A 57,671-nucleotide genomic window follows, 5' to 3' on the forward strand; every position below is an offset into this window, starting at 1 on the left:
AATTCATTTATAAATAAATATATTTCCCATGAAAATGTAGCCAATGAGATATATGATACACTCTTTTCAAAATTAGAACCAAAATCCATGAAGCTTGTAGCAGACTTTAATCCAAGAGGCAACGTACACACTATCATAGAAATAGACAGTAAAGCGAACTGATACGTATTACAATTTGACATTCTTTTTAAAAGTATTTTAAAAATCTATTATGATACCCTGCATTACACAAAGGAGAATCATGATAGATTTTGAAAATGTCATACAAAGGGTAAAGTACACCATTATGCTGCACTCAGACAAAAAGAAAATCCTTGATAAAGATATTGCAGAAGCACTTGGACTCTCGGCTCCTTACTTTGCCGTTATCAAGAAAAGGGAAAAAATTCCCTATGAAGCCATAGCTTATTTTTGCAAAAAACACCATATTAATATGAACTGGATACTGATGGCGCAAGAGCCTAGAGCATTTTAGTTTATCAATTACCAATATGGCTCATCAAAGAGCATTTTGCTGCACACAAGACAAAATGCATATAAATCCAACAATAAAATCAACCGTTGTTCTTTTTTACTTTCTTCTCCTGTCTTTATTGATGATTTTTCCGAATGCTTTGATATCATATTTACTCACGATCATATACCGCGGTATAGCCATCATTGAATCTTTTGGTGTTGCATGCCTGTCATCAATTGTCAGTGCGGCGCTATAGCCTGCGTGTATCGCTTTTGCTTCAAGTTCATCGTCATAAATTCCAAATGCCCATGCCAGATATGTCACTTCGTGTCCCATTTTTTCTTCGAGTATCTGTCTGGCGCCACGAAGTTGCCTGTCAACAAATTTGGCATACTCGCTCGATGAAAGTTTTTTCTTTTCTTGTTTAAAATGGGGATGCCAGTAGGTGTGTGATTCAACACGAAAAAACGTCGTTGCTTCAAGTTCCCGCAGCTGCTCCCATGTCATGGCATATTTGGCATTGGATATTGCACTGGGATAAATAAACAGTGTTACAGGAATACGGTATTTTATCACCAATGGAGCCATATGGGCATAAACACTTTTATGCCCGTCATCAACGGTGAGGACAACTGATTTGGAAGGAATGGATTCTGTTTCTCCTTTGAGATATTTGATTGCACTCTCTAGGGAAACCACTGTGTATCCGTTCGATTTAAGCCATGCAAGCTGTTGGGCAAATGCATCGGTTTTAATTGTCATTGCATCGCTTGCTTCGGTGCCAAAACGATGATAGCACAAAATGGGAACTTTTTTCTCTATTGTGTCTCCACGCAAAAAATCTGTAAACAAAAAAATTACTAAAAATAAATACATGCTACTCAGTGCCAATGCTATCTTCCTTGCAAATTTCACCCGTTAGCCGCAAAGAAAAGCTGTTTTGTGTATGTTTACCGAACAGGGCTATCACTTGCTGTTTCCGATTGAAGAAGACCGGCGGCAGTGTAAACATTGCGCGCATTCCACAACATCCATCCGCAGCTGCCAAAATCTTCACTGGCACGGATTTGATCGCGAATCTCTTTCTGGCCATAGTTGCGCCGGTCAAAGGCATAATCACGAAAAGCTTGAAGCCATGGGCGGTAAGTCAGAGGTGAACCTCCGGATTTTTCGAGTGCTTTTTTTAGTGTATGATTGACGATCTCATAGTTAGCCTTAACCGGATTTAAGTAGCCGGGAATTCCCACATGGAAACCGCTTGGATAAAGCATAGGAGAAAGATAATCAACATATGACGCCATCGCATCAACTCTCTGGCCAATCCCAAGGTCGGCATTGTTCCAGCATACATAACCGAAAATATCTGCGGAGATAAATACATTGTAAGGAGTCAAACGTGTTCGTGCATGTTTCAAAAATTCGTTAATTGTTTTGACACGCTCTGATTGTGTATTTTTGACTGAAAATTTAAGTCCTTTACGGTCCGGGAAGCGAACATAATCAAACTGTATTTCATCAAATCCCGCTTCTGCGCTCTCTTCGGCAATAGAAATGATATAATCCCACGCTTTTTTTTGCGACGGATCTATCCAGTAGAGTCCCTCTCTGTCTTTAAACAACGTACCGTCAGCTTTTTTGACTCCCCATTGCGGATAAGCTCTAACAAAAGTAGTATCTTTAAAGCATACAATTCGTGCAATGGTATAAATTTTCTCTTTTTTTAAATCAGTTACAAACTGTTTTAAATCTCTAAAGCGGACCATCTTTTGTGCGTGGATATTGTTGGCGACAGAATTGGAACTTCTGTGGGCTATCTGTCCGCGATCCATTTTTATATCAATAACTAACGCATTGATTTCGGTGGTTCGGATGAGATGTTTGGCATTATTGATTATTTTATCTTGTGAAGCTCCAAAACTCGAGAGATAAAGAGCTTTAGGAGTAATGCGATCAAGATAGATTGTGCCGCCCCTTTTGTAAAATGTACGCTCGTATCCAACAGCGCGTATGCCGATACTTTCTGAAAGGGGTACATGAAAAACTCCGTTTGCATCCGTGCGATACTCTTTTCCTTCTGAGGTGATAATTGCTGATTCAATCGGTTTGGCATTTTTTTTATCGAGTATGAGTCCTGTTGTTACCGCACTCCATACAACCGTACTAGTCCCAATAAAAAAGATAACTGCTTGCCTTATCCAGGGAAAGACGAGATCTCTACTTGAATTTATCATACCAAACCCCATTATTTACAGCTTTTATAAACCAATGGCTAGTATATCTTATTTTACTTTTGGAACCGGTACTATTTGTTTTAGGAAGTAGTTAAAAAGTAGAGGAGGGAAAAGAGTTATGTATCAAAGCATATGCTTTGATACAACTACTCTTAAAAGCGCAGTAAAGTGCTGCAAAAATTAGCTGTTTCTTTTCGCAACAATCTCTTTGGCTACATTGGTTGGGACTTCTTCATAGTGATCAAATTCCATTGCATAGGTTGCACGACCTTGTGTCATTGAGCGTAAATCAGTTGAATATCCGAACATTTCAGAAAGCGGTACGAAAGCATCTACAATTTTATTTCCTGCTCTGTCGTTCATGCCGTTAACCTGACCGCGTCTTTTCGAGATATCGCCAATAACGTCACCCATATACTCTTCAGGCACTTCAACTTCAACCTTCATCAAAGGCTCCAAGATCACAGGATTTGCTTGTCTGGCACCTTCTCTAAAGCCCATAGAACCTGCGAGTTTAAAGGCCATTTCAGATGAATCCACATCATGATAGCTTCCATCATACAGTGTTACTTTGACATCCACTACAGGATATCCGGCTTGGATACCTCTTCCCATAGCTTCCTCAATACCCTTATTAACAGGCTGGACAAACTCTTTTGGAATCACCCCGCCTTTAATTTCATCCACAAATGTATATCCGGCACCCGGCTCTTGCGGTTCAATCCTGAGGAATACGTGTCCGTACTGACCGCGACCGCCTGATTGTTTTGCGTATTTGTACTCTTTGTTAACAGATGATCTGATTGTTTCACGGTATGCAACTTGCGGTGCACCTACTTCCGCTTCTACTTTAAATTCGCGTTTCATACGGTCAACAATGATCTCAAGGTGAAGCTCACCCATACCGGAAATAATTGTTTGGCCTGATTCTTCATCCGTATTGACCCTAAAGGATGGATCCTCTGCGGCAAGTTTACCCAATGCGATACCCATTTTTTCTTGGTCAGCTTTTGTTTTTGGTTCAACCGCAACAGAGATAACAGGATCCGGGAAATCCATTCTTTCAAGTACAACTTTATCTGACGGATCACAAAGCGTATCACCTGTTGTAGTATATTTCAGTCCGACAACCGCACCGATTTCACCTGCATGGATCATATCAACTTCTTCACGTTTAATAGCATGCATCTTCATGATACGGCCCACGCGCTCTTTTTTATCTTTTGTCGTATTGTGCGCATATGAACCTGAATTCAATGAACCTCGATAGACACGGATAAATGTTAATTGGCCCACAAACGGATCGGTCATAATTTTAAATGCCAATGCAGCAAATGGACCATTGTCGGTAGATGGCACGATGACCTCTTTCTCTTCATCATCCATCATTGTACCCTTGATATCCATCGCTTCTACCGGAGAAGGAAGATAGGCAACAACTGCGTCTAGAAGTGTCTGAACCCCTTTATTTTTAAAGGCTGTGCCGGCTGTCATCGGGACAATATACATACCGATAGTAGCGGCTTTGACACCAGCAATGATTTCTTCCTGTGTCAACTCTTCGCCTTCAAGGAATTTTTCCATAAGCGCATCATTGCCTTCAGCTTCCGAGATAGATTCAATCATTTTTTCTCTATACTCTTGTGCTTTGTCTTGAAGCTCTTCTCGGATGTCTTGCTCATGGTATGCTGAACCCATTGCAGCGTCTGCATCCCATACAATCTCTTTCATTTTTATAAGGTCAACCACACCTTCAAAATTGTCTTCTGCCCCAATAGGAATTTGGATCGGTACCGGATTTCCTTTGAGTCTATCGCGAATTTGTCTTTCAACTTCATAAAAGTCTGCACCTGTTCTATCCATTTTGTTAACAAATACGATAGAAGGTACACCATAACGGTTTCTTTGTCTCCATACGGTTTCTGACTGAGGCTGAACTCCGCCAACCGCACAGAATACTGAAACAGCGCCATCCAATACTCTCATTGAACGCTCAACTTCGATCGTAAAGTCAACGTGGCCCGGAGTGTCGATAATATTGATCTGTTTTCCTGCCCATTGACAAGTTGTCGCGGCAGAAGTAATCGTAATACCTCTTTCTTGTTCTTGTTCCATCCAGTCCATCGTTGCAGCACCATCATGCACCTCACCGATTTTGTGTTCTACTCCTGTGTAAAACAGGATTCTTTCTGTCGTTGTTGTTTTTCCTGCATCAATATGAGCAGCAATACCGATATTTCTTACATCTTCAAGTTTGTGCGATCGTGCCATGATTTATTTCCTTACCATCTATAGTGAGCAAATGCTTTATTTGCTTCTGCCATTTTATAAGTATCTTCTTTCTTTTTAAATGCAGAACCTTTTTCGGTCGCCGCATCCATAAGTTCATTACTTAAGCGCTCCATCATTGTTCTTTCATTTCTTTTTCTGGCTGCATCTATAATCCATCTGATACCAAGTGATTGTTGTCTAGCCGGTCTCACTTCGATTGGCACTTGATAAGTAGCACCGCCTACTCTTCTGCTTTTTACTTCCATTACAGGCTTCACATTGTCCATTGCTTTATTAAATACTTCAATGCCTTTTTCGCCTGATTTTGATTCAATTCTCTCTAATGCAGCATACATTACTTTTTGCGCAACACTTTTCTTTCCATCCAGCATAATCGCATTGATGAATTTTGTTAATACTTTAGAACCGTGTACCGGATCTGGCAATACCGGTCTAACGGGAGCTTTTCTTCTTCTCATTATTATTTCCTCTTCAATCTTTACTTGTTGATTTACTCAAGTCTTGTCCCCTAAGGTTTTTGACAACACCTGTTTAAAGCTTATTACTAAGCTTACACTCACCCCATTGATCGCATTCGAAACGTATTTCGGAATCTCTTTGGAGGTTTCCTCTTTTACTATTTAGTTAAAAGGTTTACTATTTTTTAGGTCTTTTGGTACCATATTTGGATCTGGCAACTGTTCTGCCATTTACACCTGAGGCATCAAGGGCGCCACGAACAATGTGATATTTCACACCCGGTAAATCTTTGATTCTTCCGCCTCTTACAAGTACAATCGAGTGCTCTTGCAGGTTGTGGCCTTCGCCGCCGATATATGAAATAACTTCAAATCCGCTTGTTAATCTAACTTTGGCAACTTTTCTAAGCGCTGAGTTAGGTTTTTTTGGAGTTGTAGTATAAACTCTGGTACATACGCCTCTTCTTTGAGGACATTTTACAAGCGCAGGTGATTTAGATTTTTTCACCACTTTTTTACGCTCTTTACGAATTAACTGATTAATTGTAGGCAAATCGTTTCCTTTCTGGTTAGTTTGAATTGAATCTGGTTTTTACACCATATAAAAACATTTATAACAAATACTTTTATATGCTGTATCATAGAAAAATGGAGGCATATTATAGTGAAAATAGCTTTATATAAGCTTATAAAAAATGCTTATGAAGTTGCAAGAATAGAACTTGCAACTTCACACATCAAGCGCACAATGCGCATCTTGTCGCTAGTTTCTTGACAAATGAATATTGTCCAGATTTATCATACCTGTACCTACAGGAATCAAACGACCGATAACCACATTTTCTTTAAGATCTTCTAGCCTGTCGATTGTGCCTGCTATAGAAGCGGTTGTCAATACCTTTGTTGTATCCTGGAAAGATGCCGCAGAAATAATACTGTCTGCACCTACGGCTGATCTGGTAATACCTACAAGCATAGGTTCGGCAATCGCCGGCTCTCCCCCAAGAGCAATAACACTTTCGTTCTCTTCTTGGAATTTACGTCTAGAAACGATATCTCCTTCGATGAATTTGCTGTTTCCGCTCTCTATCACTTTAACTTGTCTCATCATTTGAGACACAACAATTTCGATATGCTTATCTGAGATATTTACCCCTTGTCTTCTATAGACCTGCTGTACTTCACTCACAATGTACTCATACAATGCTTTTTCGCCGAGTGCGGCAAGGATATCATGACTCGCAACAGTCCCGTCTGTTAATTTTTCGCCCGCATGCACAAATTCACCCGCATGCACTAGAGCTACTTTATTCTTATCGATAAACTGTTCAGTCTCTTGACCATTTTCGCCGGTAATAATCAGTCTATCTTTTCCTCTTAATGCCTTACCGAAACTTACGACCCCGTCGATTTGAGCAATAAGCGCAATATCTTTTGGGCGTCTTGCTTCAAAAAGTTCAGATACTCTTGGAAGACCTCCGGTGATATCTTTTGATTTTTGCGCTGCCTTTGGTGTTTTTGCCAAAATATCGGCAATACTAACCTCATCGCCGTCTCTTACAAACAAAATCGTTTTAGGATCTAGCTGGTAACGAATTATTTCGCCCGAATTGGTTGCAAGTATAATTGCCGGTTTATATGCCGTTGGAATATAGTCGTTCAATTCAAGCCTTATATCCCCGGTCACTTCATCAAACTGCTCAACAACCGTCACCCCGGGAATAATATCTTCAAACTTAAGTGTACCGCTTTGTTCAGCAATAATAGGCTCAGAATAAGGATCCCACTCCGCCACAACTACCTGTGTAGAAACTTCTGGTGCAGAAAGAATATCTCCTTTGCCTACCACTGTATTGTTGTCTACCTGAACGACAGAACCTCTTGAGATGTAGTGTCTTGCAGCCTCTCTGTTGTTACCATCAACAATCACAGCAAAAAGACCTTTTTTCACCACTTTGGTATCTTTTTTCAGCTCGCTATACTCTTCAAGATGATCGCCCTTAAGCAAGAAGAACTTCACGGTGCCTTTTGTTTCAGCAATAACCTCTTGTGTTACCGGCGCACCATCCTCTACTTTTAATTCGCTTGCAAACGGGATACGGCTTGGAATACTCCATCCCTCTTTAATCACATCAACAATGGAGTCACCCTCTTCTACTTTTTCTCCATCTTCAAGCGGCAAGAAAAGTTTTCCTTCAATTTTACCGGCAACTCCTGCAAGCTCATTTGATTTTGCTACATCGGTTTTTCTAAGATTGTATTTAATCTCTTCTGCGCCTTCTGCACGAACAGAAACGATATATTCATCGTGTGTTACAACAATCGATACTGTTCCCGTCGCAATGGCTTTGATTTTAGGCTCAACCAAAAGCACACCTGCATTTCTTCTATTCGCAACAATCAAATTGCCTTCACGGTTACGATACACAGAAAGATTATAGTATCGTATAAATCCTTCTTTGCTTGCCACAACCTGTCTTTCTTCTTTTCCGGCAGTTGCCGTACCGCCTGTGTGGAAAGTACGAAGTGTAAGCTGTGTACCGGGTTCACCGATTGACTGAGCTGCGATGACCCCTACCGCTTCTCCGGTTTTTACCATTTTATTATCTGCCATATTCAGCCCATAACATTTTGCACAAATGCCTTTAGGTGCCTTGCAAGAAGAAGGGGCTCTTATCACTACCGATCTCACTCCGGCTTCTTGCACTTTTGTTGCAGTCTCTTCATCGATCATGGTTCCTTCGCTTACCAATACTTCATTGGTAATAGGATCGATAACGTCTTCAGCAAGTACACGTCCATAAATACGATCTACAAGCGGTTCTATCATTTCGTTACCTACAACGATATCTGAAACCTGAACCCCTTCGTGCGTTCCACAATCTGTCATAGAAATTTTAACATTTTGTGCGACATCGATCAATTTTCTGGTCAAATACCCGGCGTTTGCTGTTTTAAGCGCAGTATCGGCAAGACCTTTTCTTGCACCGTGTGTTGAAATAAAGTACTCAAGCACATTTAGGCCTTCACGGAAATTTGACGTAATAGGTGTTTCGATAATAGATCCGTCTGATTTCGCCATAAGTCCCCTCATCCCCGAAAGCTGTCTGATTTGTGCCGCAGAACCCCTTGCGCCCGAGTCAGCCATCATATACACCGAGTTAAATCCGTCTTTATCTCCTCTGATAAGATCCATCAATTGTTCAGCAATACTATTGTTTGCATCTGTCCAGATATCAATAATCTTGTTATAACGTTCTTGGTCAGTCAAAAGACCTGCACCAAATTGTCTTTGGATCTCTTTCACTTCGGCTTTTGCAGAAACGATAAGTTCTTCTTTAATACTAGGTATCTTAATATCATCAATAGAGATTGAAACGCCTACTTTGGTCGCATACTTGAAACCCATATCTTTAAGGTCATCAAGGAAAGTTGCCGTTTGCGCTACCCCACCCATTTTGTAGATATAGTCAACTAATACACCGATGTCTTTTTTCTTCAAGATTTTGTTCCAATATCTTTCAGGAACATAGTCAGGAATAATAGATTTTAAAATTAATCTTCCGGCGGTTGACTTTGCAATCTTTCCTTCTATCACAGTTCTTATGCGCGCATTTAGATCAAGTGCATTTTGCTCAAATGCAATTTCTACCTCTTCCACGTTGGCAAAAAGTTTATTTTCACCCTTTACATCATTTTTCTCAAGCGTAAGATAATAAAGTCCTAAAATCATATCCTGAGACGGAACGGCAATCGCCTTACCCGAAGCAGGAAGCAAGATATTCATGGAAGCCAGCATCAACACCTTTGCTTCTGCAATTGCCTCATCCGAAAGCGGTATGTGTACTGCCATTTGGTCACCGTCGAAGTCAGCATTGAATGCAGAACAAACAAGAGGATGCAATTGGATCGCTTTGCCTTCAATCAGCCTTGGGTGAAATGCCTGAATAGAAAGCTTATGAAGTGTCGGTGCACGGTTAAGAAGTATTGGATAATTTTCAACCACTTCTTCTAGGCATTCCCACACTTCATTCTCTTGTTTTTCGATCATTTTTTTAGCTTGCTTCAGCGTTGTCGCATAGCCTTTTTCTTCAAGTTTTGCCATCAAATGGGGCTTAAAGAGCTCTATCGCCATTTTTTTAGGCAATCCGCATTGATCCATGCGCAAGTCCGGTCCTACAACAATAACAGAACGTCCCGAAAAGTCAACCCTTTTACCTAAAAGGTTTTGTCTAAATCGTCCTTGCTTACCTTTAATTACTTCAGAAAGTGATTTTAGGGGTCTTTTATTGGCCCCTTTTACTGCATTTCCTCGTCTGCCGTTATCAAAAAGAGCGTCTACCGCTTCTTGGAGCATACGTTTTTCATTTCTCACAATAATCTCTGGAGCATCAAGCTCTACAAGTCTTTTAAGACGCTGATTTCGATTGATAACTCTTCTATAAAGATCGTTTACATCCGAAACGGCAAATTTTCCGCCATCAAGGCTTACGAGCGGTCTTAAATCCGGAGGCAGAACCGGCAGCTGCGTCAGCATCATCCATTCTGGTCTGTTTCCCGAATGAAGAAACGCTTCGATCACCTTAAGGCGCTTGACGATTGTCTTTCTTTTTGCTTCAGATTTTGTCGCTTCAATCTCTTCTTTGAGTTGATTAAACATTTCAACCAAATCAAGTTCTGCCAAAAGTTCCTGAATGACCTCTCCGCCCATTCTTACGTCCAATGCAGTTCCGCCAAAACGTTGCATAATTTGCTGATATTGCTCTTCATTGAGTACATCATATTTTTGAAGGGGATTCAATCCTTCACTGTCATAACTTGCTTCTGCAGGTGTTTTGACGATATACGCCTCATAATACAATACTCTTTCAAGATCTTTCATCTTTACGCCCAAAAGCGTACCGATTCGTGACGGAAGAGATGAAACATACCAAATATGTGCAACAGGCGCAATAAGATCAATATGACCCATGCGTGTTCTTCTTACTTTGGAAGTAGTGACTTCTACGCCGCACTTCTCGCATACAACACCTTTGTAGCGCATTTTTTTATATTTACCGCAAAGACACTCATAATCTCTGATCGGTCCAAAAATTTTTGCGCAGAAAAGACCGTCACGTTCGGGTTTAAGGGTTCTATAATTGATGGTTTCCGGTTTTTTTACTTCGCCATAACTCCAAGAGAGTATTTTTTCGGGGCTGGCAACTCTTAGCTGTAACGCTTCTATATCCAGCGGTCTCTCTTCACTATTGAGATCTATTGGTGTTAAATTCTCTAATCCCTTACTCATGTTCACCCTCCACTACTTTTTTCTTCTCATATAATTCTGTATCCAATCCTAATGCTTGTAGTTCTTTCGTCAATACAAACAATGTTTCAGGCACTCCTGATTCAGGCACAGATTCGCCTTTGGTTAACGCCCTGTAGGCTCTTGCTCTACCTTCAACGTCATCAGACTTGATAGTTAGCATTTCTTTAAGTACATGAGATGCACCATAAGCTTCAAGCGCCCAAACCTCCATCTCTCCGAATCTTTGTCCGCCAAAAAGGGCTTTACCGCCGACAGGCTGCTGTGTCACAAGTGAATATGGGCCGGTTGAACGTGCATGCATTTTTTCATCAACCAAATGGTGGAGTTTAAGCATATACATATACCCGACATTGACTCTTTCAATCATCTGATCACCTGTTTTTCCATCAAAAAGTACCATTTTTCCGTCATCTGCTATCTTTGCCAATGCGAAAAGTTTTTCAAATTCTTGCTGATTGGCGCCTTCAAATACCGGTGCTGCAAACTTCACCCCTTTAGACCAGTCGCGGGCATATTTAAGTAAAGACTCATCGTCCATCTCATCAAGTACTTCTTTGGCATTCATTAGTTTGGCTACGTCTGCGATCTCGATCATCTTAGCTTTAAGATTTTGGATGAAATTTTGTTGTTTATTTTCAAACATCTCTTGGATCTGTTCGCCCAATTTTTTGCCCACAAGCCCTAAATGCACCTCAAGGATTTGCCCGATATTCATACGAGAAGGCACCCCCAGAGGATTCAAAATAATATCAACAGGTCTTCCGTCTTCCATATACGGCATGTCAATCTCTGGAACAATATTTGAAACGATACCTTTATTCCCGTGGCGACCCGCCATCTTGTCCCCAACTTTTAGTTTTCTTTTAGTAGCAATATAAATTTTAACCAATTTAGTGACGCCGCTTGGAAGAATATCGTCTTTTTCGAGCACGCTTAATTTCTCTTCATGATCGTTTTTAAGTCTTTTTTTCTGCTTCAAGAAATAATTTTTCAATGCCTCATATTCATTTTGCACTTCATCTTTATAAGACTGAACGACTCCTCTAAGGGCGAATCTATTGATCTCCTTGATAACTTCTTCGGGAATTTTTGAACCTGCCTGATATTCAGATTCACCCACAGTAACATCTTTCGAAAGTGTTTCTCCGGCAAGATACTTTGATATACGCAAAATCTCTTCTCTGTCTATCATAAGAAGCTGATCATGATGGTCAGAATCAAGTATTGCTTTTTCTTTTTCATAAGCTTGAATGGCACGTGCATCTTTCTCATAGCCTTTTTTTGTGAAGACCTTGATGTCCACGACGACACCCTCCATTGAAGCAGGACAATAGAGCGACTTATTTACAACATGTCCTGCTTTTTCACCAAAAATAGCCCTAAGAAGTCTCTCCTCAGGTGTCGGTTTAATCTCGCCTTTTGGACTCACCTTGCCCACAAGAATCATCCCCGGTTTTACATAAGTTCCAATTTTTACGATACCGCTTTCATCAAGATGAAGCAATTCATCTTCTCTGATATTGGGGATATCGCGCGTAATCTCTTCTGTGCCATGCTTGAGTTCTCTGGCTTCTACCTCTTTTTCATACGTATGAACAGAAGTAAAGGTATCTTCGCGAATAAGCTTCTCGGAAACAACGATCGCATCTTCATAGTTGTACCCATTCCATGGCATAAAAGCCAGAAGAATATTTTTACCGATGGCAAGTTCACCCTGATCCATATTGGCACCATCGGCGATAATTTGATTTGCGCAGATCTTATCTCCGAGTTTTACAATAGGCGTTTGCGTAAACGTCGTATTTTGGTTGGTTCTCATATTCTTTTCAAGAGGATAATGGTCTATAAATACGCCGCTTTCATCTTCTCCCATGATATAAATATTTTTACCGTCTACTTTTTCAACACTTCCCGCGCGTCTTGCTTTCACACATTCCCATGCATCACGGCTTATAACCGCTTCCATTCCTGTACCAACCACCGGTGCTTCTGTTTTAAGCAAAGGTACGGCTTGGCGCTGCATGTTTGACCCCATCAAAGCACGGTTTGCATCATCATGCTCTAAAAAGGGAATCAATGCAGCAGCAGAACCGGAGATCATTAATGGCGAAACGTCAATAAGGTCTACTCTGCTTGAATCATTTAGCTCAATGTTTCCGTTGAGTCTTGTTTCAATAAGTTCTTCGATAATGTACCCATTCTCGTCAACCATTGTTGAAGCCGGAGCAATACATTTGTCTTCTTCCTGCGTTGCAGTAATATAAATAATTTCATCGGTAACCTGTCTATTTTTCACCACTTTATATGGCGCCTCAATAAAACCATGCTCATTTACTTTTGCATAAGTTGCCAACGTATTTATAAGACCGATATTTTGTCCTTCAGGTGTTTCTATCGGACAAATCCGACCATAATGTGTCGGGTGTACATCCCTTACTTCAAATCCTGCTCTCTCTTTAACCAAGCCGCCTTCTCCAAGCGCAGAGAGTCTTCGTTTGTGCGTAACCTCTGAAAGAGGGTTGGTCTGATCCATAAATTGTGAAAGTTGTCCGCTTGAGAAAAACTCTAAAATCGTATTGGTAATCATTTTTGAATTTACCAAATCATGAGGCATAAGTTCATCGAGTGAACCGGAAATAGTTGTCATCTTGTCTCTAATGGCTTTTTGCATCTTCACAAGTCCGCTATGGAGCTCATTGCCTAAAAGTTCGCCGATAGCTCTGATTCTTCTATTTCCCAAGTGGTCTCTGTCATCGATATGACCCTGGCCATTTTTTACTTTAATAAGATATTTTACCGTATAGATAAGGTCTTCTGCCGTTAAAACAGTTACATATTCTGGCGTATCAAGCCCTAGCTTATGATTCATCTTCATACGTCCTACTTCTGTAAGATCGTATCTTTCAGGATCAAAGAAAAGCTGCTGCAAAAATGCTTTTGCTGCTTCAGGCGTTACGGGTTCACCGGGTCTCATCACCTTATAGATACGGATCGCAGCAAGCACATTTTCATCGTCAATATTTTCTGTTTGTTTTAAAAGTCTCAAGCTTTCATTGTCGGCAATAAATGCATTAATAATTGAAGCATCCGTACCTTCCGCAAGATCATTAATAATATGAATCGTATTAATGCCTTGATCGATCATTTTTTTAAGCTTTCCTTCATCTAAAGGAGTAACCACATCATAAAGCACTTCACCGCTCTCTTGATCTACTACCGGCGTTGCAAGATGTCTTTCCATCAGCAATTCAAGCGGATATTCTATCCATTGCAAACCGTCTTCTATAAGTTTTTGCGCTTTTTTCTTAGTCAGCCTTTTTCCTGCATTGACAATAATGTTTCCATTGGTATCTTTGATGTCATACTCGGCCCTTCCTTCAAAATCACCTGCGTCAAATTTTACGAGAAAACGATTGTCTTTAATGCTAATCTCTTTTGTAGGATAAAAAAGTTTGACAATATCTTCTTTTGAATAATCAAGCGCTCTAAATAAAATAGTTACAGGAATTTTTCTTCTCTTGTTGATACGAGCATAAAGAATATCTTTTGCATCGTATTCAAAATAAAGCCATGAACCGCGATCAGGAATAATCTGTGCAGAATAAAGCAATTTGTGTATCGCTGCGCCGGCCCCTTCTTCTTCTTTAAAAATAACACCGGGAGATCTGTGAAGCTGATTGACAATGACTCTTTCTACACCATTTACAATAAATGATGTACGATCTGTCATCAACGGGATGTCGCGAACAAAAACCGCTTGTTCTTTGATCTCTTTTGGGTCAAGCTTTTCACCGGTTTTTTCATCTCTGTTCCAAATGGTCAAGGCAATGTTCATTTTTAGAGAGACAGAATAGGTTAATCCTCTCTCCATGCACTCTCTTACAGTATATTTCGGTTTGATAATTTCTGAATTTTTATAAGTTAACGTCAGTCTGTTTTGCTGATCATGGATGGGAAAGGAGGCTTTAAATACTTTTTCTAAAGTAGAATTTTTTCTGTCTTTTTCTGCCATCATCAAAAAGTCTTCATAGCTTTTTTGTTGAAGTTGGAGTAGATTTGGGATTTCAATTTCTCTTGGGGTTTTTGAAAAATCGACGCGAAGTCTGTTACCAGAATGTAAAGAATTTAACATAGGCTAACCTTGTTTTGGTTTTGATTTTTGTAGTTTGTTTAATGTATATGTATGGACATACAAAAAAACTATTAGCATGAGGGTATGAAATGTCTCCGAATAGTTTATCACTATGCCCAACAGAGGATTTTAAGAGCTTTCGGTCTTTGACGACCAAAAGCTCTTGAACGGATCTTATTTAAGTTCGCAAACAGCGCCGGCTTCTTCAAGTTCTTTCTTGATTTTTTCAGCTTCGTCTTTGCTGATGCCTTCTTTAAGAGTAGTAGGGGTATTTTCAGTTGCATCTTTAGCCTCTTTAAGACCAAGACCTGTCACTGCTCTTACCACTTTAATAACATTGATTTTTTTAGCACCTGCATCTTTAAGTACTACGTCAAATTCAGTTTTCTCTTCTGCTGCTTCTACTACTGCAGCGCCTGCACCAGCCACAACAGTAGCCTGCGCAGATACACCAAATTTTTCTTCGAATTCTTTTACAAGCTCAGAAAGCTCAAGAACTGACATGTTTGAGATAAATTCAATTACATCTTCTTTTGTGATTGCCATCATTATACCTTTACGATTTTTTAGTTTAAAATTTCAAAAGAGCCGTCTGGCTCTCACCACATTAAGCTTCTTCTGTTTTTTTTGCCGCTAGTGCTTGAAGTCCGATTGCAATACTTCTTGCAGGACCATTCCAAACATTAAGCAACATACCAAGAAGTTCATCTCTTGAAGGAAGTTTAGCCATAGCATTAATAGTGCTTAGACTTGCTACCTCGCCGGCAATTACTCCGGTTTTGATCATGAACTTATCTTTGAATTCCATAGCTGCTTTGTCTGCAATCTTACAAGGTGTGATTTGTTCATCACCCCAGATTACAAGGTTGGTGTCTTTAAAATCAATAACTTCGCAACCTGCATTTTTCAATGCAATGGCAGCAAGTTTATTTTTTACAACCTTGACTTTTAAATCTTCATCTTTTGCAAAATTTCTGACCACTTCAAGATTTTTAACACCTAAACCTTTATAATCACATACAATGATTGCGCCGGCATTTTTAAACTCGGCTGTCATTTGAGCAACCAACTGTTCTTTTTCGGTTCTTGTCATTTCTTCTCCTTTCGACCTCTAACAGGGTGTTGTAAACAACTTGTTCATCCTTTCAGATAAACCTTATTAAGCTTCCGCCCCTATTATCTTCAGCCTAAGATAAACGTAAATAAATCTTTATTCACACGTTAAGTTATTTGATATCCATTACTTCTGAGGCATCCAAGGTAATAGATGGACTCATTGTCAATGATACAGCTGCATTGGTAATATATTTACCTTTTGCTGCTGCCGGTTTAGCTTTATTGATACTCTCAACAAATGTTTTAAAATTTTCTTTGAGTTTATTTTCATCAAAGCTTATTTTACCGATACCGGCATGGATATTCCCTTTTTTATCTACTCTAAAGTTCACTTGACCGCCTTTGGCATTTTCAACTGCTTTAGCTACATCCATTGTTACAGTACCTGTTTTAGGGTTTGGCATAAGACCTTTTGGTCCAAGCACTCTTGCAACCTTACCAAGCACACCCATCATATCAGGTGTTGAAATAACCATATCAAAATTGATATTTCCTGCTTGAATTTGCTCAATAAGATCATCTGAACCTACTACATCCGCACCTGCCGCAGTTGCTTCATCTGCCTTAGCGCCTTTTGCAAATACAGCAACTCTTACTGTTTTGCCTGTCCCGTGAGGAAGCACTACAGATCCTCTTACCATTTGATCTGCGTGTCTTGGATCAACATTTAGGTTCAATGCCACTTCGACTGTTTCATCGAATTTTGCAGATTTTAAATCTTTCAGTGTAGCCATCGCTTCATTTACACTGTACACTTTTGTTGTATCTACTTTTTTTAGTAGTGCTTCTTTTCTTTTACTTATTTTTTTTGCCATTATACTCTCCGCTTTATGCTCCCACATTTTTTAAATCCATGTGGTTATGATTTTTTTTGAAAGACTTAGTCTACGATTTCTACACCCATACTTCTGCAAGAACCAGCAATAATTTTTGCTGCCATCTCTCTGTCGTTTGTATTAAGGTCTGCAATTTTTTGGTCAACAATTTCGTCAAGTTTTGCTTGCGTGATAGTTCCCACTTTATTCAAAAGAGGATTATCAGTACCTTTTTTAATATTGGCAGCTCTCTTGATAAGATCACTTGCCGGTGGCTGTTTTGTGACAAACGTAAAACTTTTATCTGCATACACAGTCACTTCAACCGGAATTTTAAATCCTGCTTTATCTTTTGTTCTTTCATTAAAAGCTTTACAAAACTCCATAATGTTCACGCCACGTTGACCACATGCAGGACCAACAGGCGGTGATGGATTTGCTGCCCCCGCAGGGATCATAAGCTTAAATTTTGCGGCTATTTTTTTTGCCATCTTTTACTTCCTTTTTTTGATTTAAACCTTCTCGAAACTTTGGTAAGTCTCTAAGAAAACTTTATTTAGATAATTTTCTCTACTTGCGTGTAAAGTATTTCTACCGGTGTATTTCTACCAAATATAGAGACATTTAATCTCAATTTACCGTGGTCAAGATCATACTCCTCAACCATGCCTGTAAAGTTTGCGAATGGTCCGTCTACAATACGTACCACTTCGCCTGTTTCAAAGTCTACCTTAGGTCTAGGAGCACTTTTTTTCTCCATTTTTTCCAAGATAAGTTTGATATCTGCTTCACTAAGCGCGGTTGGTGTTTTTTGTTCACCGATAAATCTAGATACTTTTGGTAAACTTTGGATTTTATGCCAAAGGTCAGTATCCAGGTCTATATGTGCAAAAGCATACCCTGAATATAAAGATCTTTCTGTAATTTTTTTTACACCGTTTTTTACTTCAATTACTTCTTCTGTCGGGACAACTACTCTTTCTAGTTTTTCCTCAAGACCGTAATCTTTTACAAGTTGCTCAATTGCTCTTTTGACAGATCGTTCGCTGCCTGCATATGTTTGAATTGCATACCACTGATAAGCCATCTTTTATCCTATAAAACTGATGATACGATGGATGACATTACTAAGTCAACCAATGCTAAAAATATTGATATGACAGTCACTACGAGAACAACTGCTAAAAATGCTTGTCTTACTTGTACTTTTGTTGGAAATATTACTTTATGAATTTCGCTTTTTGCATGTGCAATAAATGTTGAAATTTTTCCCATTTGTGTTACCTTTTTGTGGCAGGCCAAGAGGGACTCGAACCCCCGGCACCTGGTTTTGGAGACCAGTGCTCTACCAACTGAGCTATTGGCCTAAATTTAAAAAATGAAGCTATTACAGCTTCATCTCTTTATGAACAGTATGTTCTTTGCACCATTTACAATATTTTTTAAGTGCAAGTTTTTCTGTTGTTGTTTTTTTATTTTTAGTGGTGTGATAGTTTCTTCTTGTACACTTTTCACAACCTAAATGAACTGTTTCTCTCATCTGCTATCTCCTAATAGATAATACATTGCAAGAAGACAAAACCTTCTTGCAAAATAATTATGCAATTACCTTAGTAACAACACCTGCGCCAACAGTTCTACCACCTTCACGGATAGCAAATCTAGTACCATCTTCAAGTGCTACAGGAGCAATAAGTTCAACGTTTACTTTAACGTTATCCCCTGGCATAACCATTTCAGTACCTTCTTGAAGTTCGATTGAACCTGTTACGTCTGTTGTACGTACATAAAATTGCGGTCTATAATTATTAAAGAATGGAGTGTGTCTTCCACCTTCCTCTTTAGTAAGTACATATACTTCCGCTTCAAATTTAGTGTGTGGTGTAATTGAACCCGGCTTACAAAGAACCATACCTCTTTGTACATCGTCTTTACCGATACCTCTGATAAGAACACCGCAGTTATCTCCGGCTTGTCCGCAATCCATCTCTTTACGGAACATCTCAACACCTGTTACGGTTGTTTTTTGTGTATTTTTAATACCTACGATTTCAACTTCGTTACCAACACACACTTGTCCTCTGTCGATTTTACCGGTTACAACTGTACCACGACCTTGGATTGTAAAAATATCTTCGATTGGCATCAAGAAAGCTTGATCCACATCTCTTACAGGCTCTGGGATATAGCTATCTACAGCATCCATAAGTGTAAAAATTTTATCAGCCCATGGTCCAAGGTTACCAGCTTTTGCTTCTTCAAGCGCTTGATACGCTGAACCGGCAATGATTGGAGTATCGTCTCCCGGAAAGTCGTATTCTGAAAGAAGTTCTCTTACTTCCATCTCTACAAGCTCAAGCATTTCTTCTCTGTCTTCTTCGTCAAGCTGATCTTCTTTGTTTAGGAAAACTACGATATACGGAACACCGACTTGTTTAGAAAGAAGGATATGCTCTCTTGTTTGAGCCATTGGTCCATCAGTAGCAGCAATTACCAAAATTGCTCCGTCCATTTGAGCAGCACCGGTAATCATGTTTTTTACATAATCGGCGTGACCCGGACAGTCAACGTGGGCATAGTGTCTTTTATCTGTTTCATACTCTACGTGAGAAGTAGCGATGGTAATCCCTCTTTCTCTCTCTTCTGGAGCATTATCAATTTGATCATAGTCCATAAATGCAGAGTTGTTTTTAGTTGCAAGAACCGCTGTAATTGCAGCTGTCAAAGTAGTTTTACCGTGGTCAACGTGACCGATAGTACCGATATTAACATGCGGTTTGGTTCGTTCGAATTTTGCTTTAGCCATGCTTTTCTCCTAGCGTAAATATTTTAAAGTTGGTATTATACCAGATTTTTCTTATACCTCATACCCATATGGACAAAACTATTACAAAGCAGTAATACTTTTGTCCATATATCTGAAAGGTGGAGCCCAGAAGCGGAATTGAACCGCCGACCTCTTCCTTACCAAGGAAGTGCTCTGCCACTGAGCCATCTGGGCATTATGTGTGTAAAATTACACGTCTATTATTGTATTTAAGCGTCTTTCATTTGTCAACAAACAGGAATAAATAAAAACAACGATCGTTTGTGCCTATTATTGAAGTAATAATTTTTATGGAAAGCTTTTAATGTGAAGTTTTTGTCAGTCAAGTACATAATTCACACAGCTCCCAGTTCATGGAGCGGGAGACGGGACTCGAACCCGCGACCCTCAGCTTGGAAGGCTGACGCTCTAGCCAACTGAGCTACTCCCGCGTCGTTTATGTGACTTAACATGAATGGTGGTGAGTGAAGGATTCGAACCTTCGAAGACATAGTCAGCAGATTTACAGTCTGCCCTCGTTGGCCGCTTGAGTAACTCACCACTAAAGTTGTTTGTCATTATTACTGGTCAAACACTGATAATTATATTTTCATGGAGCTGGTAAAGGGACTCGAACCCCCGACCTGCTGATTACAAATCAGCTGCTCTAGCCAACTGAGCTACACCAGCACCATCATTTGAAGTCAACCTGACTAAAAATGGAGTGCAATTATAGGCAAAAATATTTCCAATGTCAAGGGTATTTGTGTTTTTTATAAAATTTCTTATGATTTTACTGTTTTATCCCCTCCTTCATTCTCTATAAAATTCAAATATCTCATTTCGTATTCCTTGCGCGCCGATAGGTATCATGCTAATCGGGCATTCTATTGAAGCCAAAAGTATATTGGGGGGCTTCCGATACGCTGGAGGAAGGTGAAAGCAGCTATCTATCTCAGATCATCAATCTTGTCAAGGAGTTGCAAGAAAGCAAATCTTATGCGATGGTATTTTGGTGCGCCATAAAGGGTGCGGATATCATCTTGACCAAAAGCGATCTTCTAAGTATCGTCGATGTAATCGCTCTTTCAAAGCAAACCTACCGTAAAATGCTGCAAAATCTTTGGTGGGCAAGCGGATATAACATTATCGCCATTCCTTTGGCTGCAGGCATTTTGGCAAAATGGGGCATTTTTATCAATCCTGCCGTGGATGCTATATTGTTGTCTGCAAATACTGTCATTGTCGCAATAAATGCACAGTTGCTAAAAAATATAAAACCGCGCCAAAGAAAACACATAGAGCATCATTATATGCACTCACATCACTAAAAAAGAATGAAAAATGAAAATCCTCTTAGCTCCGAGCGAGACCAAATCAAGCGGCGGGACGATCCCGTTTAGTCTATCTGATCTATGGAGCAATGAGCTGCTTGAAACGAGATCCAAACTAACACAAATTTACCTCGAAGAACTGAAAGACGAACTCAAATCCAAACAAATGTTTGGTCTCAAAAAACCACGCGAGATAGAATATTATAGAAATATCAGGCTACATTCTCTTGCTACCAAAGCAGTAAAGAGATATACGGGCGTAGCATTTGATTATCTGGATTACTCTAGCCTTGATGATAAACAGCAAAATTATATAGACAAAAACGTCATGATATTTTCAAATCTTTTTGGTCCTATTATGGCCGGTGATCTTATACCAGAGTACAGACTGTCCCAAGGGGCAAAAGTGGGCGAAATTGAGGCAGATAAATATTATAAGGTGCATGGTGCTGAACTCTTGGATAAATATTTGGCTGACGAGGAGATACTTGATATCCGTGCAGGATATTATGATAGATTTTATGTGCCATCCAAGCCATACACGACTTTGAAATTCATTAAAGACGGCAAAGCAGTAAGCCACTGGGCAAAAGCCTACAGGGGTATTGTTTTACGAGAAATTACCAAAGCCGGCGTCAACTCACTTCAAGATTTTATAAAACTTCCCATAGAAAATTTAACCGTTCAAGAAATACAAGTCAAAAAAAACAAGACAGAAATCGTCTATGGCCTGGGATAAAAGATGAAACTGCCTAGCGAAGAAACACTGTATAAGATTATGATTTTATTACTTTTTTTGATGGTTTTGCTCGGTATACTGTTGGATACAAATTACGAGTAGGAAGCATCATGGGAAAGAACTTATTTGAAATGGGTGCAAAATTTGAGGATGAGTGGAATAGTGACAATAAAACCAAAGAAAACACTGCCCCAAAAGAGGTCAAATCACCAAATAAACACAGGCTTCACTTTGCTAAAGAAAAACGAAGCGGGAAAGTGGTTACTATCGTCAAACCATTTTTTCTCGATGATGACACAACTGAGGCACTTTTGAAAACTCTCAAAAAATCCCTAGCTACCGGCGGGACTGCCAAAAATGATGCGTTGGAGTTCCAAGGCGAAGTGAGCGAGAAGCTAAAAACTGCACTTATTAAACTTGGGTATGGAATGAAGTAGCCTGCCCTCCTCTGGGGTGCCTCTCATCGGTTTTTCCAAAAAACGATAGGTTGGGTATGTGCCGAGACACAAGGATGCTTTATGTATTCATGATACCAAAACGTCAAAAACCTCTAGATGCTGATGTTTTAGCCTCTCAATGTGTGCACAGGCCTCTCTCAATAAACCAGCGTGTTCAATTTCCTGCATAGCTATTTTTTTGTGTTTTTCGTAAAATGCCATAACCGTGCGTGCTTTAAGCGCTGCATTTTTTCTGTTGCGCTTAAGATGCTCAAAACTTACTGCGCCATTGATGAGGCCTTTGACAAGATTTTTCAAAGGGTGATCCGCTTTTCGCAAAGGATGCCAAGCTTCTTCCAGCACTTCATGTGCTTCGAAATAGAACGCGCCCTCAAGAAGCCTGATATACTCTTTGAGTGCGCCTTGCAAATCGTAATTTTCTTTAATCACCCAATAATTCCTTTCTGTTTTAAAACATTCGATACAATTATTTTTATTTTTTGTATACTCATTGTAAATATACCACGTTAAGGATTGAAATGACGCCCGATGAAAAAAATACAATCAAAAAGAAAATTGAGGGGGATATCAAAGCTCTTGAAAAGCAAATAGCTATTTTGCAAGAGAAAACCAAACCGATAGCTCCTGATTGTTCGCTGGGAAGGCTAACCCGTCTTGAAGCGATGGGAGAACAGCATGTCAACAATAAAATACTCGACGAATCCCGCACAAGACTTACCGGACTGCAAAATGCATTGCTTCGTCTGGAAAAACCGATGTTTGGTATCTGCATAGAATGCGACGAAGAGATAAATACAGAACGCATGAAGATACGGCCCGAGAGTGTCAGATGCGTCAAATGCGCAAGCAGGAAATGAGTAATGTTTCACAACGCCTTGAGTATGCAAAATTTTTCATTCCATAAAAAGATCTGACAAACTATACATCACGGTTGCCGGCTGCCATTTTGACCGCTTACCGTTTTACAAACTTTCTATATTCCCCACTACTTTTCCTACGATTTGCACCTCATCAGAAGCCAGCACCTCAGGAGAGTAGGCTTTGTTGTCAGAAATAAGCTCTATCCTGCCGTCTGCTTTTTGACGAATGCGCTTGATAAAAAGTCCGGCGGTGGTAGAAGCGATAAAAATTCCCTCTTTATTGATATCGGTTTGCCCTCTGTCCACAAAGACGATAGAACCGTCTTGCAAAGTTGGCTCCATCGATTCGCCATCGACATGAATTGCTTCTATTTTTTTTGCTGCGCCAAAGCCAATTATAGTATCTGCAATGGTTTTGTCTATATTGAGTACTTCATACTCCTCTCCAAAAACTTCCGCTCCTCCTCCTGCACTGGCACGAATATCTGAAAAATAACGCACCTGAAAAAATCTGTCTGTTTCTTCTTTAAGCATATCAACCGCCTGATCAAAAAAAAGCCAATTGACCGAGATTTTTTTCATGGCACAAAACTCCAATATTTCCTGATAGGGAATGGAGTTTCTTTTTTTCATCGTTGCGAATGTCGCTTGCGGAATATTCAGTGCTATTGCCACATCCTTGTCAAAAACTTTTCTATTTTGCTTGCTTTCAGAGATGACATCTTTAAGTTTTTCTATAATTTCACCTAAAACCAACATCTTTACTCCTTTTATGTTATTTATCCTCAATCATACTATATTTTAATTAAAAGTATGACATATTGAAATATTTTTAAAGTTTTTCTTGTTTTGTATCTACAATATGACATAAAAAAGACATAAAGGATAGGCTGTGGATTTTAAAAAAAATAAAAGTATATTAAATGAAGCTATCAATTCCGGATGCAAAACAGCCGCAGAACTTGCGCTGTTTTTAAAGATACACATCAAGCTAATCTAAAAGCAAAATATCAACCTGCTCCCCTGTTGCTTTGGAAGTATCTTCTTCGGAAGTAAAAAGAAGTGCTGTTGGTCCAAGCATATTGGTAAGGATAGCAGAAGTGCCTACTTTTTTCTTATCAAAGTCAACCGTATACACGCCATTGGCAAGTGCGACATTGCATGCAGTAAACTCGGCCTTTTTGGTCCTTTTATGAAACGGCTGCAGCAAAGTCGCCTTCACTGTGCGAAGCAAACTTTTACCTTGCTGCAGCTTTTCAATCAGCGGCACCGCATACAACAGCGCCGTTACCGTTGATGAATAGGCAAATCCCGGAAGCCCAACGATAAATTTATCCTCTTTGCGCGCTACCATGATGTGTTGCCCCGGTTTGATACGCACCCCCTTGAAAACAACCTCGCAGCCAAGCTCTCTGATCACATCTTTCACAAAATCAAAATCCCCTACACTCACTCCTCCTGTTGTTACCACGATATCACTTTTCTCAAGAGCTTGTGCCAAGGCAACGGTAATACTCTGCTTATCATCTTTGATGCATCCCAGCTGCAGGGGAATCCCCCCGTATTTTTTCACCAACGCTTCAAGAATATAATTGTTTGAACTTCTGATTTGGGCATCGTTGGTCTGACTCTCTCCCAGCTCAAGCAGCTCGCTGCCTGTAGAAAGGATAGCAACCGTTGGTTTTTCATACACCAACGGTGAAACAATATTTAAACCGGCCATCACTCCGATTTGTGCAAAATCTATCTTTGTACCTTTTGGAATAAGCAGTTCTCCCTTGCGATAGTTTTCTCCTATTTCTCTTACAGAATATCCTAAAGGCACCTCTTGGCGGATAATAATCTCATCTTCTTCTACCGTAACATTCTCTATGGGGATAAGGGTATCCGCCCCTTGAGGCATCAATGAGCCCGTAAATGTTTTAATGCAGTGCCCGCAGCGCACTTCATCTTTGAGGGGACTCCCGGCAGGATTGATGCTGTCTATTTTTAGTTTCCCGATCACCATATCCTCATATCTTATGGCATATCCATCCATCGCGGAAGTGGGAAACTCCGGCGAATTATGATCAGCAACGATATCCTGTGCAAGCACATAGCCTAAAGCATCAACCAAATAAATCTTTTTTGTTTTATACTGTTTGATCTCAAGATTTTTGATCATCTCAATAGATTTATCAAAATGCAACATGAAAAATTCCTTTTTACAAATTAGGAACCAGAAGTAAGAAGCAAAGAGCTATGGCGGTTTTTAATAAACCTTATATAAAAGCAGTACAAAGCACTACCTGCCAAAACTCCCGACTCCTAACTCCCGACTTCCTCCCTTTTGCTTGCTAAGCCAACAGTCCTGCACCATCCATGGGCGTGCTTCTGTCTTCAGCATAGATGCGCTTACCGTTTTTTACATCATATTTCCAGATAGGCGCATTGGCTTTAAAGTCCTCTACAAACTCCTCTATAAGTTCCAGCGCAACACGGCGTTTTGGCGAAAAAACTGCGGAGACATACGAAGAGGTACAAACAGGAACATCGCCGATAGAGTGTGCCATTTTCACTACAGCCCCCCGTTTGCGGGCCCTTGCCTGCCAATCATCAAACCACTTTTGAAGTATCGGCTCGTAGATATCAAAGCTAAGTGCTTCTATGCCGTCTTCAGCGCGTATAATCCCCACAAACGGGATATAAGCACCATAATTTGAAACAGCCTGTTCATCCAGCCATCGGCCAAATATCTCTTTAACCTCCAAGGGCCCTTGATAAAGTTCCATCCTTCACCCGCCGCATACAGGAGGCAAGATAGAAATTCTGTCTCCTTGTTTGAGCGCAATTGAGAGATCGCTTACCATCGTATCATTGAGTGCTACAGCACATTTATCTAACCACTGCGTCAACTCTGCTTCTTCTTTGAGCTTGGCAGAAACATCAGCCAACGTATTTGCCTCTATCTGTATGGATGTTTTGCCTATAGGGCCTAAAAATTCTACTGTTACCATTGCCTTCTCTTCGTTCAAAATTAGACTGATTATAAAAGTTGTTTGCTATAATTACGCTTAAAAAGGGGTGGTTATGCTTTTTGGTTCAATCTGCTATCTCAACCTTTTGCCTTTTCAACTTTTTTTAAAACGCCGTCTCAAAAGCAGCTCAGCCAAGATGGGCTTCAGGTACAAGCGCGCCGTTCCCTCAAAGATCAATCTCTTACTTAAACGCAGAGAGGTCGATGCCGGATTTATCTCCAGCATTGCCTCTCAAAAATTCAAATGCACCAATTTAGGGATCATCGCCTACAAAAAAGTCTACAGCGTGCTTGTCTTGCCTCAAGAAGAAGCTTCAGACCCTGCTTCCGCAACTTCCAATGCGCTTGCCAAGCTTTTGCATATCGAAGGAAAAGTCATCATCGGCGATGCGGCACTCAAGCACTATCTTGATGCAAAAGAGGGAGTAGACCTGGCTGAAGCATGGTATCAGCAGACAGGACTTCCTTTTGTTTTTGGGCGGCTTTGCTACAACAAGCATGGCAAAGCGATTGAGAAACTTGCCAAAAAGTTTGCCCGCACCAAAATGAAAATTCCTCAGTATATTTTAAAAAAAGAGGCCAAAAAACGGGATATCTCTCCCGAACAACTGTTGTGGTACCTTGAGCATATTTATTATAAGATAGAAGAGAAGGAAAGCAGATCTTTGCGCCTCTTTTTAAAGAGAAGCAAAAAATACCGTAAGTAGACGCTGCTATTTTATTTGGGCTATTGCTTTTTGTATACGCACGGCCGTTTCATGTGTGCCTAAAATCGCCATAATCTCATCAATCCCTGCGCCTGTCATTGAACCAAGGAGGCTGACACGAAGAGGCATACCTATCTTTCCAAAACCTATTTTTTTATCCTCGACAAGTCTCTCTATGACCGCATGATAATCAACAGGCAAATGCAGCGGTTTTCCCCAGGTTTGAAGCAAATGTACAAAATCTTCCAAAATCTCTTTGGTATCTTCTTTAAACGCTTTTTTTGTATCTTTCTCATCATAGTTTTGAGGCGCATTTAAAATGAGATGGATTTGGTCTGCAAGCTCTACCAATGTTTTACCCCGTTCTTTGGTGGCATCGAGCAGCAGTTCACGCTTGTCATGCTCTTCTATGTGAACTCCATACTCTTTCAACCGTGCCGCCAATTTTGTGTTTGGCATATTTTTGATGTAGTGCGCATTGAGCCATAAAAGCTTATCCAGATTGTAGTTTGAGGCGCTTTTATTGAGATTTTTGGGATCAAAAAGCGCTACCATCTCTTCAAGGCTGAAAATCTCTTGGTCGCCATGACTCCAGCCAAGACGCACCAAAAAGTTAAGCAGAGCTTCGGGCAGATACCCCAATGCTTTGTACTCCATCACATCCATTGCCCCGTCTCTTTTGGAAAGTTTTTTCCCTTGCTCATTGTTGATCATTGCCACATGGTAAAAGTTTGGTATCTTGAATCCCAGTGCTCTATAGACTACGATCTGCTTAGGTGTATTGTACAAATGATCATCTCCGCGAATCACATCCGTAAGGCCCATCAATGCATCATCCACAGCCACGACAAAATTATACGTGGGTGCTCCGTCGCTTCTGGCGATGATAAAATCATCCACTTCGCTCGCAGCGATGCTGATCTCGCCTTTTACCCCGTCTGTAAAATGTATCATGCCGGTTTGGGGCGCTTTGATACGGATCACCGGATCGACACCTTGGGGCGGAGTACCCGTAAAATCGCGGTATCTGCCGTCATACCGGGGCCGTTCTTTTCTTGCCGTCTGCTCTTCTCTGAGCGCATCAAGCTCTTCTTTGCTCATGTAGCATCGATACGCTTTGCCTTCTGCCAAAAGATAATCGATATACTTTTTATAGATATCAAATCGTTTCGACTGATACACAACTTCACCCTCGTAACTCATTCCTACCCAATCAAACGCCTGGATGATCGCCTCTAGCGCCTCTTCGCTGTTGCGCGCCATATCGGTATCTTCAATACGCAATCTGAACGTGCCGCCCGTATGTTTGGCATAAAGCCAGGAAAAAAGTGCCGTACGAAGCCCGCCGATATGGAGGTATCCTGTCGGTGAAGGAGCAAAACGTGTTACAGTCATAATCATGCCTTAATAGAATAAAATAAATGAAATTGTAGCGAAGTTGTGGTTAAAGAGGATTGTCACTCTTCCTCTTGGGCACGTTTCGATTTGACATCATTTTGGATATTTTCAGCCGTGCGCGGCCCGATACCTTTGACTCTTTGAAGATCTTCAAAAGATTTAAACTTTTCTTTGCTGCGCTCATTGATGATAGCATCCGCTTTGACTTCGCCGATCCCCTTGATCTCCATCAGTGCTTCTTTGGAAGCAGTGTTGAGCCCTTTGAGGCTCATACCGAATAACGATGTAGACACACAGACCAATAACCCAAAAACTATCCTCTTAAACATTTTGACCTCCTTTTTTTAGTTTTCTTGCCGTCCAAAGACACCTGTAACTACAAAAACTGCGAATGACAGATATTGTACCTAAGATTCTCTTGTAAATTCAGGCACAATGTATTGTAAAGCTTTAACTTTATCCTCGGCCTCCAGGAGCGCTTCGATATCACGAATTAATGTTTGGCTGTCATAAGGTGTTGGCTTTGCGATAAAAATTGAACTGTATTTTGTTTGCTGCTCACTCTCATCGAGCAGCAACTCTTCATACAGTTTCTCTCCGGGACGAAGACCCGTAAATACGATTCCGACCTCATCTTCTTTGCCGTAAAGACGTATCATCTGTTGGGCCAAATCTGCTATCTTGACAGGCTCTCCCATATCCAAAATAAAAAGTTCGCCGCCTTTGGCTATGGTGGCTGCCTGCAGCACAAGCTGACATGCCTCCGGGATCAGCATAAAATAACGGGTAATTTCAGGATGGGTGACCGTCACCGGCCCCCCTTTTTCAATCTGATGTTTAAACTTGGGGATCACCGAACCGCTGCTTCCCAAAACATTGCCAAAACGCACGGCAACAATTTCAGTGTTTTTTGATTCTACATTATTTGCATAAAGTTCCGTTACCCTTTTGGTTGCACCCATCACATTGGTAGGGCGAACTGCCTTGTCTGTAGAAATGATAACCACTTTTTGCGCATTGTACGCGATACTTGTATCAATCACGTTTTTAGTTCCCAAAACATTATTAAAAACCGCTTTTTCTTGATTGGCTTCACAAAGCGGTACATGCTTATAGGCAGCCGCATGAATAACGATCTGAGGCAAAGCTTTGCGAAAAACCTCATCAAGCATTTTTTTATCTGTCACGTCTACCAGTCTCAAATCAGCTTCATCTATCTGCTCTCCTATCTGATAGAGATTGTATTCGCTGTTGTCTACCAACGTCAACGCCAAAGCACCAAACTTATTGCATTGCCTTGCGATTTCAGAGCCGATACTTCCTCCTGCTCCGGTAATAAGCACCGATTTGCCTTTAATAAATGTTTTGATGGCATCCGTATCAAGGTCTTTAGGATGACGCGCCAGAAGATCTTCGATGGAGAGATCTTCCAGTTTTTCATATTCTGCACCTAAAAGTTTGGCTCTTTTAATATCATAGATTCCCACCTGATGCAATCGTTCTACAATTTTTTTCATCTCTTCGGGAGGTACAATTTGCACGATAATGGCTGCAACAATCTGTTTTTGGACAACAATCTGTTTCAGTGCGTCCGCCTTGTACACTTTTACGTTATTGATATAAGCATGCGTAGCGGTCTCATCCTCCTCAAAAGAGACAATGGCTACAGGATAATAGCCGATCTCTTCCCTGAGCGCACTTTGTATAATGGTGCCTGTTTGGCTGTTCACTCCTACCAGAACTGTCGGTTTGATGATGGCATGGCGGCGCTTTTCACTTAAAAAACGCTTGACGATCCTCAAAGAACCTATGAAAATAAGCGACAGGAAAAAATCGATAATAATGACACTGCGGGGAAAAGGATTGAAAACATCCGGGAAGACCATAAAAAGCAGCAAAAAAACCATATACGCCAACAGATGGGCCTTGATGATATTTTTTGCATCCAGAAAACCAAAGAAACGCCAGACAATAAAATAATTTTTAAAGAAAAACAGAAAAAGAATCTTTATGGGTACAAGCACTCCAAAGACCAGCCAAAACGGACCCAGAAATGATTCAGGAATTTCAAAACTAAAGCGAAGCTGGTAAGAAAAATAAAGCGTTACCAAAGAGAGCAGAATGTCTGTCATCACAAAAAAAATGATGCGCTTTAAAGAAGTCGGGCGCAGCCAGGAGATCATTTCAATACCTTTTTTATGCTCTCGCATACACGCAACACATCTTCATCGCTCATGCTTGAGCCGCTAGGCAAACAAATGCCTCTTTTAAAAAGTCTCTCGCTTGTTCCATCCCGGACAACCAACGCCTCTTTAAAAAGCGGCTGCGTATGCATAGGTTTCCAAAGCGGCCTGCTTTCTATATTTGATTTTTCCAATGCTTCAATCACCCTAAAGGGATCGATATGTTCAAAAACAAGTGTCGTAAGCCATCTATTTCCTTGACTGCCTGGAATCTCAGGCATAAACTCTATCCCTTGGATTTTTTGAAGCCAAGCAGCATACAAATCAAATATTTCACGCCGCCGCTGCACTCTGGATGCCAGCACTTCCATTTGTGCCACTCCTATTGCCGCCAACACATTGCTCATGCGGTAGTTGTATCCCATCTCCTTATGTTCGTAATGCAAAAAAGGCTCTTTTGCTTGCGTGGAAAGAAATTTCGCTTTGGCAATCCATGCTTCATTGCCGCTCACCAACATGCCCCCGCCCGAGGTGGTTAAAATCTTATTGCCGTTAAACGAATATACCCCGATATCCCCGAATGTTCCGCTTTGCTTGTCTTTGTAAGTAGCCCCTAAAGATTCCGCCGCATCTTCGACAAGATAAATGCCTTCTTCTTTGCAGATCGACACAATTTCATCCAATTTGCACACCTGCCCGTAGAGATGGGTCACAATAAGTGCTTTTGGCTTCTTGGGTGCTTTTAAAATGGCTTCCTTAAGCAGTCGGGGTGAAATATTCCAACTCTCATCGCTGTCTATAAAAAAAGGGATCGCATTTTGGTACAAAACAGCATTAATCGAACCGATAAATGTAAAACTGGATGCCAGCACGATATCTCCGGCACCCACACCTAAAACACGCAGTGCCAAATGCAGTGCTGCCGTTGCAGAAGAGACAGCCAAAGCATACTCTGCTCCTGTATATTCTTTTATATTCTGCTCAAAACGCTCCACAAATGCTCCAAGCGGGGCAATATAGTTGCTCTCAAACACTTCACCGATATAGGTTTGCTCTTTGCCGCTCATATGCGGGGGTGAAAGGAAAATTCTATCCATGCTTTATCCTATAATTGTTTTTATAATATACATTATATCCCGACTTAGCGACCAGTGTTCCATGTAGACCCGATTGATCTTCACCTTGTCCGGCCAGATAATTTCCCGATTATAACGCTCAGGGTCTTTCGCCTGTGACAAAATGGTCTCTTCGCTTCTATACTTTAAAGAGGCAGGGCCTGTGATGCCTGGTCTTAATTCCAGAATTTTTCTTTCTTCTCCTTCAAGCTTGTCTGCAAATCCAGGCACATCAGGTCTGGGTCCCACAAAACTCATATCCCCAATTAACACATTCCAAAGCTGCGGCAATTCGTCTATTTTCATTTTTCTGAAAAAAGCACCGCTTTTCGTGATGCGCGTGTCTTTACTTGTGGTTACGTGTGTATCTGTATGCTGCACATGATACATCGTTTTGATTTTAAAGATGGCAAAAGGTTTAGCATGCCTGCCTATACGCGTTTGAACAAACAAACCGTTACTCCTGGTTTCAAAAGAAGCAGCTATCCATGCCAAAAGCACAATCCACCACGTCAAAAGAATTCCCGCTATCGATAAAATGATATCAAAAATTCTTTTTTGTTTTTGCTGTATTTGTGTCAGCATCTATTTCTTAAGCTTATAGATTTTGCTATACGGCGATGAGACAACAAGCTCAAATAAATTAGGGTCATATTTACCCAGTATGAACATCTGCACATAGGTTGATTCAAAGGTTTGAGAATCCATGATCACAAACTGTCCATAGCTTTGCATATAGATAATCACGTACATCCCCTCGACATGATAGGATTGGGACTGGAGCTTGATATCGCCTTCATTTGTATTTTGCGTGATGATAAAATGCCTGACTTCTCTTTTTTCTGCTCCCATAAAAAGTTCGCCTTTTTTGGCATCAAACTCGATACCGTTTGCAAAAATTACTCTCTCGTTATCATTTTTAACCGCGCGCGTAGGATAAAAAACAATTTCTCTCTCTTGTTTGCCTGTGGTCAGATCCAGATTGCCAAACAGCATCACAGTAGGAAAAATGCTCATCATCCTGTAAGGAAGATAAAGATAAATATCTCTTGTTTTGGGAGGAAGTCTGTATTGGGGGTCTTCAAGCTCAGCCAAAAGCAGATTGGGTTCAAGCTGATCTTTTTGTCCATTTTTAAACAACACATCAGCCACCTCGGAGTAGTTCGAATCCACATACGTCTCTACGGCCAAACGGCTTAAATTGGCGGCCAGCTCAGGCGAGGAGGTCTGAAGGATTTTAGAGATGATAAAATTGTCATTATGATGTTTGCCGCCGTCTATGAGCGTATTGGTATCGGAGTAATACCAGATCGGATAGCCATAGTCCCACCAGCCCAGCGTATAGTCTTTTGTGTCTGCTATCGCATCAAGCTTCGTAAGATCTTCTACTTCGGCCTTATTGAGCACTGTGGGCACTTTGTAGTCAACTATATGGGCGATATTTGGATACAAAGCCCCAAGCGACAATACACAAAAAAGTACATATGCCCCTTTTTTATATTTTATAAATTCCAACGAAATGATATAAAATAAATATATCACCGAAAATGCCGCCATCGGAACAGCATAGATAGTAAATCGCAATCCTCCCCAATATGCAAAAACCCCGATTCCCAAAAGCGGCAGTGCGATTATAAACTGCTTATGCCTGATTACCAAAATTAGATAGCCTATAATGCTGATTAAAAATAGTATGGGGCCGCCTATAATTCTATCGGCAACAGTTTGCCATGATATTGATCCTGCTTCTCTTACGGTTTGAATTACTTCATAAAAATGCAATCCGCTTTCCCTGACTCCCCTGTCTGTATAGATCATAATTTTCTCAAAAATCAAAGAAAACACATTGCCAAAAAAGAAAAATATACCTAAAGCCAATAGCGCCAAATAAAAAAGTTTTCGTGTGTCTAAAGAATTTTTTATTTTTTCAAAAAATACAAATATTAAAACAAGAACAACTGTTTTGCTCCAAATAGGCACGGCCCAAAGAGATACAGAAGCCATTATTATAAAAAGATAGGTATGCTGATCTTTTCTTTGATAGAGTACCTGATAAGCGGTCCACAAAAGAAAAACGGCATAGATAAGACTCAACCCCTGAGGATAAAAGAATGGATAGATTAAAATGGCAAGCATTAACCATAAAATATTTTTATTCTCTTTTGAATACAGCGTAAGTAAAAATAAATACAAGATCGTAAATTGCAAAAGAACAGCAAACATGTCACTATCATAATAGCCGGTCATAGTTCTATTGTAATAGCTCCAAGCGATTGAACCTAAAAGTGCAGCAAAAAAACCGACCCACGGCAACCTGACAAGCTGGCCGGTTAAAACAATAGGAATTACTACTAAACTGGATATTATCGCAGGGAGAAAAAGTATGGTCGTCTCCAGCGACATTGGTGTAAATTTTGTCAAAAAATAGGTAGCATAGATGATAGCCGGATAACTCTCAAGGGCAACAGGAATCCTTGGATTGTCGGCATGAGCTCCATTGATAAGATGTTCTGCGGCCGATGCAAAAAAATATCCGTCATTGGTGTTGATCATCAGTTGCCCGTTCCAATAAAAATTTGGATTGTCTTGAAACTGAAAAATCCAGATCATCCGCAGAGCAAAACTAAAAACATATGCGATCAAAATCAATATGCTTATCTCTTTCCAATTTAGTTCATTTTTTTTAAACATTATTATTCCTGACTTTTATTGGGGATATTTATGACTTTCTTTACTGCCATTACGACATAAAATCATACCCGTTTTTTCCTAATTCCAAATACTATTACTGACAAATCTTAAAAGGATATTGTATGTCATATTTAACTTTTGACGGCTTCATTTTTTTGTTCTTTGCATGGAACTCCGTAAGCTTTTTTAAAGTCACCAATATTTTTTATCACGCTCGACCCTGCGCCTATGATGGTATTTTTTCCTATTGTTATGCCCTGTATCACAGCAGAACCTATCCCAATATGTGTAAAATCCCCCACTTTTACATCCCCTGCAAGTGCAGCATTCGGCGAAATATGGACAAAATCTCCTATCCTGCATTCATGCTCTATGATTGAGCCGGTATTGAGTATAGCTCCTGCCCCAATCGAAGCTTTTGCATTGATAGTAACATTTGGCATCACGACGCTTCCAATACCGATAACAGCGCTTAAGGACACAACTGCACTCGGATGAATCAAGGTAGTTATCGTAAAGCCATGAGCTTTTGCTTTTTCAAAAAGTTTTGCCCTAATACTATTATTGCCTACTCCGATCACTATGGGAATATGATTTTCTTTTGAAATATCCTCAAAACTTGGATACATAGCATTAGCGTCATCTATAAACAGAATATTATCATATCCGCATATACCGGCTACCTCAGCTACCACCAATCCGTGACCGCTTGCTCCGTAAATATAAATTGGATTCATTTTTTATTGCCTTTAAACTTTTCCATAGTAACACTTCTTGATGAACTAATATCGTTTCTTTTTATCACTTTTAAAAATGTAAGCCATAGTATCTTCATATCAAGAAGAAAGCTTTGATGTTTCACGTACCATATATCATGTTCAAACTTTTGCTCCCAGCTTATGGCATTGCGTCCATTTACTTGCGCCCAGCCCGTAATGCCTGGTAAGACATCGTGTCTGATTCTTTGCTTCTCATCATACAAAGGCAGGTATTCCGCAAGCAAGGGCCTAGGACCGACAAAACTCATCTCCCCTTTGAGCACATTAAAAAGTTGCGGCAGCTCATCAATGCTAGTACTTCGTATAAATTTACCTACACCATGCAATCTTTTTTCATCTGGCAAAAGCTCTCCATCTTCATCTGTTTCGTTGCTCATAGTACGAAATTTGTATATACCGAATATCTCTTCTTTATACCCTGGGCGAGGCTGAGCAAACAGTATAGGTCTGCCCATAGTCACTAAAATCAATAAACTTATCATGACAAAAACAGGTGCAAACAAAATTATCAATATGATAGAAAATAGGATATCAAATGATCTTTTAAGCATTACTTACCTCATCTTGAAGAACCTTCTCCAGCTTATCGACAAGTACTTTGGTGCTATAAAATTTCTCACAATACTCTCTGTTTCGTCTCCCCATCTGCGTTCTTTGCTCGTGTGTCATGGAAATTATCTGCTTAATAGTGGCTACCAATTCATCCACTTCATCGGGAGCTATAGTAAATCCTCCGTTTGCTTCTTTGATAGGATTATTCGCAGCATTTGTAGAAAATATAACTACTCTGCCTGCTGCCATATAATCAAAAAGTTTATTTGAACTGATCCCGTATCTAAATACCGGGCTGTCTTTGAGATTGAAATACAAAATATCGCTGACTGCAAGGATATCTGGTATTTGGCTTTTGGCTACCGGGTCTTCAATGGTTATATTCTCCAGTCCTTTGGCTTGCACCATTTCTTTTAGTTTTTGTTTTTCTACTCCATCGCCAATGATACGAAAAATGATATTTTTATCTTCTTTTAGTTTATCTGCAGCCTCCACCAAAACCCCTAGATTGTTTGCTACTCCCATAGCGCCGGTATAACTGACTACAAATGGACTTGATTCGCTTTTTTCCTTATAAGAAATATTTCTCAAATCCACCCCATTGCTGATCCATTCAAATTTTTGTGGTGGGGCATAGTCAGATATATACTCATATGCGTATGGCAGATTTGAAATGATTTTATCCGCTTTTCTATACAAAAATCTCTCTAAAATTCCAAGAATTATAATAAACGGATGCCGCTTGGAGATGCCCATATCTATAAGTGTTTGAGGCCAAAGATCCCTTACTTCCATTACAAACGGTATCTTATATTTCCGTGAGAGCTTATAAGCAGCATAAACAGCAAACAGATGCACTGAAGAGCCTATGATAATATCAGGCTTAGACAGATCAAGAGTCGGAATGATTTTCAAAGCTTTTCTGGTATAGCTTAACATGTTTTTTACCCTAGCCATCCCATTGCCTCTATAAGGAGGGGTTTTCAGCCATACCCACTCTATGCCGTCAACATATTCACAAATATGTTCTTTTTCTTCATATTCTTTCATTTCTATGTATTTGGAATAGTGAAAACTAGAAGAGATGATGGCTACCTTGTGACCTCTTTTTATGAGCTCTCTTGCAAAATCATAATGTCTTGTTCCACCGCTCATTTGAGGTGTAAGTGCATGGTGATTGAGTATCCAAATAGTCACTTAATACTCCAATAATGTTTTGATGATATTTTCGCTAGCTTTGCCGCTGCCATATAAATTTGAGGCCGAAGGCTGAAGGATAAAGGCTGAAGAGCTATGGTAAGCATCAATAATTTTTTCTTTATCTGCACCGACCAATACATTTACTCCCATCTCAACTAATTCCACCCACTCAGTTTCATCTCTTAGGGTCATACAAGGCTTAGAGAAAAAATATGCTTCTTTTTGAAGTCCTCCGCTATCTGTCATTACAAGCTCACAATTATCTATCAGCCATACCATTTCTAAATATCCGACCGGATCGATTATGGTCAGATTTGTGGTCTTTATTTTCAAATTCTGAATTATTTTTTTGGTTCTTGGATGCAGAGGCAAGACGATCTGTTTCTCTTTGGCTATTTCATTTAGTGCTTCAAAAATAGCTCTAAGCCTAGCTTCATCATCTGTATTTTCTGCCCTGTGAATGGTACAAAGGATAAATGATGAAGGAGGAAAGAGGAAGGAAGAAGGCTTTTGTGAAAGGTTTTTATAAAAAATTGCTCCGTCTTGCATCACATCACCCACATTAGCGATCAATTGCTGTTTGTTTGTAGCCATTACAAACGGGAAGCCTTCATTTTTAAGATTTTGCACCGCTGCATTCGTAGGACAAAAAAGTATATCGCTTACCCTGTCTGTAAGTATGCGGTTAACCTCTTCTGGCATTTTCATATTGAAAGATCTCAAGCCTGCTTCGACATGGGCAAGCTTAATGTGAAGTTTGCTAGCTACGATAGCCCCGGCTAATGTAGAGTTGGTATCCCCATACACAAGCATCCAATCTGGTTTTTCTTTTAATACCACCTCTTCGATATGCTCTATCATCTGTCCTGTCATAGCGCCGTGTGACTTGCCGCCTATGCCAAGGAAATAATCTGGTTTTGGTATTTGCATCTGTTCAAAAAATATATCGCTCATATTGGCATCATAATGTTGTCCGGTATGAACTATAACCTCTTCGATACTTCTGCCTTCTGCCTTCTGCCTTCTCGCTTCCCTGCTAACATTTCCGGCTTTTATAAATTGCGGTCTTGCACCCAGGATGGTTACTATTTTTATCATTTTATTAGCTCTCCATAAACTCTAAATAGTTTCTCTTCTTCAATGCCCCAATTATACTTTTTTAAAACAGCTTTTTTACCATTTTGTCCCATTTGTTCTGCTTCTTGCGGGTGTACAATAATATATTCTATAGCGCGAGCTATCTCTTGTGGTTCAAGAGGATTGACACATATTCCGCAATCGTTTTCTTCCACTATTTCTTTCCAGAGTGAAAAATTTGAAGTTATGATAGGTAGTCCCGCAGACATGTACTCGAACATTTTTATCGGCAAAGCATCTAAGTAATTTATAGTCGGATAAAGTGTTACAAGTCCAGCTTTCGAGCGGCTCATCACATCTGCTACGCCTTCACGATCTAAAAATCCAAATTCATTGACATTCTTCCATCCATCATAACTTTTTACTTCAGTTTCTACATCGTTTTCACTAAAGCTGCCAGCTAGATTTAATCTTACATTTTGCGTAAATTCCATAGCTTTTACAACTTCTTTTATTCCTCTTGTTTTGGCAATCCCGCCCACATAGCACACCTCATCTTTTTTCTCATCCCAAGGAGTTTTATTGGCAAGTTCTCCAAGAATTGGGAAGTTATTTATATCTACACTTTTTTTATTTATCTTTAGAAATTTATCTCTGATATGTGGCGTTGCCGTGATGATATAGTCAAACTTTTTACAAGCGTATTTTTCATAAAGTTCAAAAGTTTTAGAAAGTATCACTTTTGCTACTTTGCCCAGATACGGTTTCCCAAGCAACTGCTTTGGCAAATCCTCATGAGCATCAAATATCACTTTAAAACCCAGTTTTTTTAACTTCAGTCCTATGGGAATAAGCTCCGGGTCATGCAAATGATAGATATCGCTATCAAGCTCTTTTGCTTTTTCAAAAACTTTTTTAACTGTTGTCGTCATGCGAGAGATACGACCACCTGTTTTTGGCCCAACATCTACTATATTTACACTATTTTTTATTTCATCACCTTTGCCATCCGCAACCACCAAACTCACCTTATAGTTTTCATTTTTAGCTAAAGATGAACACATTTTTAAAAATATTCTTGTATCGTACCTTTGATGGGCTGATGTAATGTGGGTAATTTTAACCGATTTTGACATTATAAATTTGCTCCCATTTGGCTATATTAAAAAGTTTCCATTTCTGTTCGATATCTAATTTGTCAAACTCTACTTTTTTTACAGCAATCATCTTAATTATATTTGATTCCTCTATAGCTGTTTTCATTTGATTTTCTATTGTTTTTAGCCAGCTTTTTGCAGGCGCCTCAAAGCCCATTTTATTTTTTCTCCAAACTACATTTTTTGGCAAGATATTTTCAACTGTTTTTCTTAAAATATATTTTGTCCAACCATTTCTTATTTTATATTGATTATTAATTGATAAAGCTGTTTCAACTACTCTATAGTCAATAAATGGCAATCGTGTTTCAATTGAGTGTCTCATCGAATTTCTATCTTCATATCTAAGTAAATGTGGCATCTGGGTATAAAATATCTCTTCATGCTGTAAAGCGAAAAGATTCAAATAGCTTTTTGCATTTTTTTCTAAAACATCAAATGATGTAAGTTCTAAATATTCTTTTTTAACAAAATTGTTTTTAGTCTTAAGTCTTTTTATTCTTATTTTAGAACTTGTGAAATAAACAAAATATGCCAATAATTGTTTCAAGCTAAGTTTTGAATTTTTAGATGCATTGAAAAAGCCTTTAACAAAACCGGTAAATCCTAAACTCATCAAATATGCAGGATAATATCTCTCGTAGCCTACTAAAGTTTCATCACCACCTTGACCATCAAGCAAAACTGTACATCCTATCTCTTTTGCTTTTTTCATCACAAAGTATTGCATAAAAATTGAAGGGCCTCCAAAAGGCTCTTCTTGAGTATAAATTACATCGTCTATCCTGTTTGAGAAATCTTCTCCTGATGGCTCAATTATATTTAAATCCAAATCACTAGAGCTAGAAACTTCTTGCGCAAAAAAGCTTTCATCGCTTGTTTTTTCAGATGATTGAGCATGTATAGCAATAAACTTATCAGTGGCTTTAGATCTGTAAATATCAGAGGCAATAGCAGCAATAGCAGAGCTATCCAGTCCTCCACTTAAACATGTGCCAACTTTTACATCACTGCGAAGTCTTAGTTTTATTGAATCCATCAAATTAGAACGATATTCGTTTACCGATGAAGTTAGATCTAAATTTAATTCCCTTTGTTCAATGTCATAGTATCTTTTGATTTCAAAGCGATTGTTTATTAAATCGTAAATTAAGTTATGTGATTGTTGGAGTTTAAATATATTTTCAAAAAAAGTTTCATTTGTATGGTTTTCATATCCTATGACCAAATAATCCATTAAATTTTTTTTATTTACAAACCTCTCTTCATAAAATTCTAAAAGTTGCTTTATCTCAGATCCAAATACAAACTTACCATCAACTTCTGCGTAATAGAAAGGTTTAACTCCAAATCTGTCCCGACTACAAAATATAATATTTTTTTCTTTATCATATATAGCAAACGCCCACATACCGTTAAATCTATTTACGCACCCTTGTCCCCACTTATCATAACTAGCAAGTATTACTTCGGTATCTGTATGGGAATGAAATATATATCCCTCTTTTAAAAGTTCGTCTTTTATTTCAAGGTAATTATAAACTTCTCCATTATAGGTAATGACATACTTATCAAGATAGTGCATAGGCTGATGCCCGTCACTGCTAAGATCTATTATAGAAAGTCTTCTGTGTCCAAATGCGAAGCTTTTCTCAATATAAAAGCCTTCATCGTCAGGACCCCTGTGTGCTATAAGATCGTTTATCTTCTTTATCTCGTTTTGTTTAATGGGTTGTTTATTTTTATTAATAATTCCGCTTATGCCACACATTAAATCAATCCCTTATAAACTTCTAGTAAAACCTTTTCTTGTTGTTCCCAATTATAGATAGTCTTTAATTTTTGAATATTGGTTTTTAATTCATCTTTGTCTAACTTTGCAGCCTCTTCTATAGCTACTTTTAACGCATCTGGATTGTTCTCTTTTGCAACAATTCCTATTTTATTTGACTCAACCAATCGTTTCATCTCGTAAAGATTTGAAACTATCACCGGTATTTCCGCCATAAGATACTCGAACATTTTATTTGGAGAACAATAATAGTGATTCAAACAACTATTTTCATAAAATAAAATTCCAAAATCAGCACTGCTTGTATAATCAAGCAAAACATCAGGCGATACCGCCTTATAAAAATAGATATTTTTATATTCTTTTGATTCTTCTATTATCAAATTCTCCAATTGTCCATATCCCATAAAAACGATTACAGCATTTTCATGATTCATACTTTTAAAAGCTTCAAGAAGTATCTCTATACCTCTGCCTTTACTTAACCCACCTTGATATAAAAATATCGTTTGACTTTCTTGTATGCCTAAAGTCTCTCGAAATATGTCTTTCTTTTCAATTATTTTATATGGCGGAGTATTTAAAACTAATGCGGGTTTTTCTATATTGTACATTTTTGAATATTCATTTGCTATTGAATCACTTACAGTTATTACTTTATCTGCATATTTGATTAAAAATTTCTCAAAAAAATATTTTATCTTTATCTTATATTTACTTTCGTTTGGAGTGTCATTTATCTCATACTCATGAGCATCATAGACTATCCTTGCATCACGATTGAAAAACTTTTTTATTAGCACACCTATTGGTAATGTGTTTAAGTCGTTGCAATGAAAAATATCACTGTTTTTATAATGCTTTACCACCCTATAGATAAATTCAAAATATTTTAAAACCTGAACCAACTTATGCTTTGACCATCCACGACTTTTTAATTTTACTCTATGCACGGGAATATTTTGAATTTCATCATACTCTTGCAGGGGCTCTTCATGAAGTGCGACCACCTGCACATCATAGCCGGCTTTTTTTAGTGAGATATTTTCTTTTAATACGCGACTATCGTTTTTGAAATTATTTAGTACAACCGATGTTATTTTTTTCAAATACAATCCCTTCTTTTTTCATAAACTCGTAAATTAATTAGCATCGGTATATGAAATATCATTTTTTGATTTATCTTTCCTTGATTATTTTGAACACAATGCACTATATATAGCTATAAGTTTCTGAGATATGGCATTTGATGAAAAATTATCGATAATATACCTTCTTATCGCATCATGATTATACTGTGTCTGATAGATTTTTTTCATACCAAACGCCAACTCTCTTTTGCTATCATTTTGGACAAGCAAACCTAGCGAATCATTCACGATAACAGACTCTGGCCCTCCGCATCTCGTGGAAACAACCGGCAATCCGCAGCTCATGGCCTCTATCACAACAACCCCGAAAGTTTCATATGTGCTCGACAAAACAAAAGCATCGCTCTCTCTAAGCAGTTCTTTTGCTTCATCTCTACTTGCTCTACCGTACAAAGAAACTTGATTTTCAAGTTTTAATTTTTTTATCAAGTTATCTAAATTGTCGTATTGCTTTCCGTCTCCAACAATCACCAATTTAACATTTTGTTCATGTTTAAAAGCTTGACTAAAAGATTCTATAAGCAATTTTTGGTTTTTTATTGGATCCAAAAAAGCTATATTTATAAATTTAAAATCATTTTTAGTTTTAATTTCGGCTTTGTTAAAATAATCAGTATCGATGCTGTTTGGCAAATAGTTAAACTTTAGATGAAATATCTGCTCCAACAAAATAGCAAATTGATGGCTCACGGCTATATTATAACTAGAGTTTAAAAAAACATTTTTCGCATAAGCCAAATCTTGTTTGTTATAAATTTTCCTTGCAAAACCCGAAGAATGTTCAGTGACGATATAGTTTATTCCAAAATTTTCTTTTATCCAAATAGCTAAATGACCATATAAAAAACTATGCAAATGAACAATATCAGGTTTTCCATATGTAGAAATATATTTTTTAAACAATATCTTAAATACTTGCATCCTTACTATTTGTCTTAATTTTTTAAATCTATTGGGGATTGGATAAAGTATATTTATCGTATTAACACCATTGATATCGGAATGAGAATATTCAAAGTTAATGTTTTTAGAATGAAATATATTTCTTGGCGATGATTCATTTATGGCTATACATCCTACTTTTATATTATTTTGTTTGGCAAGTGCCTCGGCTTGTTCTTTGAAAAAAATTCCTGAAAGAGGATTTAATGAATTACTATACCACGAAGGCAATATTAATATATGCTTTTTTTCTTTCAAAAACATTCCTCTTTTTTGATTATTTTTTTAACATGAAAAATAAGCAGCAAAATAAAAATACCAAGCATAATACTCATACCAAAAGACAATATCGACAACACTTTCAAAAAACCCATTTTATAAAATAAAAAAATTACCCCGATTGGAACCAACATATAAAAAAATGAAAAAATAAGCATAATGTCTTGTCTGCTTATCGCAACAAATACCATAGAAAGCGGTGATGTTAAAAAATTTAAAAACAACCATGGAGCCATTATGGATGCGGCATGTCCTGCAAGCTCCCAATTCTTGCCAAAAACTATCATAAAAATATCTACCGCAAAAAAATATATGATTAAAAACAATGGTGCTGCAATCAATGAAGCTTTTATTAAAAACTTTTTCACAATTCTATCAAGGTCGTCTGCTCTTGCATGAGAAACCTTTTGAAAAAAAACTTGGGACAGAGAGCTGCCGATCAAAGACATGGGAACCTGCACCATTTTCCAGGCCAATGAAAACTGCCCTAGAGTAGCTGCAGTAAAAAATTTAGCTACTAAAATACTTATTCCGGATAATCTTATGTTATCGACTAAAGCATTCAATAAATTGAACTTTGGAAATTTAATATGTCTTTTTGCTAAAGCAAAAATCTTTAATTTTCTAATTTTATCAAATCTGTTTTTATCTTCTGACCATATCATTTTACCGAGTATATAGGTCGATATGCCTTGACCAATCACACCTCCCAAGATAAGCCCGCTGCTTCCAAATCCACCAAATCCCATACCAAGATTTGTAGCGGCAGTGGTCCCGCTTCGAACTATTCTGCTTGTTGCCAATCGTTTGTACTGTTTTTTTCTATTGCTCCAATAGTTGAGACTTTGATAAATACCGGTTAAAAGTACTGTAATGGGTATCAAATATAACCAATTGGATATTTCCGGATTGCCAAGAAGGGTTGTAATCTGAAAATTAAAGATAAAAACTATAAGTAATGCTATCAAACTTACAAAAAAAGATATGATGACAGAAAGTGCTGCGATATTGATAGCATCTTCATCTTTTTTGGGAAGCATGATAGCCATCTCATATCTCCCGGTAGCCGCTACAGCAATAATGCTTGCGATACTCATATAGAGTGCAAACACCCCAAAATCCTCAGGTGTATAGATACGTGTGAGTATCGGACTGATGGCGATGGGAATCGCCTGGGCGATCGTGGTCCCCGTCATCAGAGTTAGGACATTTCGGCTAAATTCTGAGTGGGGTTTTAGTTTTTTTATCATAATTGCTTGCAGATATACGCTATCTCTTCATCAGTCACATAAGGATTCATCGGCAAGCTCATAATCTCTCTAGAAATCATCTCTGCAACAGGGAAATCACCCTCTTTATACCCAAGATAATCAAAACACTCTTGCAGATGCAGCGGCATAGGGTAGTGCACTGCGGTTGGGATGCCTGCCTCTTTTAGTTTTTCTTGAAGTTCATCACGATTTTTTACTCTGATTGAGTATTGAGCCCATGCTGATGTTGTTTTTTCATCTACATATGGAAGAATCCGATCTGATTTATTTTCCAAAGCTTTTGTATATTTGCTTGCGACTTCTTGTCTTAATGCCAAATCTTTTTCATAATGCTTCAGTTTGACATTCAACACTGCTGCTTGGATCGTATCGAGTCTTCCGCCCATGCCGATATATCTGTGATGATACCTCTTGGTTTGTCCGTGAATTCTTAGGCTTTTCATCTTTTGGGCCAACGCATCATCATCGGTAAAGACCGCTCCGCCGTCCCCGTAGCAGCCAAGCGGCTTGGCCGGGAAAAAGCTCGTGCAGGAGATATCACCGAGTTTGCTGTCGGTTTTTCCTTTGTAAGTAGAGCCAAACGATTGCGCACCGTCTATAATAACTTTCAAATCATGTTTTGCAGCGATCGACATAATTTCATCTATATCGCATGGCTGCCCATATAGGCTTACAGGAATGATGGCTTTGGTTTTATCGGTAATGGCGGCTTCGATTTTGGATGAATCGATGTTGTATGTAGTTTCATCTATATCAACAAAAACCGGCTTCGCGCCCAAAAATGCGATGGTCTCAGCCGTTGCAATAAAAGTAAACGGGGTTGTGATGATCTCATCACCGGGCTTTATATCCAAAGCCATCATCGCTAAAAGCAGTGCATCTGTTCCGTTAGAACATGATACGGCATGTTTTGAACCTGTGAACTTTTGCAAAGACTCTTCAAGCTGCGTAATCTCTTCACCCATTATGAAGTTGCATTTTCGGGCTACAGACAATATGGCTTGTTCGATTTCATCTTTGTATAAATTATGCTGGTGTTGCAGGTTTGCAAAATCGATTTTCATTATTTATCCTATCGCTATTAAATTATCATTTTCTAGTTTATACTTGCTGTTATCAAAACTATCTATAGCTTCGCTATTTTCATCAAATGTCAAAGTATTCCCCGCTCGGCTGACCCATCCTATCTGACGGGCCGGCACACCGACCATTAAAGCGTACGGCTTGACATCACGATTGACCACCGCTCCGCTGCCGATCAGAGCGTATTTGCCGATCGTTACCCCGCATACGACCGTGGCATTGGCGCCGACGGAGCATCCTTTTTTAAGGAGTGTTTTTTTAAACTCTTCTTTTCGTTGTATGAATGCCCGGGGGTTGATCACATTTGTAAAGACCATCGACGGCCCCAAAAAAACATCATCTTCTATCTCTACGCCCTCATAGATAGAGACATTGTTCTGTACTTTAACGCCGTTGCCGATAGTGACCTTTGGACCGACGACACAGTTCTGACCGAACGAACAATCCGAACCTATAACCGTATGGGATAAAATATGCGAAAAATGCCAGATTTTCGTATTGTCGCCTATATATACATTTTCATCGATATAGCAAGATTTATGTACGAAGTGATCAGCCAAGGAGCACCTTCTTGCAAAACGGATGGCGCTCCCCCATAGATTCCGTAGGCGTTAACGCCCGTATCTGCGAAACCGTAGTGATCGAACCGTATGCCTCATCAAGCCCAAAGCCGTTTCCTTTGAGTATCTCCTCATAACTTCTCGTATGCAGATCCGTAAACCCTTCGCTGAACTCTATCTCTTCGCCATCCACAGTAATGCTTCTGTAAGTCCTCTGCCCTGCGGCTTTGACCTCGTCAGGGATATACGCATAGTTTACGGACAAAAACCAGCGCACTTTTGCATTTTTAAGCTTAAGATAGCCCGCATTCGTATCAGGCGTTTTGAGGTGAACAATATTCTCTTCAACCTCTCCAAAAATCCAGCACAGCATATCAAAAAAATGCACTCCGATATTCGAAGCGATGCCGCCTGATTTTGCCTGATCGCCTTTCCATGATCTAAAATACCATTTGCCCCTGGAAGTCAAATAAGTCAAGTCAATATCATAGACTTTGTCCGGATCCGAAGCGAGTTCTTTGCTGACCTTCTCTTTGAGGGCGATAATGGAAGGGTGCAGTCTTAGCTGCAAGATGTTGTACACTTTGTGGCCCGTTTCTTTTTCGATGATTTTGAGCTGATCGATATTCCACGGATTGAGCACCAGCGGTTTTTCACAAATGGCATCCGCACCGCTCTTGAGTGCAAATCGTATATGAGAATCATGTAGGTAATTGGGGGAGCAGATAGAGATATAGTCTATTTTTTTTCCTGTCTTTCTGCGCCACTTATCCACAAACCTGTCAAATCTTTCAAATTCTGTAAAAAAATCCGCTTCAGGAAAATGACTGTCCATAATCCCTATCCCATCATAAGGGTCCAATGCCGCAACAAGAGTATTTCCAGTCTCTTTGATGGCTTTCATATGTCTAGGTGCGATATATCCGGCTGCCCCGATCAATGCAAAATTCTTTGAATCCAATATAGCCTCCCTTTCTCTCTTCTTCTTCTTATTCTGTATTCCTCCATATTATATCAAAAAATCTTTGCCTGCATTTTGCATACCATACACAAATTTATTTTTTATAGAATCCATTGTCCATCCTGTAAACTATCATTCATATTACATTTAAGCGATTATGTTATAATTTTTCAAATTAATTGAACGGGAAATACCTATGTATAAACTTTTATCACTTCTACTTGTTGCTTTTGTCGGCTTTTCTCACGCCAAAACAGTTGATGCCATCGCGTTGATCGTTGACGGGGAGGCTGTTACCACTGCTGAAATACGCGCGGTGCAGCAGCAGATGAATCTTTCCAAAGAAAAAGCCGTCGATCTGCTTATCCAGGACAGGCTGCAAAAAGCTGCGATGAAAAACATAGCGGTCTCTGACGATGAAGTCGACAGCAAAATAGCACAAATCGCCGCACAAAACAATATTTCTATCGAGCAAATGCAGCAGATCTTGCAAGAAAGAGGCACCCCGTGGACGCGCTACAGAAGCAGCATCCAAGAGGCAATGAAAAAAGAGAAATTTTTCAAAGAGCATATCCTTACCTCTATCCCGCAGCCCAGCGACGATGAATTGAAGATTTTCTACGGAAATCATAAAAACGAATTTACCGCGCCTTCGCAGATCAGCATGATCGAGTATTCAAGCGACTCCAAAGAAGCGATGGCGGACTTTTTGCGTACACAAAACGCCAAAGGCGTTCAAAGCCGCACTGTTACCAAAAACAGCAGCGAACTAAACCCTATGCTGCTCGGGATGCTTTCGCAGACGCAAAACGGCGCATTTACCCGTCCTTTTAATGCGGGAGACAAATATGTAGTCTTTAAAGTGCTTTCCAAAAAAGGCCAAACAGCTATGCCTTTTGAAAATGCCAAAAACGCAGTGATCGCAAAATGGAAAGAACAGCAGCAGGAAAAAGCGATCAAAGACTATTTTGAAAAAATGAAAACCAGTGCCGACGTGCAGATCATACGAAAATAAGGAAAAAAATGGGACTGAAATCTGATAAATGGATACGTGAAAAATCTCTCAAAGAAGAGATGATAACGCCCTTTTGCGAGGGACTTATAGGAGAAGGAGTAGTCAGCTACGGGCTGAGCAGCTACGGATACGATATCCGCGTCAGTGACGAATTCAAGATCTTTACCAATATCAATGCGCAAGTCGTTGACCCCAAAGACTTTCATCAAAACAACGTCGTTGATTTCAAAGGAGATGTCTGCATCGTGCCGCCCAACTCTTTTGCGCTGGCAAGAACGATAGAGTATTTTAAAATGCCTTCAGACACCTTGGCCATCTGTCTAGGCAAAAGCACCTATGCCCGATGCGGGATCATCGTCAATGTTACCCCTTTTGAACCAGGGTTTGAAGGGCACATCACTATAGAGATCTCCAACACCACGCCCCTTCCGGCAAAAATCTATGCCAACGAAGGTATCGCCCAAGTACTTTTCTTGCAAGGAGACGAACCGTGCGAAACAACCTACCGTGACAGAAAAGGAAAATACCAAAGCCAAACCGGTATTACCCTTCCGCGTATCCTCAAAAAAAACTAGGATATCCTTCAGGATAACGAATTGCCCCCCATTCCAAAGCACCCAAAGAGACCGACTTCAACTTCTTTGGCGCTAAAGACTTCTTTCTATCCATCTGCACAGCATATAAAGAGAAAAAATATGCTGCTTAAACATCCCCTGCTTGCCCTGCTTGAGCAAAAATTGCAATTTCTCCTCATGAAACAGCCCTTTTTTTTCTTGTACCCTTTCTATGCATTGCAATTCTCCGGTCTCCAAAAGCCACTCCATAAAAGGATAACTAAACCCTTTTTTCTTTCGCTCTATGATCGAAACAGGGATATAATCCCCGGCGATCTCTTTGATCCATGATTTTGGCATTTGATGCAAACGAAGCTGCGGATCGCAGGCAAAAACTGCCCCGACAACCTCTTTGTCCAAAAAAGGGCTTCTTGCTTCAATGCTGTGCGCCATGCTTATGCGATCAAGCTTACGCAGATAGACTTCGCCCAGCTGGATCTTGAGATCCACAAAACTGTACCAGTCTGCCGGCGATGTTCTTCCGCTTTTTTCAAACTCTTCTTGATAGCCGGCGAGCGCCTTTAGAGAGTCATTATCGCGTACATTCATGCGAAGCAGTCTGTTTTGCTGCAAATCAGTAAACACTTCTGCGGTAGAACGAAATAGGGTGCTCTCCTCAAAAATGCGCTTATACCACTCCCACTCTTTATTGTCCGAATAATGAGACTTAAAATAGTTGCGAAGCCAATTTTTATATTTAAGCGCTTTGGCCTGTTCGAGATCAAAGTACTCTTTGTAGGTTTTGTATCCCAAAAACAGCTCATCGCTCCCGTCTCCGGTAAGTACGACTTTCACTCCCTCTTTTTGTATCTCTTTCATCAAATGATACAGCGGCAGCATCGCAGGATCGCCCAGGGGCTCATCGAGTGCCTGGGTCACCTCATCGATGCTTTGCAAAAAATCTTCTTTGCCAAAACCGATCTCATGATGCACTGAGCCGATATGTGCCGCAACCTCCGCGGCATAAGGTCTTTCGTCATACTGCTCATACCCCTCGTAGCCGATGCTGAATGTATGGATCTTTTTGTGGCGGGAAGCCATTGCCGCGATCAAAGAAGAGTCCAGCCCTCCTGACAGCAGTGCGCCGCACTCAAGCTCTGCAGGCATACGCAAAGCCACAGACTCCAAAAGCTTTTGTTTGACTGTCTGAATCGCTGTTTTTTCATCATGTAAAATAATCGGGGATGCCAGAGGAAAAAAATATTTTTTTGTCTCAAGCGCAGCGGTTTTAGTATCAAAGCGCACCATGCTTCCCGCCTCAACCTGACTGCTCTCTTTATCAAATGTATGCGGAGCGATGGGCGACTGGTAAGAAAGATATTGAGGGACGATAGCCCTGTCAAACCGTAAAGGCTTTAATGAAAGTATCGCTTTAAGTTCACTGGCAAAAATCACACGCTCTTTATCATAAGCGTAATAAAGCGGTTTTTTGCCAAAAGGATCACGGAACAGCTTGACGCTCCCTTTTTCTATGATCGCAATGGCAAACATTCCCCGCAAATGCTCCACAAAAGCATCGCCCCACTTTTTATAAGCATGAAATGCTGCCTCTGTATCATTTTGGCATGCTGCGCCCAGCTCCTGTGCAAGCGCTTGATAGTTGTATATTTCACCGTTCATCAAAAAAAATGTACCGTCCTCTTCTATGGGCTGGACGGAAGGGGTGTGTATGCCGGTGATTGCCAGCCTATGAACACCTAAAAAAGCATGCTCGCTGCATATGCTTCTGCTCTCGTCTATGCCCCGATGCGAAAGACATTCAAATGCTTTTTGTGCCTTTAAATGATTATAGGTTCCTACAATACCAAAAATTGCACACACTTATAAGCTCCAATGATTTGCCGGGTATTTTATCGCATAGTCAAAAGAAAAATCATGACAGCTTGATTGCTGCAACTTTTTCATCATGATTTTCACTATTGTTGCTATTGTACATAATGTATAAAAAATTTCTCAGTGATTTAGTAAAACTCTTGCTCAAATGCATATCATTAACAGCGATGGTATTCACCTCTTTGGAAATGTTTCTGTTTTTGATGATATCCGAAAGTACATTGATACTGTTTTTATAGGATTCCGTGATCTTGCGGTATCGCATCTCCATTTCGTCTATCGCTGCTTTTTCGCCGCTTTTGGCTGCGTTGAAAGATAAGACCGTTTTGAGTATCTGATAACGGAGGTTTTTGTAAAACTGCTGCTCTTCTGCCGTCTGCGCGCCGGAAAGATACTCAAAATCATGCAGCATATCTTTGATGGACTTAGCCGCAGTGGCAAGATAGGTTACCGCTTTGATGATCTTTTGTATCTGTTCTTGATAGGCTTTATCCGTATTTTTTGCAGAAAGTATCATTGCAAAATCAAAGATTTCACCTCCAAGCAACCGAATATTCTCGTAAAGCTTGTCGTATCGTATATCAGGGCGATCCCTATAGCGTTCCAAAAGTTTTTCTGTCGCCATTTGTCCGCTCAGTGCTTTGGTCGGCGGCAAATCGATAGCCAAAAGAGCAAAATCTTCGATCTTGTGTGCTAGATACTCCACCTCTTTTTTAAGCGCAACGACCGCCACATCTGTTAATTCGACTGAAACGTTATGGATATAGCGCGTCACGTAGTGCTTCTTTTTTTTGAAAAAATACATCAACCCTTTTGTAAGCAATGGAATAAACGGATACCACAGCAAAACTCCCAAAAGATTAAAGAATGTATGAAACAGTGCGATTTGTACGACCGGATCTTTCGAAATACCGACAGCCTCAACAATCCACACAAGCGGCCACAGCAGCATAAGCGCAACTGCTCCTGTCAAGAGGTTGAAAAAGAGATGGGCTAGGGCCGTACGTTTTTTGTCCGGTGCTCCTCCGATGGAGCCAAGCATTATCGTTACCGTCGTTCCGATATTGGCACCTATCACAAACGCTGCTGCCATCTCGAAATTTACCATATGCGCAAACAGCATGCTTTGCATGATCACAACGGAAGCCGCACTTGACTGGATGATCGCAGTGAGCACGATACCTGCGAGCGAAAACAGATACACATTGAGATGGCCATACTGCGTGACGTCAAAAGATTTGGAAAAAACAGAAGCGCTCTCTTTCATTCCTTCCAGTCCCAAAAAGATCAGTCCAAACCCTACAATCGCACCGAAAATATTGCGCCATCGGTTTGACTCTTCGGCCATCACTCCCCCGATACCCCCGATACCGATCATGGCGTAAGCAAGCAGTTTTACATCAAGCTTAAAACCCACAAGCGCAATGATCCAGGAGGTAGTTGTGGATCCGATATTGGACCCAAAAATAATCGCAATGGCATTTTCCAAAGAGATCATTCCCGCGCCGATCAAAGAAAGCGCCATCAGCGATACGATCGAAGAACTTTGAAAAAGCGATGTAGCGCCGACCCCTAGCATCAAAGAACGCAAATGCGTCTGTGTGGCACGTTTTACCCAGACCCCAAAAGAGCGCCCGACACTCTCTTTGATACGGCTTTCGAGATAAAACATCCCGAAAAGCAAAAGCCCGACAGAAGCAAAGAGATGGATCCAAAGTGTATAATCAGGCATTACTTTTCTTTCTGAGTGCTTTCAAATTTCTCTTTTATGATCCGGCGGATATGCACATCAAGCTGAGGAAAGGGAATCTCGATGCGGTGTGCATACAGTGTCTTATAAAGCAGCACCAAAAAGGAATCCATTGTTCCGGAAGGTTTGACCGTATTATCCCCGTGCACCCACACCCAAAGTTCAAAATCGACACTGCTTGCGCTCATCGCTTTCATAACCACCTGCGGCTGTTTCTCTTTATCGTAACGGATATATTCTATGTCGCTTTTTTCCAATGCCTCCAAAATGACAGTCTTGACATTATCGATATCGCTGCCGTAAGCAACGCCAAAAGGTATATGCATGCGTCTTATGTCATCACTAAGCGTCCAATTGATCACCTGCTCTTGGATGAAAGTCTGATTGGGGACGATAACATCGATATTGTCATTGGTGCGGATAATGATCGAACGCATACGGATATCCGAAACCCGTCCGCGCAATGTATCGCTGATTTGTAAAAAATCGCCGATCTTGATACTTTTTTCAAAAAAAAGAATTATGCCTGAAATAAAGTTTGCAATGATATTTTGCAGACCAAATCCGATACCCACCGAAAGCGCTCCTGCAATCACCGTAAAAGAGCTCAAGTCAAGCCCGATCGTCTTGAGCATCACAAAAAATGAAACAATAACAATAAAATAAGAACCTATATTGCTTAGAATCACCTGACTTGAAAGTGAAAGATTTTTTACTTTTGAGCCGATCTTTTTGATATAGCGGCGATACAAAGAAGCCAGCAGCAGACCAAAGAGAAAGATAAACAGCGCCAAAAATAGATCCAAAGTACTGATTTGCTTTTTGTTTACGCTAAATAAAGGATAATGCAATTTCTCTAAAATATCTCTGCCAAGAAGCACAAACCCCTCTTTTGTTTGCTCGGCAAGAACTTTTGTGGTTCCTATTCTTTCAGAAATCAACTTATCCATCGCATCGAGCATATTTGCATAAGAACGCTGCTTGCCGGGTGTCATAGAAGCCATATAATTCTTGATTTCCTCTTTGACACTAAATATATTTTGATTTTTTTCTTTCAGGGCCGCAAAAAAACCGTTTAGACTTTTACGAATGGCCGCTTCTGCTATGACATCGATCTCTTCCGAAGTTTTTTTAATCTTTTTTTCTAATCGTTCAATCCCTTTTGCATCCCCAAGAAAACCGAATTTCTCTTTTTCGATCTCCAGCCCTTCGCGCTCAAGATACAAATCTTTAATCTTCTTACTTGCCTCTTCAGTGTTTTTTTTAATATCTTTCGTATCAAAAGCAATATGTTCGACTGCCTGCAAAAGTACTTTTAGATTTTTCTCTTTTGCCTCTTTGAGTTTATTTTGCCGCTCTTGCAGTTTTTCTTGGGATTTTACATAAAAAGCATACTGAAGCTGCACGACCGATGGCAATGTTTTGTTGCTCTCTGCGCTTTCATTTTCATCGCTGGCAAAAATCTGATTTTTAAGATAGGTTGTCTTCTCTTCTTTTTGTTTCAGTTCATTTTTAATACTTTTTCTCTCTGTAAAATTTTCTACATACCCATAAAAAGCCTGAAGATAATCCTGGGAATTCTTGATGTTGTCGTACACCAAAAGCGTGATAGAATTTTTTTCGCTTTTGCCGGTCAGCTCTATCAGTCTTGCCAAAAGAGATTTTTGAAGCTGAATGGTTGCGTTATCTTCATTTTTTACTTTTTCCAGAGCAGAAAGATACAAAGGATAAATTTTCGTACTATTCTCATCAAGAAGTTTTGTCTCAAGAGATGCAGCATATACGAAGAAAGAAGAGATGACTAAAAAAAAGAGTGATTTCACTAGTGGAATTCCTTGTCGAAAAATAGATTGATGAACGCTACCCGGTTCCGCTTTGCGAAACTAGGCACCAATCTTATCTCTGGCACTCCGTTTGCGAGGAGGAGTGTTTTTGGGGGCAATATTTTTTTGGATATAGTCCATGATCTTCCCTGCGATATCGATGCCTGTAGCCTTTTCTATCCCCTCCAATCCGGGTGAAGAGTTGATTTCCATGACCAAAGGACCGCGTTTGGAAGGAATCATATCAACGCCGCATACCCCCAGCCCCATCGCTTTGGCAGCGGCTATGGCCGTAGCTTTCTCTATTCTGGAGAGTTTATACAGCGTTGCGCTTCCTCCCTGGTGCAAGTTGGAGCGGAAATCCCCCTCGGCGCCCTGCCGCTTCATAGCGCCCACCACTTCGCCGTCGACAACAATCACTCGGATGTCAGCCCCTCCGGCCTCTTCGATAAATTCTTGCACTAAAAGATTGACATTCATTCCATTAAACGCATCCAATACTGATTTGGCGGCTTTTTTTGTCTCTGCAAGCACGACACCCACCCCTTGTGTTCCCTCAAGTATCTTCAGCACCAATGGTGTGCCTCCGATCAACTTAATGACATCATTGGCATTTGACCTATTGGAAGCAAAAACAGTTTTAGGCATATCTACACCGCGGTTGGAAAGTATCTGAAGACTTCGAAGCTTGTCTCTTGATCGTTTAATCGCAAGAGAACCCGAGATGCTAAACACATTCATCATTTCAAAATGGCGCACGATCGCAGTACCAAAAAAGGTACGGCTTGCCCCGATACGCGGAATGATCGCATCAGGCGCCTCCAGTTCCTCTCCATGATAGATGATTTTGAGTTCGTTTTTCATAATCTCCATCGTACATTCCATATAATCAATCACCCTTACATCCCATCCTTTTTTTTTGGCAGCTGCCACTAAACTTTGGGTTGAATAAAGCGATTCGTTTCTCGACAATATATAAATTTTCATTCATTTAATCCTTTTTGGAAGCTTGGTATTTAACAGATACGTCTACAAGATAACCTTTTGCAAGAAATTTACGTCCGATAAGCATAGGATACTTCATCTCTTTTCGATCAGCAAGCGATACTGAAGTCAAATAGGTTTTTCCGCCTAATGCAACATGGGTTTTAACAAAAACCCTTTCTTGCACTTTCCCGTTAGAGCTTTTGACTCTTTTGATCCTAAATATGGGCAGTCTAATCTCTTTTTCGCTGTAATCAGGATGAAAATTATCAAGCAATTTAAAATGAACTGTCTCATTTTCCTGATCTATTCTGATTTCATTGCAGTGAATCGAACAGGAATCTGCTCCCGTGTCTATCTTTGCATCAATATCAAAAAAACCAAAATCAGGCAATGAAGCATGTTCAATATTGCCTACAATAACCATCTCCATCCATAAAATCCTTCTCTGTAAAATATACTATTATTGTACACAATTATCCACAAAATTAGATAACAAATCCTAACGGCAACGTAGAACAGCTTAATGCGAATCTAACAAAAATAAAAAAGGCTTATACATTTGTTTGTTTTTGTCTATTTTGTTTCAATATATATAGACTCAAGAAGCCTCAGCATTTTCGCAACCGCTTCCGCCCGAACCGTCTCTTTGGTTGTGTGATAGCCGGTTGTGGGCAACTGCAAAGTAGTTCCTTGAATTTTTCCCCCGCTGGCAAGAGCCACTCTTCCCATTTCCGTACTTCCCAGCGAATAGAGTTTTCCGCCTTCTTTAAGAAGTTTTTTGTTTTGTTCTTCAAGATAGTGATCTTTAAAACTGTAAGCGATCTCCAGCTGCATACAGCATTCTTCGATCTCTTTGGTGAGCGGGGAAACAAAGGAAGCATTTGCGTCACGTGTGCGAAGGACAATGTCTTGCCTGTCGGCATCTTCCCTGGTGGGATAGGGGCTGGTATCAAGCACCAGCAATCTCTCTGTAGAGATATCAAAGCGGCGAAACCACTCCAGTAAAAAACGCCAGCTCTTCCCTGACTCTTCCTGCGCTGTAAAAAAAGCTGTGCCCTGATATCCTGCACGATAAAGATAGATAATCATCGCGGCGCTAATCACATTGTCCAGCTGGGATGAAATCAATCCTTTATTGTAAGCCAAGCCGTCAACATAAGCCACAGGAGTGCCCGGCAAAAGATACTCAAGTCCTTTTACTTCAAAAATAAGATTGTTGCGGCGTTCACAAATATACGCATTCTCAATCGTTCCAATCCCCATATAACTGCCGGACCAAGGCTCATACGCCTGTACCGACTGATTTGCAAACCGTTCAAGAATCGCCATATAGGTCTGCTCAGAGACTGAATCTCCTGTAAGGTCGGCACGGTTTTGTGTCATAAACGCCGCATACTGAAATTCATTGGGGCCGGTGCAAATCAAACCGTGCCGATCTATATGCGCGCAGAGCATACCGCATTCAGGATCACTCCCCTGCGCGACCAAAAGCCCCTCGTAAAGTGTTGTTTTTATCCCGAGCTCGTCGAGTTCGCGCTTAAGACAAAGAAAAAAAGAGTGTTCCGCCCCTACTACAGACGGCTTTCGCACAAGATACTTTAAAATGTCAAGAAAACCTTTAAAAGGCGTGAAAGTTCTATGCATACAATTCCTTTTTAGCACCTCACAGTCAAACAAGAACTTTTCCTTGCAATGATGTATTTTTTGTGCTTTTTGCCTACTAAAATGAGAAAGGATTATACTTTTTTTTCAATTAAAGTCGAAGCGCCTCTCTTTTCGCGAAGCTCTTTTGCCCAATCGGACACAATATGAAAAAATTTTACCATTTTTACTTACTTTGTGTTACAATGCGAAGGAATTCCTGCCATAAGATACAAGGGAGAGCGGTATCGGACTTCGTTTGATACCAAAAAGAAATTAGTAAAGTAAGTATAGATGAAAAATTTAATTATAGTAGAATCGCCTGCCAAAGCTCGTACCATTACCAACTTTTTAGACAAAGAGTACAAGGTTATCGCCTCAAAAGGACATATACGCGATTTACCCAAGACTACTTTTGGTATCGAAATCGATGAAAAAACAGGCGATCTTATACCCAAATATGCCATCCCCAGAGATGCGAATGCTACAGTAAAAGAGTTAAAAAAATTGGCCAAAGAAGCCCAAACGGTTTTTATCGCAACCGATGAGGATCGTGAAGGGGAAGCCATCGGATACCATATTGCCGAAGCTATAGGAAAAGATCCTCAAACGCTTCCTCGTATCGTTTTCCATGAAATTACCAAAAATGCCATCATACATGCGCTACAAACACCCCGTAAAGTTAATATGGATAGTGTGGACGCACAGCAAACCAGAAGGCTGCTCGATCGCATCGTAGGATACAAACTCTCCCCCCTGCTTGCAAGCAAGATACAAAAAGGGTTAAGTGCGGGAAGAGTGCAAAGCTCCACTCTTAAATTGGTCGTTGACAGAGAAAGAGAGATTAAGGCATTTCAGCCTGAAGAGTACTGGACAATTGATGCAAAATTTCAAAAAGAAATCGATGCTTCGATCTATGAATACAATGGTCTGAAAATAGAAAAACTGACAATCAAAAACGAAACAGACGCCAAAGAGATCGTTTCTGCAGCCCAAAATGAATCCTTTTATGTTCTGGCGATAGAAAAAACAAAAAGAAGTACCAAGACGCCTCCTCCGTTTATGACTTCTACGTTGCAGCAGAC

The 57,671-nt window shown here is 39.9% G+C and carries 54 protein-coding genes and 5 tRNA genes (2 of these 59 running past the window's edge); 10 read left to right on the forward strand and 49 right to left on the reverse strand.

Features of this window, described 5'->3' with window-relative positions:
• Nucleotides 1-162 carry the 3' portion of an NADPH-dependent 7-cyano-7-deazaguanine reductase QueF gene (locus CFH81_06115; protein ID DAB39802.1) on the forward strand. 216 nt of this gene lie to the left of the window's left edge, so only the last 162 of its 378 coding nucleotides appear in the window; its start codon lies off the left edge, out of view; its stop codon occupies nt 160-162.
• Between the two features lie 79 nt (nt 163-241).
• Entirely contained in the window at nt 242-475 is a 234-nt protein-coding gene (locus tag CFH81_06120; GenBank protein DAB39803.1) for a hypothetical protein, read from the forward strand.
• A gap of 96 nt (nt 476-571) precedes the next feature.
• On the opposite strand, the gene CFH81_06125 is transcribed toward CFH81_06120, so the two are convergent.
• From CFH81_06125 to CFH81_06220, 20 genes are all read right to left on the reverse strand, one after another.
• Nucleotides 572-1,333, reverse strand: coding sequence for a polysaccharide deacetylase (locus CFH81_06125; GenBank protein DAB40441.1), 762 nt, complete (start codon nt 1,331-1,333; stop codon nt 572-574).
• A gap of 74 nt (nt 1,334-1,407) precedes the next feature.
• Nucleotides 1,408-2,688, reverse strand: a complete 1,281-nt coding sequence (locus tag CFH81_06130) for a GTP-binding protein (protein ID DAB39804.1) — start codon at nt 2,686-2,688, stop codon at nt 1,408-1,410.
• Between the two features lie 180 nt (nt 2,689-2,868).
• Entirely contained in the window at nt 2,869-4,959 is a 2,091-nt protein-coding gene (gene fusA / locus CFH81_06135; GenBank protein DAB39805.1) for an elongation factor G, read from the reverse strand.
• Nucleotides 4,960-4,970: 11 nt separating this feature from the next.
• Nucleotides 4,971-5,438, reverse strand: coding sequence for a 30S ribosomal protein S7 (locus CFH81_06140; GenBank protein DAB39806.1), 468 nt, complete (start codon nt 5,436-5,438; stop codon nt 4,971-4,973).
• Nucleotides 5,439-5,616: 178 nt separating this feature from the next.
• The gene (locus CFH81_06145) at nt 5,617-5,991 is read right to left on the reverse strand and encodes a 30S ribosomal protein S12 (protein ID DAB39807.1); all 375 of its coding nucleotides are present in this window, start codon (nt 5,989-5,991) and stop codon (nt 5,617-5,619) included.
• A 210-nt stretch (nt 5,992-6,201) separates the two neighbouring features.
• Complete coding sequence (rpoC, locus tag CFH81_06150; protein DAB39808.1) at nt 6,202-10,728, reverse strand: DNA-directed RNA polymerase subunit beta'; 4,527 nt, start codon at nt 10,726-10,728, stop codon at nt 6,202-6,204.
• A complete protein-coding gene (rpoB, locus tag CFH81_06155; GenBank protein DAB39809.1) occupies nt 10,721-14,881 on the reverse strand; it encodes a DNA-directed RNA polymerase subunit beta in 4,161 nt (1,386 codons plus the stop codon). Before rpoB ends, rpoC begins: the two co-directional genes overlap by 8 nt.
• A gap of 174 nt (nt 14,882-15,055) precedes the next feature.
• Nucleotides 15,056-15,427 carry a 50S ribosomal protein L7/L12 gene (locus CFH81_06160; protein DAB39810.1) on the reverse strand — a complete coding sequence of 124 codons (372 nt, stop codon included), beginning with the start codon at nt 15,425-15,427 and terminating at the stop codon, nt 15,056-15,058.
• 61 nt (nt 15,428-15,488) lie between these two features.
• Nucleotides 15,489-15,974 carry a 50S ribosomal protein L10 gene (locus CFH81_06165; GenBank protein ID DAB39811.1) on the reverse strand — a complete coding sequence of 162 codons (486 nt, stop codon included), beginning with the start codon at nt 15,972-15,974 and terminating at the stop codon, nt 15,489-15,491.
• Nucleotides 15,975-16,107: 133 nt separating this feature from the next.
• Nucleotides 16,108-16,800 carry a 50S ribosomal protein L1 gene (locus CFH81_06170; GenBank protein DAB40442.1) on the reverse strand — a complete coding sequence of 231 codons (693 nt, stop codon included), beginning with the start codon at nt 16,798-16,800 and terminating at the stop codon, nt 16,108-16,110.
• 77 nt (nt 16,801-16,877) lie between these two features.
• Nucleotides 16,878-17,303, reverse strand: coding sequence for a 50S ribosomal protein L11 (gene rplK / locus CFH81_06175; GenBank protein DAB39812.1), 426 nt, complete (start codon nt 17,301-17,303; stop codon nt 16,878-16,880).
• 65 nt (nt 17,304-17,368) lie between these two features.
• On the reverse strand, nt 17,369-17,899 hold the full coding sequence (locus tag CFH81_06180) for a transcription termination/antitermination protein NusG (GenBank protein ID DAB39813.1): 531 nt from the start codon (nt 17,897-17,899) through the stop codon (nt 17,369-17,371).
• 8 nt (nt 17,900-17,907) lie between these two features.
• Nucleotides 17,908-18,087: a preprotein translocase subunit SecE gene (locus CFH81_06185; GenBank protein DAB39814.1), complete on the reverse strand. Its 180-nt coding sequence runs from the start codon at nt 18,085-18,087 to the stop codon at nt 17,908-17,910.
• Between the two features lie 16 nt (nt 18,088-18,103).
• A tRNA-Trp gene (locus tag CFH81_06190) sits at nt 18,104-18,179 on the reverse strand.
• A gap of 20 nt (nt 18,180-18,199) precedes the next feature.
• Complete coding sequence (gene rpmG, locus CFH81_06195; GenBank protein DAB39815.1) at nt 18,200-18,352, reverse strand: 50S ribosomal protein L33; 153 nt, start codon at nt 18,350-18,352, stop codon at nt 18,200-18,202.
• A gap of 57 nt (nt 18,353-18,409) precedes the next feature.
• Nucleotides 18,410-19,618 (reverse strand): elongation factor Tu, encoded by a 1,209-nt coding sequence (tuf, locus tag CFH81_06200; GenBank protein ID DAB39816.1) that lies wholly within the window; start codon nt 19,616-19,618, stop codon nt 18,410-18,412.
• 120 nt (nt 19,619-19,738) lie between these two features.
• A tRNA-Thr gene (locus tag CFH81_06205) sits at nt 19,739-19,813 on the reverse strand.
• 180 nt (nt 19,814-19,993) lie between these two features.
• Nucleotides 19,994-20,070: transfer RNA gene (locus tag CFH81_06210), tRNA-Gly, on the reverse strand.
• 24 nt (nt 20,071-20,094) lie between these two features.
• Nucleotides 20,095-20,179 (reverse strand) — tRNA-Tyr (locus tag CFH81_06215).
• Nucleotides 20,180-20,231: 52 nt separating this feature from the next.
• Nucleotides 20,232-20,308, reverse strand: a tRNA-Thr gene (locus tag CFH81_06220).
• Between the two features lie 200 nt (nt 20,309-20,508).
• Between CFH81_06220 and CFH81_06225 the strand changes: the two genes are divergently transcribed.
• From CFH81_06225 to CFH81_06235, 3 genes are all read left to right on the forward strand, one after another.
• Nucleotides 20,509-20,949 (forward strand): hypothetical protein, encoded by a 441-nt coding sequence (locus CFH81_06225; GenBank protein DAB39817.1) that lies wholly within the window; start codon nt 20,509-20,511, stop codon nt 20,947-20,949.
• A 13-nt stretch (nt 20,950-20,962) separates the two neighbouring features.
• Nucleotides 20,963-21,691: a hypothetical protein gene (locus CFH81_06230; protein ID DAB39818.1), complete on the forward strand. Its 729-nt coding sequence runs from the start codon at nt 20,963-20,965 to the stop codon at nt 21,689-21,691.
• A gap of 110 nt (nt 21,692-21,801) precedes the next feature.
• Nucleotides 21,802-22,128, forward strand: coding sequence for a translation initiation factor (locus CFH81_06235; protein DAB39819.1), 327 nt, complete (start codon nt 21,802-21,804; stop codon nt 22,126-22,128).
• An 87-nt stretch (nt 22,129-22,215) separates the two neighbouring features.
• Here CFH81_06235 and CFH81_06240 read toward each other — a convergent pair whose 3' ends face one another.
• The gene (locus tag CFH81_06240) at nt 22,216-22,578 is read right to left on the reverse strand and encodes a hypothetical protein (protein DAB39820.1); all 363 of its coding nucleotides are present in this window, start codon (nt 22,576-22,578) and stop codon (nt 22,216-22,218) included.
• An 89-nt stretch (nt 22,579-22,667) separates the two neighbouring features.
• On the opposite strand from CFH81_06240, the gene CFH81_06245 reads away from it, so the two are divergent.
• Nucleotides 22,668-23,006, forward strand: coding sequence for a transcriptional regulator (locus CFH81_06245; protein ID DAB39821.1), 339 nt, complete (start codon nt 22,668-22,670; stop codon nt 23,004-23,006).
• A 105-nt stretch (nt 23,007-23,111) separates the two neighbouring features.
• Here CFH81_06245 and CFH81_06250 read toward each other — a convergent pair whose 3' ends face one another.
• From CFH81_06250 to CFH81_06265, 4 genes are all read right to left on the reverse strand, one after another.
• On the reverse strand, nt 23,112-23,768 hold the full coding sequence (locus CFH81_06250) for a phage repressor protein (GenBank protein ID DAB39822.1): 657 nt from the start codon (nt 23,766-23,768) through the stop codon (nt 23,112-23,114).
• A gap of 232 nt (nt 23,769-24,000) precedes the next feature.
• The gene (locus CFH81_06255; protein DAB39823.1) at nt 24,001-25,200 is read right to left on the reverse strand and encodes a molybdopterin molybdenumtransferase MoeA; all 1,200 of its coding nucleotides are present in this window, start codon (nt 25,198-25,200) and stop codon (nt 24,001-24,003) included.
• Nucleotides 25,201-25,345: 145 nt separating this feature from the next.
• Nucleotides 25,346-25,780, reverse strand: coding sequence for a molybdenum cofactor biosynthesis protein MoaE (locus CFH81_06260; GenBank protein ID DAB39824.1), 435 nt, complete (start codon nt 25,778-25,780; stop codon nt 25,346-25,348).
• A gap of 3 nt (nt 25,781-25,783) precedes the next feature.
• Nucleotides 25,784-26,005, reverse strand: coding sequence for a molybdopterin synthase sulfur carrier subunit (locus CFH81_06265; protein DAB39825.1), 222 nt, complete (start codon nt 26,003-26,005; stop codon nt 25,784-25,786).
• 73 nt (nt 26,006-26,078) lie between these two features.
• Between CFH81_06265 and CFH81_06270 the strand changes: the two genes are divergently transcribed.
• Nucleotides 26,079-26,732 (forward strand): hypothetical protein, encoded by a 654-nt coding sequence (locus CFH81_06270; GenBank protein ID DAB39826.1) that lies wholly within the window; start codon nt 26,079-26,081, stop codon nt 26,730-26,732.
• Between the two features lie 6 nt (nt 26,733-26,738).
• Here CFH81_06270 and CFH81_06275 read toward each other — a convergent pair whose 3' ends face one another.
• The 18 genes from CFH81_06275 to CFH81_06360 all read right to left on the reverse strand — a co-directional run bounded on the left by CFH81_06275 (nt 26,739) and on the right by CFH81_06360 (nt 46,926).
• Complete coding sequence (locus CFH81_06275) at nt 26,739-28,127, reverse strand: glutamate--tRNA ligase (protein ID DAB39827.1); 1,389 nt, start codon at nt 28,125-28,127, stop codon at nt 26,739-26,741.
• A 62-nt stretch (nt 28,128-28,189) separates the two neighbouring features.
• The gene (locus tag CFH81_06280) at nt 28,190-28,459 is read right to left on the reverse strand and encodes a transporter (GenBank protein ID DAB39828.1); all 270 of its coding nucleotides are present in this window, start codon (nt 28,457-28,459) and stop codon (nt 28,190-28,192) included.
• A 78-nt stretch (nt 28,460-28,537) separates the two neighbouring features.
• On the reverse strand, nt 28,538-30,313 hold the full coding sequence (locus CFH81_06285; protein ID DAB39829.1) for a UDP-N-acetylglucosamine 4,6-dehydratase: 1,776 nt from the start codon (nt 30,311-30,313) through the stop codon (nt 28,538-28,540).
• Nucleotides 30,310-31,410 carry an aminotransferase DegT gene (locus CFH81_06290; protein ID DAB39830.1) on the reverse strand — a complete coding sequence of 367 codons (1,101 nt, stop codon included), beginning with the start codon at nt 31,408-31,410 and terminating at the stop codon, nt 30,310-30,312. Before CFH81_06290 ends, CFH81_06285 begins: the two co-directional genes overlap by 4 nt.
• A gap of 3 nt (nt 31,411-31,413) precedes the next feature.
• Entirely contained in the window at nt 31,414-32,013 is a 600-nt protein-coding gene (locus CFH81_06295; protein ID DAB39831.1) for a sugar transferase, read from the reverse strand.
• On the reverse strand, nt 32,014-34,119 hold the full coding sequence (locus CFH81_06300; GenBank protein DAB39832.1) for a peptide-binding protein: 2,106 nt from the start codon (nt 34,117-34,119) through the stop codon (nt 32,014-32,016).
• A 131-nt stretch (nt 34,120-34,250) separates the two neighbouring features.
• Nucleotides 34,251-34,856, reverse strand: a complete 606-nt coding sequence (locus CFH81_06305; protein DAB39833.1) for an acetyltransferase — start codon at nt 34,854-34,856, stop codon at nt 34,251-34,253.
• Nucleotides 34,853-35,449, reverse strand: coding sequence for a lipid carrier--UDP-N-acetylgalactosaminyltransferase (locus CFH81_06310; GenBank protein ID DAB39834.1), 597 nt, complete (start codon nt 35,447-35,449; stop codon nt 34,853-34,855). The genes CFH81_06305 and CFH81_06310 overlap by 4 nt, the downstream gene beginning before the upstream one ends.
• On the reverse strand, nt 35,442-36,605 hold the full coding sequence (locus tag CFH81_06315) for a glycosyltransferase WbuB (GenBank protein DAB40443.1): 1,164 nt from the start codon (nt 36,603-36,605) through the stop codon (nt 35,442-35,444). The genes CFH81_06310 and CFH81_06315 overlap by 8 nt, the downstream gene beginning before the upstream one ends.
• 42 nt (nt 36,606-36,647) lie before the next feature.
• Nucleotides 36,648-37,748: a UDP-N-acetylglucosamine 2-epimerase (non-hydrolyzing) gene (locus CFH81_06320; protein DAB39835.1), complete on the reverse strand. Its 1,101-nt coding sequence runs from the start codon at nt 37,746-37,748 to the stop codon at nt 36,648-36,650.
• Nucleotides 37,745-38,863, reverse strand: coding sequence for a glycosyl transferase (locus CFH81_06325; protein ID DAB39836.1), 1,119 nt, complete (start codon nt 38,861-38,863; stop codon nt 37,745-37,747). Before CFH81_06325 ends, CFH81_06320 begins: the two co-directional genes overlap by 4 nt.
• Nucleotides 38,847-40,655: an asparagine synthase (glutamine-hydrolyzing) gene (gene asnB / locus CFH81_06330; GenBank protein ID DAB39837.1), complete on the reverse strand. Its 1,809-nt coding sequence runs from the start codon at nt 40,653-40,655 to the stop codon at nt 38,847-38,849. Before asnB (CFH81_06330) ends, CFH81_06325 begins: the two co-directional genes overlap by 17 nt.
• Entirely contained in the window at nt 40,655-41,791 is a 1,137-nt protein-coding gene (locus CFH81_06335) for a glycosyl transferase family 1 (GenBank protein DAB39838.1), read from the reverse strand. Before CFH81_06335 ends, asnB (CFH81_06330) begins: the two co-directional genes overlap by 1 nt.
• A gap of 78 nt (nt 41,792-41,869) precedes the next feature.
• Nucleotides 41,870-43,033: a hypothetical protein gene (locus CFH81_06340; GenBank protein DAB39839.1), complete on the reverse strand. Its 1,164-nt coding sequence runs from the start codon at nt 43,031-43,033 to the stop codon at nt 41,870-41,872.
• Entirely contained in the window at nt 43,024-44,298 is a 1,275-nt protein-coding gene (locus tag CFH81_06345; GenBank protein ID DAB39840.1) for a translocase, read from the reverse strand. Before CFH81_06345 ends, CFH81_06340 begins: the two co-directional genes overlap by 10 nt.
• The gene (locus CFH81_06350; protein ID DAB39841.1) at nt 44,295-45,383 is read right to left on the reverse strand and encodes an aminotransferase DegT; all 1,089 of its coding nucleotides are present in this window, start codon (nt 45,381-45,383) and stop codon (nt 44,295-44,297) included. The genes CFH81_06345 and CFH81_06350 overlap by 4 nt, the downstream gene beginning before the upstream one ends.
• 3 nt (nt 45,384-45,386) lie before the next feature.
• The gene (locus CFH81_06355; GenBank protein DAB39842.1) at nt 45,387-45,962 is read right to left on the reverse strand and encodes an N-acetyltransferase; all 576 of its coding nucleotides are present in this window, start codon (nt 45,960-45,962) and stop codon (nt 45,387-45,389) included.
• Nucleotides 45,955-46,926, reverse strand: coding sequence for an oxidoreductase (locus CFH81_06360; GenBank protein ID DAB39843.1), 972 nt, complete (start codon nt 46,924-46,926; stop codon nt 45,955-45,957). Before CFH81_06360 ends, CFH81_06355 begins: the two co-directional genes overlap by 8 nt.
• Before the next feature lie 193 nt (nt 46,927-47,119).
• Here CFH81_06360 and CFH81_06365 point away from each other — a divergent pair, with 193 nt between their 5' ends.
• Nucleotides 47,120-47,938 (forward strand): hypothetical protein, encoded by an 819-nt coding sequence (locus CFH81_06365; GenBank protein ID DAB39844.1) that lies wholly within the window; start codon nt 47,120-47,122, stop codon nt 47,936-47,938.
• Between the two features lie 8 nt (nt 47,939-47,946).
• Nucleotides 47,947-48,513, forward strand: a complete 567-nt coding sequence (locus CFH81_06370) for a dCTP deaminase (protein ID DAB39845.1) — start codon at nt 47,947-47,949, stop codon at nt 48,511-48,513.
• A gap of 72 nt (nt 48,514-48,585) precedes the next feature.
• Here the strand turns inward: CFH81_06370 and asnB (CFH81_06375) are convergent, their stop codons facing one another.
• The 6 genes from asnB (CFH81_06375) to CFH81_06400 all read right to left on the reverse strand — a co-directional run bounded on the left by asnB (CFH81_06375) (nt 48,586) and on the right by CFH81_06400 (nt 56,589).
• Nucleotides 48,586-50,373, reverse strand: a complete 1,788-nt coding sequence (asnB, locus tag CFH81_06375; protein DAB39846.1) for an asparagine synthase (glutamine-hydrolyzing) — start codon at nt 50,371-50,373, stop codon at nt 48,586-48,588.
• 52 nt (nt 50,374-50,425) lie between these two features.
• The gene (locus tag CFH81_06380; protein ID DAB39847.1) at nt 50,426-52,117 is read right to left on the reverse strand and encodes a phosphate starvation-inducible protein PhoH; all 1,692 of its coding nucleotides are present in this window, start codon (nt 52,115-52,117) and stop codon (nt 50,426-50,428) included.
• The gene (locus CFH81_06385; protein ID DAB39848.1) at nt 52,117-53,958 is read right to left on the reverse strand and encodes a hypothetical protein; all 1,842 of its coding nucleotides are present in this window, start codon (nt 53,956-53,958) and stop codon (nt 52,117-52,119) included. The genes CFH81_06380 and CFH81_06385 overlap by 1 nt, the downstream gene beginning before the upstream one ends.
• 60 nt (nt 53,959-54,018) lie before the next feature.
• The gene (locus tag CFH81_06390; protein ID DAB39849.1) at nt 54,019-54,945 is read right to left on the reverse strand and encodes a 30S ribosomal protein S6--L-glutamate ligase; all 927 of its coding nucleotides are present in this window, start codon (nt 54,943-54,945) and stop codon (nt 54,019-54,021) included.
• A 4-nt stretch (nt 54,946-54,949) separates the two neighbouring features.
• Nucleotides 54,950-55,369, reverse strand: a complete 420-nt coding sequence (locus CFH81_06395) for a clan AA aspartic protease (GenBank protein ID DAB40444.1) — start codon at nt 55,367-55,369, stop codon at nt 54,950-54,952.
• A gap of 149 nt (nt 55,370-55,518) precedes the next feature.
• Nucleotides 55,519-56,589 carry a peptidase M42 gene (locus tag CFH81_06400; protein DAB39850.1) on the reverse strand — a complete coding sequence of 357 codons (1,071 nt, stop codon included), beginning with the start codon at nt 56,587-56,589 and terminating at the stop codon, nt 55,519-55,521.
• Nucleotides 56,590-56,880: 291 nt separating this feature from the next.
• Between CFH81_06400 and CFH81_06405 the strand changes: the two genes are divergently transcribed.
• Nucleotides 56,881-57,671, forward strand: the start of a protein-coding gene (locus CFH81_06405; protein ID DAB39851.1) for a DNA topoisomerase I. It continues 1,408 nt past the right edge of the window; only the first 791 of its 2,199 coding nucleotides appear in the window; the start codon lies at nt 56,881-56,883; its stop codon lies beyond the right edge, outside the window.

The sequence above is a fragment of the Sulfurovum sp. UBA12169 genome (genome assembly GCA_002742845.1).
In the GTDB taxonomy this organism is placed as follows: Bacteria; Campylobacterota; Campylobacteria; order Campylobacterales; family Sulfurovaceae; genus Sulfurovum.

Coding starts and splice junctions, on each gene's coding strand:
- CFH81_06120 (DAB39803.1), top strand. CDS start 242: ATGATAGATTTTGAAAATGTCATACAAAGGGTAAAGTACACCATTATG.
- CFH81_06125 (DAB40441.1), bottom strand. CDS start 1,333: ATGTATTTATTTTTAGTAATTTTTTTGTTTACAGATTTTTTGCGTGGA.
- CFH81_06130 (DAB39804.1), bottom strand. CDS start 2,688: ATGATAAATTCAAGTAGAGATCTCGTCTTTCCCTGGATAAGGCAAGCA.
- fusA (DAB39805.1), bottom strand. CDS start 4,959: ATGGCACGATCGCACAAACTTGAAGATGTAAGAAATATCGGTATTGCT.
- CFH81_06140 (DAB39806.1), bottom strand. CDS start 5,438: ATGAGAAGAAGAAAAGCTCCCGTTAGACCGGTATTGCCAGATCCGGTA.
- rpoC (DAB39808.1), bottom strand. CDS start 10,728: ATGAGTAAGGGATTAGAGAATTTAACACCAATAGATCTCAATAGTGAA.
- rpoB (DAB39809.1), bottom strand. CDS start 14,881: ATGTTAAATTCTTTACATTCTGGTAACAGACTTCGCGTCGATTTTTCA.
- CFH81_06160 (DAB39810.1), bottom strand. CDS start 15,427: ATGGCAATCACAAAAGAAGATGTAATTGAATTTATCTCAAACATGTCA.
- CFH81_06165 (DAB39811.1), bottom strand. CDS start 15,974: ATGACAAGAACCGAAAAAGAACAGTTGGTTGCTCAAATGACAGCCGAG.
- rplK (DAB39812.1), bottom strand. CDS start 17,303: ATGGCAAAAAAAATAGCCGCAAAATTTAAGCTTATGATCCCTGCGGGG.
- CFH81_06180 (DAB39813.1), bottom strand. CDS start 17,899: ATGGCTTATCAGTGGTATGCAATTCAAACATATGCAGGCAGCGAACGA.
- CFH81_06185 (DAB39814.1), bottom strand. CDS start 18,087: ATGGGAAAAATTTCAACATTTATTGCACATGCAAAAAGCGAAATTCAT.
- rpmG (DAB39815.1), bottom strand. CDS start 18,352: ATGAGAGAAACAGTTCATTTAGGTTGTGAAAAGTGTACAAGAAGAAAC.
- tuf (DAB39816.1), bottom strand. CDS start 19,618: ATGGCTAAAGCAAAATTCGAACGAACCAAACCGCATGTTAATATCGGT.
- CFH81_06230 (DAB39818.1), top strand. CDS start 20,963: ATGAAAATCCTCTTAGCTCCGAGCGAGACCAAATCAAGCGGCGGGACG.
- CFH81_06235 (DAB39819.1), top strand. CDS start 21,802: ATGGGAAAGAACTTATTTGAAATGGGTGCAAAATTTGAGGATGAGTGG.
- CFH81_06245 (DAB39821.1), top strand. CDS start 22,668: ATGACGCCCGATGAAAAAAATACAATCAAAAAGAAAATTGAGGGGGAT.
- CFH81_06250 (DAB39822.1), bottom strand. CDS start 23,768: ATGTTGGTTTTAGGTGAAATTATAGAAAAACTTAAAGATGTCATCTCT.
- CFH81_06255 (DAB39823.1), bottom strand. CDS start 25,200: ATGTTGCATTTTGATAAATCTATTGAGATGATCAAAAATCTTGAGATC.
- CFH81_06260 (DAB39824.1), bottom strand. CDS start 25,780: ATGGAACTTTATCAAGGGCCCTTGGAGGTTAAAGAGATATTTGGCCGA.
- CFH81_06265 (DAB39825.1), bottom strand. CDS start 26,005: ATGGTAACAGTAGAATTTTTAGGCCCTATAGGCAAAACATCCATACAG.
- CFH81_06270 (DAB39826.1), top strand. CDS start 26,079: ATGCTTTTTGGTTCAATCTGCTATCTCAACCTTTTGCCTTTTCAACTT.
- CFH81_06275 (DAB39827.1), bottom strand. CDS start 28,127: ATGACTGTAACACGTTTTGCTCCTTCACCGACAGGATACCTCCATATC.
- CFH81_06280 (DAB39828.1), bottom strand. CDS start 28,459: ATGTTTAAGAGGATAGTTTTTGGGTTATTGGTCTGTGTGTCTACATCG.
- CFH81_06285 (DAB39829.1), bottom strand. CDS start 30,313: ATGATCTCCTGGCTGCGCCCGACTTCTTTAAAGCGCATCATTTTTTTT.
- CFH81_06290 (DAB39830.1), bottom strand. CDS start 31,410: ATGGATAGAATTTTCCTTTCACCCCCGCATATGAGCGGCAAAGAGCAA.
- CFH81_06295 (DAB39831.1), bottom strand. CDS start 32,013: ATGCTGACACAAATACAGCAAAAACAAAAAAGAATTTTTGATATCATT.
- CFH81_06300 (DAB39832.1), bottom strand. CDS start 34,119: ATGTTTAAAAAAAATGAACTAAATTGGAAAGAGATAAGCATATTGATT.
- CFH81_06305 (DAB39833.1), bottom strand. CDS start 34,856: ATGAATCCAATTTATATTTACGGAGCAAGCGGTCACGGATTGGTGGTA.
- CFH81_06310 (DAB39834.1), bottom strand. CDS start 35,449: ATGCTTAAAAGATCATTTGATATCCTATTTTCTATCATATTGATAATT.
- CFH81_06315 (DAB40443.1), bottom strand. CDS start 36,605: ATGAGCGGTGGAACAAGACATTATGATTTTGCAAGAGAGCTCATAAAA.
- CFH81_06320 (DAB39835.1), bottom strand. CDS start 37,748: ATGATAAAAATAGTAACCATCCTGGGTGCAAGACCGCAATTTATAAAA.
- CFH81_06325 (DAB39836.1), bottom strand. CDS start 38,863: ATGTCAAAATCGGTTAAAATTACCCACATTACATCAGCCCATCAAAGG.
- asnB (DAB39837.1), bottom strand. CDS start 40,655: ATGTGTGGCATAAGCGGAATTATTAATAAAAATAAACAACCCATTAAA.
- CFH81_06340 (DAB39839.1), bottom strand. CDS start 43,033: ATGTTTTTGAAAGAAAAAAAGCATATATTAATATTGCCTTCGTGGTAT.
- CFH81_06345 (DAB39840.1), bottom strand. CDS start 44,298: ATGATAAAAAAACTAAAACCCCACTCAGAATTTAGCCGAAATGTCCTA.
- CFH81_06350 (DAB39841.1), bottom strand. CDS start 45,383: ATGAAAATCGATTTTGCAAACCTGCAACACCAGCATAATTTATACAAA.
- CFH81_06365 (DAB39844.1), top strand. CDS start 47,120: ATGTATAAACTTTTATCACTTCTACTTGTTGCTTTTGTCGGCTTTTCT.
- CFH81_06370 (DAB39845.1), top strand. CDS start 47,947: ATGGGACTGAAATCTGATAAATGGATACGTGAAAAATCTCTCAAAGAA.
- CFH81_06380 (DAB39847.1), bottom strand. CDS start 52,117: ATGCCTGATTATACACTTTGGATCCATCTCTTTGCTTCTGTCGGGCTT.
- CFH81_06390 (DAB39849.1), bottom strand. CDS start 54,945: ATGAAAATTTATATATTGTCGAGAAACGAATCGCTTTATTCAACCCAA.
- CFH81_06395 (DAB40444.1), bottom strand. CDS start 55,369: ATGGTTATTGTAGGCAATATTGAACATGCTTCATTGCCTGATTTTGGT.
- CFH81_06400 (DAB39850.1), bottom strand. CDS start 56,589: ATGCATAGAACTTTCACGCCTTTTAAAGGTTTTCTTGACATTTTAAAG.